The sequence below is a fragment of the Lysobacterales bacterium genome, assembly GCA_014946745.1.
Classification (GTDB): Bacteria; Pseudomonadota; Gammaproteobacteria; order Xanthomonadales; family Xanthomonadaceae; genus Aquimonas.
In genome coordinates this window covers 748950-806296 of the sequence record JADCRD010000002.1, presented here as the reverse complement: position 1 = coordinate 806296, position 57347 = coordinate 748950, and the positions used below count along the sequence as shown (strand labels likewise).

The window sequence follows — 57347 nt, the reverse complement described above, 5'->3', positions numbered from 1 at the left end:
TGCGAGGTCGGGGTATCCAGGCTTCATGGAGCTGGTCGAACGCACACGGCCACAGCAGGTGACACTGGTGCCGGATGACGATGGTCAGATCACCTCGGACCACGGCTTTGATCTCAAGCGGGATGCGAACACCTTGGCGCCGATCGTGGCGCGCCTGCACGCGTTGGGCGCCCGGGTGAGCGCCTTCGTCGATCCTGGCAGCACGGGCGCCGCCGCAGGCGCTGGGATCGGACTGGATCGGATCGAGATCTACACCGGCCCCTATGCCGAGGCGTTCGCCCAAGGCCGGGCTGAGAGCGCATTGATCGCCTGCGCGCAGACGGCCCAGGACGCCCTGAGGTACGGGCTGGGCGTGAACGCCGGCCACGACCTGAGCCAGGCCAACCTGGGGCTGTTCGTCTCGCGGGTGCCGGGTGTGGCCGAGGTATCGATTGGCCACGCTCTCATCGGCGAGGCGCTCTACGCGGGCTTGTCGGCAACGGTGCGGGCGTATCTGCGCATTCTCGCCACGCCGACAGCGGGTGAGATCGCGCTGTGATCGGGGTGGTTCGCAGCCAGGGCGCGCTGCGCGGCGGCGGTCGCCGCCAGCGCAGCGGCCCCGGGTGCCGCTAGTACGTCTGGAGTTCGAAGCGGTGCATGCCGTGGTGGCGCGCCGTCGCCATCACCTCGGTCATGCGCGCGTAAGCCGCTTCGGGATCGACCTCGATCTGCAGCACGGGCGGCTGTTCACGCAGAGCTTCCATCTGCAGCACCCGCCCCAGGGCTTCAAGGCTCAAGGGCGAGCCATCGATCTCGAGCCCACCCACGGCATCAATGCGCAGGGCGAGCTGGGCGGGTGGCGGCGCCGCTTCCGGTGGCGTGCCGACCAAGGGCAACTCGATCTGTCGAACCATCACGGGTGCGGCCACCAGAAAAATGATGAGCAGCACAAGCATCACGTCCACCAGCGGAGTGATGTTGATTTCGGCGTTGTCCACTCCTGCTGACGCATTTGCAGTGTTGAAGGCCATGGTCTCGCTCCCTTGGGGCCGTCCCTTGCCTGCTGCCCGGCCTCCGAGGCCGAAGGCGGCGCACGCCGCGGCCTTCACAGTGCGCCGCGGTCTCGGGCAAGTGCAAGCCCCTGCGGCCTTGTGTGCGTTCTTTCCGTAGCGGTGGGTGCTTTGGGGCATTGCAGAGGGGTACGGCGTTGCTGGGTCACGGCGGGCGCCCTCGTGGATCGAGACCGCGATGCTGGATCCGTCGAAAACGCGTGCAGACAGCCACCGGTCGTACGGCTACTGCTCCGGGTCCATCGTAGGCGTCATCGGTGTTGCCTCCGAGGGGCTCGGTTCGTTGGGCGCGGTGGCGTCCGAGGAGACTTCCACGGCTCTTCAATCGGTTGGCTCGTGGGCCTGCGGAGCCGAGGCATTCGGGGTGCGCTGTTCGGCGCAGCGCCTTGCCCGATAGGGAGCCGATGCCGCCCTGCAAGCTGGCGTGTCTTGGCAGGCCCAAAAAGCACAAGGCCGCCCGAGGGCGGCCTTGTGGCGGATCAGCTCAGATCAGATCAGAGCGTCTCGACGAAACCGATCTTCTTCATGTCCGCGTTTTTCGCTTCGGACAGGACCTCGGTCAGGACGTGATACTGGACCTCTTGATTCGCCTCGATCTCCAGCAGCGGCTGCGGATCCCGGCTGGCTTCGACGCGCAGCGAGGGCAGCAGAGCCGCCTTCGGCATGGGCGAGTTGTCCCAGAACAGGCTGCCATCCGCATCGATTCGCAGACGAATGGGCTGCGGCGGTTCCACGATCTCTTCCGGCGGCGGCTTGTTGGTCTGCTGCGGAAGATCGATTTCGATCTCCCGGGTCAACATGGGCGCCGTCACCAGAAAGATGATCAGCAGCACCAGCATCACGTCGACCAGCGGCGTGACGTTGATGTCCGCCATCGCGCCGCCACCACCCCCTGTTGTAAATGCCATGGTGGACTCCTCTTACCGTTCCGGGGTGATGACAAAACCGACCTTGGCCATGCCCACGTCCTTGGCGATCTTCACGACGTCCGACACCACGCGATAGCGCGTCGTGCGGTCGGCGCGAATCTCCACGCGCGGCTGCGGCTTTTTCTGCGCCTCGACCGCCAGCTGAGACTCCAGCAGGCTGCGCTGGATCGGCTGGTCGTTCCAGTACATCTCGCCCGAGTCTTTGATCGCGATGGTGATCGGCTGACCCGGCACCGGCGTGAGTTCAGGAACCTCAAGCCGGTTCTCAGGCAGCTTCACCTGGATCTTGTGGGACATCAGGGGCGCCGTGATCATGAAGATGATCAGGAGCACCAACATCACGTCGACCAGCGGCGTGACGTTGATTTCCGCCATCGGCCCGCCTTGCTGGTCGTTTCCGCTGCTGAAGGCCATGGTTCAGGACTCCCGATTCAACCGTGGGCTCAACGCTTGGACGCGCCTTCGCCGACGCGGGAGCCGGTGGCGAAGAAGTCGTGCAGGTCGTGGGCGAATGCATCGAAGGCCGCGTTGGTGGTGCGGTTGATGCGGTTGAAGAAGTTGTAGGCCATGACCGCCGGGATCGCGACCACCAGACCCAGCGCGGTCTTCAGCAGCGCCTCACCGACCGGACCCGCAACCGCGTCCAGCGATGCGGAGCCGGAAGCACCGATCTTGATCAGGGCCTTGTAGATACCCCAGGTGGTGCCGAGCAGACCGATGAAGGGCGCGGCCGAACCGGTCGTTGCCAGGATCGTCATGCCGTTCTCAAGCTTCGAGCTTTCGCGGGTCACTGCCTGACGGAGCGCGCGATCAATGAACTCGGAGCGCGACAGGGTTTCGGCCAGACGCGAACCCTCGTTCTTCTGGTGGTGAGCCGCGGCGATCGCGCAGTCGAGGGCGATCTTGGAGAACGGCTCATTGGCCGGCTGCTCTTCCATGAAGCGGATCGCTTCCTGGGCGTTGCTGGTCTCCCAGAAGGTGCGGATCACGTGGTTGGCGCGGGCCTTGATCACCTGGTTCTGGATGGTCTTGACGACCGTGTAGTACCAGCAGGCGATCGACATCAGCACCAGCGTGACCACGACCACCCAGGTGACCGCGAACTCGCCCGGGTGGGCGACCATGTTGTTCAGCAGGCTCGCGATACCCATTTCTTTGAGCGCTGCTGCGTTCGTGTCAGCGACGACGCCACCGATGACCTGATCCATCGGCGCCGGCGTGGCAGCTTGGGTAGCAGCCGCGGCTGCCGGCGTGTTAGAGGCTTCTTGGAGCATTTCCTTACCCTTTTTGCTAGTTAGGCGTCAGTCAACTGAGGGAGAACTTGATCGGGACCAGCACCCAGCTCTGCACCGGGGCACCATCCTTCATACCTGGGTTGAACACCCACTCACGCACCGCCTGGATGGCGGCCTGGTCCAGCAAGCGCGAGCGGCTGGACTTTTCCACCTCGATCTGGACCGGACGACCGTCGGTGCCGACCAGAACGCGCAGAAGCACTTCACCCTCTTCACGACGGCGCATCGCCTGAGGCGGATAGCGCGGCGGCTTCAAGCGGCGGTAGGAGCTGTCCTCAGTCGCGCCGTAGCTTGGAGCTGGCGCTGCGGGGGCGGGAGGCGCCGGCGGGGGCGCCGGGATCGACATTGGGGTCGCCTCTTCCAGGATCACCGGCGGCGGCGCCTCGGGGGGCGGCGGCGTCGGACGAGGACGCTCGACCACCTTCGGCGGCGGGCGCTTCGGCGGTTCCGGCGGTGGCGGTGGCGGTGGTGGCGGAGGCGGCGGCGGTTCGATGAAGGTGACTTCAACGATTTCGGGCGGACGCTCTTCCATCTGCGGCGGCGCAACCGGCACCAGCATCAACACCAGGGCCATGGCGTGCACGGCCATCGCGGCTGCCAGACCAGCAATCCGCAGCCAGCTGAGCTTACGGCCCCCGTTTTCCTGAATTTCTTGCTTGTCTGTCATGCGCAGTGTCGTGGTCGGAGGTCAATCCATCCGCGCTGCCAGTCCGCCTGCCTAGACAAGCTGAACGACACGGGAACGGCATAGCTTATACCAAGAGATGCACCTTGCCGAAGCTCGGCAAGGTGAACGAATTTCAACGGTTGACGTCGCGCAGATACGCTTCGGCCATGGCCTTGGTTTCGGGATACTTGGCGGCCTCGCGGTAAGCAGCGAGCGCAGCAGGCTGATTGTTCAACCCGAACTCCGCGGCCCCGAGAATGACATAGGCGTCGCCCGGGCGCTTGACGCCCTTGCTGATGGCGCGATTGGCAGCCGCCTTGGTCTCAGGCCAGCGCTCAAGCTCAGCCAGGGTGCGGGCATGGTTCAGAGCCATTTCGCCGTCGGTCGCCAACTCGTCCGCTTTGCCGAAGGCTTCGGCGGCCTGCTCGATGTTCTCGGAGAAGTAGTACGCCTCGCCGAGCCCCCGGTAGATCTCCAGCGTGGGTTGCACCTTGCCTTCCTGGACGGCACGGGAAATCAACTCGGCCGCCTTCACATCCTGCTCGGCGTAGCGGTACATCTTCGACAGCTCGACGTAGTCGCGCTCTTCGGTGAGGACGCCGCGGTTGATGCCGTCCTCCATGGTCTCGATGGCCTTGGTGATCTCATCGGCGTTCACGTAGATCGCGGAGAGATTGCGGATGAGGTTGACGTTCTCCGGGTCGCTGGCCAGCAGACCGGCCGCGACCTCCGCGGCTTCAGCGGCGCGGCCCAACTCGAAGAGGCTGCCCATCAGCAGCTGGGAAACAGTGGTCTCGGGCTTCTCCTGAAGTGAAACCGCCTTGCGCAGATCGGTGACAGCCTGCTCGTACTGCTCCATCCGGTAGTAGCAGTTGCCGCGCAGCGCGTAGATCTGGGCGGTCTCCGCGCGTGCCTCTTCCAGCAGCCGAGTGAAGGTGGCCGCGGCTTCGCTGTACAGCTCCTCCTGGAACTGCAGTTGACCGATGTTCTGCAGGATCTGGAAGTACTGATTGTTCTTCAGACCACCGGCGTCGAGCGCGGCTTGGAAGAAGGTGATGGCGCCAGGGTAGTTGTCGCGATCGAGTTCAATCTGGGCGAGGATCTGATTCGCGAGCGACTTTTCGTACGGACCCGCAGCGCGGGCGGCAAGCAAAGAGTTCGCCGCTTCCTCAGTCTCGGCGTCTTTGCCTTCTTCCTGCGACAGATCGAACAGCTGCTTGAGCTGACGCTGCAGGCGGGATACCGGCCTTACTTCGGGTTCCTCGCGCGTGGCGTTCGGATACAGCACTTCTTCTTCGGCTGGCTGACCGCGCCGCTGCGCGTCTGCCGTCGCGGTGAATCCAAGCCCGAGAGCAAGGAGCAAGCTGGTCTTCAGTACGAAGAGAGGGATACGCATCGCTGTGTTCCTGGGGAGGGGGCAAGGCGCGACAAGCCATGCCGGGCCGCCAAGCCTAACCGCAGTTGAACTGGCGACTCAAGGCGCGCTGCCGCAGTTGCGACCAGTGAAATCGGCGCGCTTGTTAAGCGCGCCCGCCATGCGTCGGCGAACGGAACAGTTTTCTGATGCTGTTGTCCGCTGTTGTTCAGTTCAAACCGTTGCGAAATGCTCGCGAGCGTAGGCGACTCGTTCCGCCGGCACGGTGCTGAGCGCACCCGATTCCATCAGCGCTTCCACGCTTCGCAAGCGATGCAACAGGCCGTTTCCGTTGGCGATCTGAATCGCGAGGCCCGGCCGTGCGTTGAGCTCCAGGATCATCGGGCCATGGTTTCGATCGAGAACAAAGTCGACGCCGATGTAGCCCAGCTGTGAGAGCTCGTAGCAACGCGAGGCCATTTCCATCAGCTCATCCCAACGGGGAATCTGCAATCCCACGATGCTGTGCTCGGTGTCGGGGTGCTCCTTGACGGGCTCCGTGCCCCATACGCCGCGCCGTGTGGTCCCTGTCGGGATGTCGATTCCCACACCGATGGCACCCTGATGCAGATTGGCTTTGCCATCCGAGAGTCGTGTGGGGAGACGGATCATCGCCATCACGGGATAGCCCATGAAGACGATGATGCGGATGTCGGGCACACCCTTGTAGCTGACCTGGTCGAAGATCGGATCGAACTGCACGCAGTACTCGACCAGCAGGTGGTCCGGATGACCGCCAAGCGAGAACAGGCCGGAAAGTCCGTTGGAGAGATGGTGCTCGAACTCCTCCCGGTTCATCAGCTGACCGTTGGAGCGGCGGTACTTGTCACCGCGGCGGCCCGTGATGACGAGGATGCCGTCGCCGCCCGAGCCGTGGGCCGGTTTCACGACGAACTGCTCCCGCTGAGCAATCTTCTGGTGCAGCTCGTGGATCTCGTGCTCTTCGCGAACCACGGCGTAGAGCTCGGGCACGGGGAGGCCAACTTCGATGGCCAGCTGCTTGGTGATCAGCTTGTCATCAACGCGCGGATAGAACCTGCGCCTGTTGTAGCGAAGGATGAACTCGGCGTTGCGTTGACCCAGGCCCATCAGGCCGATCGAGCGAAGACGACGCGCCACAGCGAACAGATTGAGCATGGGTCAACCCTTGGTCGACGTGCTGGTGGCGGCCTTTTCCTTGGCCTCCAGCTCACGCGCCAATGCGCGGAAGCGGAACAGTTCGCTCAAGCGATAGCCGGAGTAGCGTCCGATCACGAGGGTGGCAGCAAGCAGAATCAGAAGGGATTCCGGGAACACGAAGATGAAGTGCTCCAGCGGCTCCCAGCTCATCGCGACGTAGGCCATACAGGCGACCACCAGCGAACCGATGCCTTCCTTCAGCGCATAGCCTGGGCCGCGTTCTTCCCAGGCCACCGACATGCGTTCGATGGTCATCGCCATGATCACCATCGGGAAGAGGGCCACGGAAAGCCCGACTTCGATGCCCAAGCGGTTGGCAAGGATCGAGACGGCAGCCATCAGCAGTACCACGAGGATCAGCACCGAGGTGAGTCTGGGCACCAGCAGCAGGCGCAATCGCTCCATGTAGAAGCGCACCAGCAAGCCCGATCCCACCACCAGAACGAACAGGGTCACGCCCGCCAGCAGCTGGGTCTCGCGGAACGCGATCGCGATCAGTACCGGCATGAAGGTGCCGAAGGTCTTGATGCCGATGATGTTGCGCAGCAGGAGCATCAGAAAGGCGCCGATCGGCACCATCAACAGCACCTTGTAGACCTCCTGGGTCTGCAGCGGCAGGCTCAGGAGGGAGTAGCGCACCAGATCAGCGTTCTGAACCTCCAGTCGACGTTCGGCCACTGCGATCGCGTCCGCGAGATTGCGGCTGACCGAGAACGTGAGTTCGGGGCGTGCGGCGTCTTCAATCTGTAGCAGCGGTGCACGCGCGCCGGTCCAAAGGAAGAGATTGTCCGGCCAGCCGTCGACCGCCGTTTGCAGATCAATCGTCGTCCAGGCTCTGCCATCGTGAACCTGGAGCCATGGCCGGATCTCAGCGGTCGATTGGCTGTCCCCGAGCATCAGGCCGCGCACGATGCGCGCGGGAATCTGGCGCATTGCCAGCAGCTGGATGATGAAGTCCGCGCGGGCCTCGGCATCCGGCAGGTTCTCGGTCAGCAGAGCCACCTCTTCGCTGGCCGAGGCGACGTTCATTTGCCGCACCAGTTCCTTGGCGTAGGTCGGCACGTTCGAGGAGCCGAGGCGGACGTTGTCCAGCAGCGTCTGTGCGGCCGTCGCAAAGGGCTCCTCAAGGGTCGGCGGGGTGGCGAGTCGGGGGGCGACTTCCTCGGCCTCCGACTGTTTGCTGCGGACCACGGTTGCCCGGTAGTAAAGGGCTTGCCGGCCGGCTGCGCGCCGGATCGACCATTGGACCTCGCGGCCTTCCCGACGGGGCTCTTCCAGTTTGGAATAGTTCCGCGCGACGAAGCGTTCGTCGAGGATGGTGAAGCCAGGAGTGACGGAGGGCAGCTGGAGGACCACCGTGTTGGCGGGCCTGCGCGGCTGATACTCAACGCGTGCCTGCAGCGTCCAGACTTCGACCTCTGCCGCGGGCTGAAGCGGGAAGTCGAGGAATTTCCACTTGTAGTAGATCGCACCGCCGCCGATCAGGCACAGCGCCAGGGCAAGCAGGTAGAGATGGGCTTTCTTCATGGGGCTGGGCGTCGCATAGGCGGGGGCGGCCGCGGTGGCCGCGTTCAGCATCAGTATAGCCAGCGGTCTTGAGCAAGGTGACGGCCGCTTGGGCGCGGCTGGCGACTTGCGCGCGGGCCACCATCGCACCAGTGGTAACGAAGGCGGCTTTGGACTCGTCAGCGCGGGGCTGTCGCAGCCCTCGGGCGCACGGGCCATTGGGTGGCGTCGTGCGCTAGGGGTGCGGGACGGTGGTCAGGGGACGGTCGCGGGGCGGGTCGCGGCCGCTCGTCCGCTGCGGCCATCGGCAGGACGGGGCACTTCAGTTCAGGGCTGAATCCGCGGGGTCGCCCTCCATGGCGCGCGGCAGTGCGGACGATCCCGGCCTTGCCCTAGATGTCGAGGTTGGCGACCTTGAGCGCGTTGTCTTCGATGAAGTCACGACGCGGTTCGACCACATCGCCCATCAGCGTCGAGAAAATCTGGTCAGCGGCGACGGCGTCCTCGATGCGGACGCGCAGAAGGCGTCGTGTTTCAGGATTCACCGTGGTTTCCCACAGCTGGTCCGGGTTCATTTCGCCGAGACCCTTGAAGCGCTGGATCGTTCGACCGCGCTTGGCCTCTTCGAACAACCAGTGGTGCACATCGGCGAAACGCGCCACAGGCTGGCTTCGGCTGCCTCGGCTGATGCGCGCGCCGTTCTGCAGAAGGTCGTGGAGCTCTCGGGCGGCATCCACCACGGGCTTGAGCTCGCCTGATTCGAACAAGGACAGGGGCCAGATGTGCTCGACGGACAGGCCGTGGTGCTGCCGCTGCACGCGTAGCGCGGCGGCGTGCTCACCCGCAGCCGCGATCCAGGCAAGCCCGTAGCGGGGCTTACCGAGACCAGACCGCGCCAGTTTCTGTTGCGCCGCAGCAATCCATGCCTCGGCTCGACTGCTGTCGGCAAACAGCTCGGCAGTCAGCGGGTGCAGTTCGAGCAGTGCTTCGAGTATGGCGGGATCGTGGCGATGTCCCAGACGGCGAATGGCGTCCTGGGCCGTACCGAACAGGGTCAGAAGGTGTTCGAGCGCCGAGGCACTGATGGCCGGCTGGCCCTCGCCACAGATCAGCTCCGCACCTTCGACCGCGTGGCTGATCAGATATGCGTTGAGCGCAGCATCGTCCTTCAGGTAGAGCTCCTGCTTGCCCTGCTTCAGCTTGTACAGCGGCGGCAGCCCGATGTAGACATGCCCGCGGTCGATCAGCTCCGGCATCTGCCGATAGAAGAAGGTCAGCAACAGGGTGCGGATGTGGGAGCCGTCGACATCCGCGTCGGTCATGATGATGATGCGGTGGTAGCGCAGCTTGTCGGGGTTGAACTCCTCGCGACCGATGCCGCAGCCAAGCGCGGTGATCAAGGTACCGACTTCAGCCGAACCCAGCATCTTGTCGAACCGCGCCTTCTCCACGTTCAGGATCTTGCCGCGCAGGGGCAGAATCGCTTGAGTGCGGCGGTTGCGGCCCTGCTTGGCCGAGCCACCCGCAGAGTCACCCTCGACCAGGAACAGCTCGGACAGCGCCGGATCCTTCTCCTGGCAGTCGGCCAGCTTGCCCGGTAGACCTGCGATGTCCAGAGCACCCTTGCGACGGGTGAGATCACGGGCTTTGCGTGCAGCTTCGCGCGCACGCGCCGCGTCCACGACCTTGGCAGCGATGGCGCGAGCGTCCTGCGGGTGCTCCTGCAGAAACTCTTCGAAGCGCTTCGAGACAATGCTCTCCACCGCGGTCTTGACCTCGGACGAAACCAACTTCTCCTTGGTTTGCGAGGAGAAGCTTGGGTCCGGCACCTTGACCGAGAGAACGGCAACCATGCCTTCTCGCATGTCGTCGCCGCTCATGCTGACCTTGGCCTGCTTCAACAGCCCGGACTGCTCGATGTAGGCGCCAAGCGTGCGGGTCAATGCCGCACGAAATCCCGCCAAGTGCGTGCCACCGTCCTTTTGTGGGATGTTGTTGGTGAAGCAGAACATCGTTTCCTGGTAAGCGTCGGTCCATTGCACTGCGACGTCGACAACGATGCCGCTCTCTTCTCCCGACAGCGGGATCACGGCGGGGTGCAGAGGCGTCTTCAGTTGGGCCAAATGCTCGACGAAACTGCGGATGCCACCCTCGTAGCGGAACTGGTCGCGCTTGTCGCTGCGCTCATCGGTCAGGTCGATGCGCACGCCTGAGTTGAGGAAAGACAGCTCGCGTAGTCGCTTGGCGAGAATGTCGTAGTGGAACTCGACGTCGGAGAAGATCTCCTTACTCGGCAGGAACCGCACTTCGGTGCCGCGCTTGCTGGACGGCGCTACTTGCTTGAGCGGATACAGCGGCTCACCGAGCTTGTATTCCTGCTGGTGTTCGAAGCCATCGCGCCAGATGCGCAGCGTGAGATGGGCCGACAGCGCATTCACCACTGAAACACCGACGCCGTGGAGTCCGCCGGAGACCTTGTAGCTGTTGTCGTCGAATTTTCCGCCCGCATGCAGCACGGTCATGATGACTTCGGCCGCCGATCGCTGCTCCTCGTGATGGATATCGACCGGGATGCCGCGTCCGTTGTCCTGCACGCTGACGCTGCCGTCCGCGTGGATCGTGACCAACACGGTGTCGCAATGGCCGGCCAAAGCCTCGTCGATCGCGTTGTCGACGACCTCGAAGACCATGTGATGCAGACCGGTCCCGTCGTGGACGTCACCGATGTACATCCCGGGACGTTTGCGCACAGCCTCAAGGCCGCGCAGCACGGTGATTCGACTGGAATCGTAGTCGTTCGAGGTTTGGTCGCTCATGGGTTCCCTGCTTTGCGGGGCGGCCGCAGCGTGTAGAGCGGCGGCGTGAAGGCCGCGAATTATAGCAGGGGGGTGATTGAGCCCCGTTCCACGTGGAACACCGTGTCGTCTGCGTCGGCCGCCCATGACGGCCGGACGACCCCAGTGATCAGGGCTTGCACCCGCTCAGACCGCAGAAGTTCCAGAACGACAGACGCATGGCGATGATCCAGCTCGCTACACAAATCATCCAACAGCAGCAAAGGCCACGCGCCATACCGCCGAGCAAACAAGCGGCCCAGCCCCAGCACGAGCGCAAGCGCGATGACCTTGGACTGACCACGGCTGACGCGGTCACGGGCATCAGCACCCTGCCAGCGCAGCGACACATCGCAGCGATGGGGCCCACTACCGGTGAACCCGAGCTGCAGGTCCGTGGGACGCTGCGCCTGCAGCGCCTCAAGCAGACTCGCGTGTGTCTTGCCCCAGCCCCGGCGAAAGCCAAAGGCCAGATCCGACAGATCGGGAGACAACCCTGCGAGCGTGCGCGCGGCTTCAGCCAACCACTCGGAGCAAAAAGCCCCGCGCGCCGCGGCCAACTGTTCGCCGAGCGCTGCGATCACGCCGTCGTAAGCGTCCAGCGCGCGGAGATCGCGAAGCTTCAGTAGCGCATTGCGTTGCTTGAGAGCTCGCTGCCAATCCGACCACAGCGCGCTCGGCGCGCGTTCCACGTGAAACAAACCCCAATCGACCAACCGACGGCGACGCTCTGAAGGTCCGGCCACCACGGCATGAGCACCGGGCTCGAAACACAGCATTGGAGCGCGCAGTGCGACCTCTAATGCGCGCGCGACCGGAGCACCGTCGACACGATACCGCCAGCCGCCACCGCGCTCCTTCGCACATGCAATACGCGACACCCGCGCAGACGTGTCAGTCCACTCGGTGAAGACGAAGGCTTCGGCGTCACCCGTACGAAGCGCGCTATCGAAGAGCGGACACCGAAACGAGCGCGCGTGCCCCAACGCATACAGCCCCTCAAGCACGCTTGTCTTACCCGCTCCGTTCTCGCCGGTCAGCCAGGACACCCCGGCGCCTGGAAAAAACTCAGCCCCGGCGAACACGCGGAGCCCGCCGAGGCTGATGTGTTGAACACGCATTGAAGAATGCGACTACAGCCGCATCGGCATGACCACGTGGCGGTTGCGACCGTGACTGGGCTCGCGCACCAATGCGCTCGAACCCGAATCACGGAACAGCAGCAGCACGTCGTCCTCGGTCAAAGCGCCCAGGGCCTCAAGCAGATAACTCGCGTTGAACCCGATCGACAGACCGGAAATGACGGTATCCGACTCAACCTCTTCGACCGCCTCTTCCTGCTCAGGGTTGTGTGCGGACACACGCACTACCTGCGGGTCGATCTCGATCCGAACGCCACGGTACTTCTCGTTCGAAAGGATGACTGCGCGCTGCAAAGCCGCCCGCAAAGCATCACGGTTGACCTTGACTTCCTTGTCTGCCCCCAAGGGGATCACGGCCTCATAGTCAGGGAAGCGTCCATCGATGAGCTTCGAGCTGAACGAGACATCATCGCGACGCAGACGCACATGCGAACGACCGATCTCGAGCTCGATCTCTCGATCACTGCTTTCGAGCAAACGCAGCAGTTCAAGCACTCCTTTGCGCGGAACGATCATCTGCCGACGAACCTGGGGCCCGGAAGTCAGCGAGGTCTCGCTGAGCGCCAGACGGTGCCCGTCAGTAGCCACACAGCGCAACTCGGTACCGTTAGCATCGAGCAGCAAACCGTTCAAGTAAAAGCGCACGTCCTGCTGCGCCATGGCGAACGCTGTCGCGTCAAACGCACGCTTCAACGCACCCTCGGGTAATCGAAGACGCTCGACGATCTCGGTCTCGTCGCTATTCGGGTACTCGTCGGCACTCAACCCGGCGAGCGTGTAGCGACTCCGGCCAGCGCTGACCGCGATGCGATCGCCGGTCACCGACACGTTGACCATCACTCCATCAGGCAAGGCCCTGACGATCTCGAAAAGCTTCCGGGCGGGGATCGTGATTGAACCGTCCGCGCCATCGGCGCAAGCAACGCGTGCAACCAGTTCGACCTCAAGATCGGTCGCAGTCAGGGACAGGGTTCCCTGTTGAAGTGTCACCAGGAGATTCGACAAAACGGGCATGGTCTGTCGCTTCTCAACCACGCTGACCACCTGTTGCAAGGGCTTCAACAACACTTCGCGCGTCAGACTGAACCGCATACCTCAACCCTCAGGTTCTTTAAGCTTTTAAAAGACTGTTGGTGATGATGGACTTTCGCGAATCTCGGGATAAGCCCAACAACCCACTGAGCTGCAACACTTTTTTGGCACTCACCAGGCTGTGGGTGAGTGTCGATACGCCTGTGGGCTGCCTGTGGACAAAAATGCCGCCTCCACGTCGTCCCAAGAGCATCACCAGCTTATCCACAGCTTACCAACTTGGATCGCACCCACCGCCTAGGCGCCACACGCTACTCGGTAAGCCGGCGGACCAGCTTGTCCCAGTCTTCACGCGCCTTCGGATCGTCCCCTACCAGGCTGCGCACCACCTTGCAGGCGTGCATCACGGTGGTATGGTCGCGACCACCAAACGCATCTCCGATCTCAGGCAGGCTGTGTTCGGTGAGTTCCTTGGCAAGCGCCATCGCCATCTGCCGCGGCCGGGCCAAAGAGCGCGTGCGTCGCTTGGATAGCAAATCGGAAACGCGCAGCTGGAAGTAATCCGCCACGGTCTTCTGGATGTTCGCAAGCGAGATCACGGCTTGCTGGGCCCGCAGGAGATCGCGCAGAGCCTCCTGGGCGAACTCCTCGGTGATGGGCCGACCCATGAAGTTCGCACGCGCCGCCAACGTGTTGAGCGCACCTTCCAGATCGCGCACGTTCGAGCGCATCCGCCGCGCGATCAGGAACGCCACGTTCTCGGGCAAGGGCACGCCCTTCTGCGCGGCTTTCGCAAGCAGGATCGCCGCGCGCGTTTCAAAGTCCGGTGGCTCGATCGCAACGGACAAGCCCCAGCCCAGGCGCGACTTGAGGCGCGGTTCGAGGTTGTCCACCTCTTTCGGATAGCGGTCGCAGGTCAGGATGATCTGTTGCTTGAGCTCGAACAGCGCGTTGAAGGTGTGGAAAAACTCTTCCTGCGTGCGGTCCTTGCCGGCGAAAAACTGGATGTCGTCGATCAGCAGCGCGTGCACCGAGTGGAACTGCCGCTTGAACTGCTCCATGGCCTTGTCAGCCAGCGCCTTGACCATGGCCGCGAAGAACTGCTCGGACCGCAAGTACAGCACCCGCATCCCAGGGTTGCGGGCCAGCATGTAGTTGCCGGCAGCGTGCATCAGATGCGTCTTGCCGAGACCAGTGCCACCGTACAGCAGCAGGGGGTTGTAGGCCTTGCCGGGGTCCTTCGCTACCTGCAAAGCGGCCGCGCGACCGAGCTGGTTCGAGCTGCCCTCGATGAAGGTATCGAAGGTGTACGTGGGATCCAGATGGCTGGTGATGGGCTTGCCCTGCGGCCCGCTGCCTTGCAGCCTGACCGCACCGACGACGCTTGCGGGCGGGCCGGCGACCTCTCGCTCACGGCTTCGTGGTGTGCCAAGTTCCAAACCTACCTGCAGCGTTGCATCGTCAGCGTAGTGGCGCAGCAGCTCCGTGATCCGGGGCAGGTACTCGTCGCGGACGGTCTCGACCACGAACGCATTCGGCGCTAGCAAGGAGACCCCACCCTCACGCGCATCGGCGTGCAGAGGTTTGATCCAAGTGTAGAAATTCTCGGCCGGAAGCTCGGCTTCGAGGCGTTCAAGACAGCGCAACCAGGGCGACATGCAGCTTCCCGAGTGGAGCCGTGCAAGGCCCACCGCAACGCCAACACGGCGTCGCGCGGTCCCAGACGGCGGGGAGATGAGAGAAAGCTCGGCGCTCTCGGAGCGGACACCGCAAGAGGACCGGCCAGCGCAGCGACCGCAGCGCGGCCCCGAAAGCGCTAGCGACAGCCTCAGGGCATTCTGGCGCCCGTCACCGGGCGGAGCGCTACGCGCACTGCGAATCCTCGACAGGCACCCAGCCCCGGAAAACCGGGCGGCCTGCCAGTCTACGCCGCACCGCAGACAGTGCCAACCACTGCAGGCTTGACAGCCAAGATCAGCCACCCGTAAGCTCCGCGGTCTTTCTGCCCAGACATCAAGGCCGCTGTCATGAAGCGCACCTTCCAGCCCAGCAATCTCAAGCGCGCCCGCACCCACGGTTTCCGTGCACGTATGGCCACCGCCGACGGCCGCAAGGTTCTGTCCGCGCGTCGCGCCAAGGGTCGCAAGCGCCTCTGCCCGTAAGCGGGCACGCGTTCCCCGGCAGCGTTCAAAGACGCTGCAGCGCTTGCCGACGACGCACCCAAGCATCGATCGGTACTCGCAGGCCTGGCATCCGCCGGGCCTGTTGCGTTTCCGGGTTCGCCAACTCCTATGTGCGAAGACACCGCTGATCCCCTTGCCCGGCCGCGCCTGCGGCCGACGGCGCGCATGCGCCTGCCGCGTGAGTTCAGCCGTTGCCTCGACGGCGGTCAGCGCATGGGAGGCGCTTACTACCGCTGCACCGTGCTGCTCGACCCGCAAGCCACCGGCGCGCGGATCGGCTTCGCGATCTCGCGCAAAGTCGACAAGCGCGCTGTCGTTCGCAATCGCCTGAAGCGCCTTGCTCGGGAAGTCTTCCGCCAGCTGCGGGCGCAACTGCCCGCGGGTGACTACGTCATCATGGGCAAACGCGAAGCCGCCAGCGCCAGCCCGAGCCATCTGCGACGGGATCTGCAGCGTCTCCTCGAACGGGCGCGCGCGTTGAAGCCCCCTTCAGCGCAGGTCACAATGCCGCCCGCATCCACGCCCTGCCCCGGCCCTGCCGACCTTGCGCCGGGCGCCGCATCGTCCTCCCTTCCGCAAGCCGGGCCTGTCCCCCATCCCGGCGACGACCGAGTGTCCGAATGAACCAAGCGCGCACCTTCCTGTTGATTGCCTGGCTGATGGTGGCCTACCTCGCCTGGGACGCCTGGCAGCAGGACTACAGCCGGCCGCGCCCGCAGGCCGCCGAGCAGATCGAGCAGGCAAGCCCGCCGGCCGCGGGTGAACTGCCTGAGTTCCAGCCAAGCGCGAGTGCCGCCGCGAGCACGGCGCCTGCGGCTGAAGCGACATCGGCAGGGCAGCGCCTCAGCGTGCGTACCGACGTCCTCGACCTGGTGATCGATACCCAGGGCGCGAGCCTCGTGCAGGCTGATCTGTTGGCGTACGCACAGGAGCCCAAGCCTGATTCACCGCCGGTGCGCCTGCTCAGCACGCAGAGCCAGCGGTACTTCATCGGCCAGTCCGGCTACGTGGGCACGCGCGCCGACCTGCCGAACCACCTGAGCCTGTTCACTGCCGAAGGCGATCGCTTCGAACTGGGCGATGAGGTCCGTCTGGAGGTGCCTTTGCGCTGGACTTCGGCCGACGGCCTGAGCCTCGTCCGCACCTTCGTATTCGAGCGCGGCAGCTACGTCGTCGACGTCCGGGACCGCTTCGAGAACGCCAGCGGCGAGCCCGTGGAGCTGAGCGCGTACCGCCAGCTGGTGCGCGTGACGCCGCCGGCGCTGCCGGGTTCGAGCTTCACCAATCCGGCCGCGTACAGCTTCGTGGGCGCGGCTTGGTACAGCCCGCAGACCAAGTTCGAGAAGCGCCCCTTCGCGGACTTCAGCGAGGGCCCAACCGAGCTGGCGGCAGCCCAGGGATGGGTCGCGATGCTGGAGCACTACTTCTTTGCGGCTTGGATTCCCAACGCCGAGGAAAGCCAGACCTTCAGCACCGCCACCGAGGACGGTGGACGCCACCGTATTCGAGCGGTCGGCCCCCAGCTCAGCGTGGCGCCCGGCGCTACGGTCGAGAACAGCGCGCGGCTTTACGTTGGACCGAAGCTGCAGGATCGGCTGGAGGCCATCGCCCCAGGCCTCAAGCTGACCATGGACTACGGCATCTTCACTGTCCTCGCAGCGCCCATGGCCGCTGTGCTGGGCTGGCTGCACGACCTGACCAACAACTGGGGTTGGGCCATCATTCTTCTGGTGGTCATCCTGAAGCTCGCGCTGTTCAAGCTCTCCGAGGCTCAGTACAAGAGTTTCGCCAAGATGCGCGCGGTGCAGCCGCGCATCGAAGCGCTGAAGGAGCGCTACGGCGAGGATCGCCAGAAGTTCCAGACGGCGATGATGGAGCTCTACAAGAAAGAGAAGATCAACCCGATGGGCGGCTGCCTGCCCATCCTGATCCAGATCCCGATCTTCATTTCGCTGTACTGGGTGCTGATCGAAGCGGTCGAACTGCGCCACGCGCCGTGGATCCTGTGGATCCACAACCTCACCGCACCGGACCCCTACTTCATCCTGCCGGTGTTGAACCTGCTGACCATGTGGGCGACCCAGAAGCTGTCGCCGACGCCGGGCATGGACCCGATGCAGAAGCGCATCATGCAGATCATGCCGATCGCCTTCGGCGTGATGTTCGCCTTCTTCCCGGCCGGTCTGGTGCTGTACTGGACCACCAACGGCGCCTTGGGCCTGCTGCAGCAGTGGATCATCCTGCGTCGCCACGGTGACTCGGCGACCCCGAAGGCCGCCGCCTGAGTCAGAATCCAGCCATCGACATTCGCGATTGAACCAGCGGCCGCGGCGCGAAAGCACGCGGCCGCTGCCGCATCCGGAGCGAGGAAACACGCCATGCGCGACGCTTTCGCCGAGCCGCGATCGATGCCCGCCGCCGCCGGGTCGTCGAGTGCGCCTACCGAGACCATCGTCGCCCTCGCCACCGCCTCGGCCCCCGCAGGGCTGGGCGTGATCCGCCTCTCAGGCCCGCAGTCACTCCCCATCGCCCGCCGCCTGAGCGGTATCGAACCCAAGCCGCGCCACGCGCACTACGTGCGCTTTCGGGATGCGGCCGCCGAGATCATTGATGACGGCCTGCTGATCGCCTTCGTTGCGCCCGCCTCCTACACCGGCGAGGACGTGGTCGAGCTGCAGGCCCACGGCAGCCCTGCCCTGCTGCGCCTCCTGCTGGCGCGCTGCATCGAACTGGGTGCCCGCCAAGCACGGCCTGGCGAGTTCACCGAGCGCGCGTTTCTCAACGAGCGACTCGATCTCGCCCAAGCAGAGGCCGTGGCCGATCTCATCCATGCCGCCTCTGAAGCGGCCGCCCGTGCCGCCCGCCGTGCGCTGGACGGCGAGTTCAGCCGCCGCGTGGAGACCTTGGCCGAAGCGCTGACGGCGCTGCGGATCTACGTTGAAGCCGCCATCGATTTTCCCGAAGAGGAGATCGACTTCCTCGCCGGCCCCGAACTCAAGTCGCGCCTGCAGCGCGTGCGCGAACGGATGCAGGACCTGCTGCGCGAAGCCCGCCGCGGCCAGCGCCTGCGCGACGGGCTGCATGTGGTGATCGCCGGGCCGCCGAACGCCGGCAAAAGCTCGCTGTTGAATGCGCTGGCTGGCAGCGAACGTGCCATCGTCACCGACATCGCCGGCACCACCCGCGACCTGCTGCGCGAGACGGTGCTGATCGACGGCATCGAGCTCACCCTGGTCGATACGGCAGGCCTGCGCGACGGGGCCGATGTGGTCGAAGCCGAAGGCATGCGCCGGGCCCGCGTCGAGTTCACGCGCGCCGATCTTGCCCTCGCCGTCGTCGAATGTGGCGCAGAGCGCGAACAGCTCCCCGCCCTGCGCGACGAACTCACCGCGCTGCCGCAGGTGTTCTGGCTGCACAACAAATGCGAGCTCGCCGCGCAAGCGCCGCGCCGCGAGTCGCAGCCAGACGGTCAGCACTTCTGGCTCTCGGCGCGCGAAGGCCTTGGCCTCGACGCCCTGCGCGACGCGCTCAAGCAGGCCGCCGGCCTGGGCGAAGCCGCCGAGGGCGCAGTCAGCGCCCGTGCCCGCCATGTCGACGCCCTTCAGCGCGCGAACCTCCAGCTCGAAAGCGCCGCCCAGCGCCTCGCCGAAGGCAGCGGCGAACTTGCCGCCGAAGATCTGCGAGCGGCGCAGGAAGCCTTGGGAGAGATCACCGGCAAGTTCAGCGCCGACGATCTGCTGGGTCGCATCTTTGGCAGCTTCTGCATCGGAAAGTGATGCGCATCGCGGAATCAGGCGAGCTTCGCCATTTTTTGCAACGCTGATGAACCCTGACTTGCGTGCGGACGTGAGCGTATGGCACGAATCGCAGCCAGCGGGCCGTCGCACCGTGCGCCGGGGGTGGCGCCACGGGCCGGGCCAATCACAAGGGGAATCGCAATGGGTAAGTTCTGGCTGCGTGGCTGCGCGGCATCAATGCTGGCGGCAGCGCTGTTGGCCGCGTGTGGAGGCTCCGAAGCGCCGCCACCCGACGCTGCGGCCCCACCTGCTGACGCGGCCGCGACAGCTCCGCCTGCTGCGCCCGAGCCAGCGCCTGCGCCTGCGCCGGTGCTGGTCGAAGGGGCCGGCAGCATCGAAGTGGCCGAGGCGGCCCTGCGTGAGCAGCGTCTTTTCACGCCGGCCGGCGACAACGCGTTTGAGCTGTTCGTGCTCGCACTCGAGCGGGATCCCGCCTCGCAGCGCGTGAAAGACGCTTTGACTGACCTGTTCCCGTATGCCGTGCTGCACGTCGAGCAGCGCACTGCGGCGCGCGATGCCGAGGATGCACGGCGAGTCCTGGATCTGATGTCGCGCGCTCAGCCCGATGCGCCCGCTCTGGATCGACTCGATCGTGGTGTCGAAGCGCTGGAGCGCCGTCTTGCGACTGAGGCCGCCCAGCAGGAGGCGGCAGCGGCCCGGGCCAACGCCCCCGCGCCGACGCCCGCCCCGGCAGCTCCCGTCGCCCCGGCTCCCGTCGCCGAGCAGCCGGTCGCTCCGGCTCCGGTGGAGACACCGCCACCCGCGCCCGCGAGCCCCGCGCCCGAACCTGCACCCGCGCCTACCGCCGTCGCCGAAACGCCGGCCGCAGCGCCCGCGCCTGCCCCCGCAAGACTCCCGCGGGTGTTGCGCCAGCCGCCGCTGCGCTACCCCGACCAGGCCATGCGTCAAGGCATCGAGGGCACGGTCAGCCTCGACTTCCAGATCAACGCTGACGGCAGCGTTTCTGATGTTCGGGTGGTCCAGGCGAACCCGCAGGGCGTGTTTGAACGTGAGGCCATGGCGGTGGTGCGTCGGACCCGCTTCGAACCGCCGCCGGAGCCCACGCGCGCGCGCCGCACCATCGAGTTCACGCTGGACGACTGAACCCGGCGCCCCCAGGGCGCAGGCCGCTTCCAGGGCAAGGCTGAAAGAGTCAGCCTTGCCGCGCATCAGGGCGCGCTTGCGGATCGAGCACCCGATGCCGGATCCAGCGCAAGCGCGTTCGGACCTTCGCCGGACTCGCCACTACCGATCCAGTCGACGATGGACTGGATCGGCGTTGCCCCGGATCGGCCCGCGCCAGAGACTCGCGCCGCGCGGTTCGTGATCGAACCTGCAGCTTCGAGCCGCAGACACCGCAGCGCACGGAAAACTGCAATCCAAGCTCGGCACCCTGTGCGGCTCGCTACGCTCTTCTAGAGCGTGGCGCCAACAGGGGCTGTGCCATGCAGATCTATTTCGATTGCCTGCGGCGATCCCGCCGCGGGCTTGTGTTTCCGGTAGGGGTTGGAGGCGCCGGTCTGGCGCTTGCGCTGCTGCTCAGCGCCTGCGGCAACGCCGACACGCCGAGCCCCGAGGCCGGCGCGGCGGCAGCCGACGCAGCGGCCGACACGAGTGCATTGCCGGTGGAGCACGTGCAGTCACCCGCGCCGGGCGCCGGCGATGACGCCGCGCGCGGCGAACTCGCCTTGCGCGAGCAGCGGCTGTTCGTGCCGATCGGAGACAACGCTTTCGAGCTGTTCCTGGCGGCCCACGAAGCCCGGCCTGAGGATGAGCGCTCGCGACTCGCGCTGCAGGATCTGCTGCCGTATGCCGCCCTGCATGTTGAGCAGCGCCTGGCCGCCAACGATGTCGACGAAGCCGCGCGCGTGCTGGCCCTGTTGGCCCGGGCTTCGCGCGATGCGCCGGCAATCCCGCGTCTGCAGGCGGGCCTCGACGCGCTTCGCGAGCGCGAGGCGGAAGCGCGCGCTGAAGTCGAACGGGCGGAGGCCACGTCCATCGCTGCGCCTGCTGTCTCTGCGCCGCCTGCGGCTCCCAGCCCCGCGACAAGCGCGGACGCGTCGCTACCCACCGTCGCTGTCAGCGCCGCCCCCAGCGAACCTGCGCCCACCGCGACCCTGCCCCAACCCACGGTCGCGCCCGCTTCCACGGCAGCCGAAGCACAGCCCCAGGCCCCCGTCGTGACGGCGCCACCGCCGGTGCCCGAGGTCGTGTTCCAGCCCGCTTTGCGCTATCCGGCGATGGCCGAGCGCCGCAAGCTCGAAGGCTTCGTCACCATCGAGTTCACGATTGGCGCGGACGGCAGCGTCTCGCAGCTGGAAGTGCTGCGCAGTCAGCCAGAAGGCGTGTTCGACCGCGAAGCACGCGCGGCCCTGCAGCGCTGGCGTTTCGCGCCGCCGGCGTCGCCGATGCGCGCCCGGCGCACCCTGGAGTTCAAGCTGGCGCGCTGAGCAGGCGCGCCAGCGCGGCGACCAAAGCCACACCGGTCAAGTCGAGGGTGGACGTGATCGGTGTGGCTTCAGCGTCGTTCCGTGCGACTGCAGCGGTGGGCCGTCGCCACCGCCTCAGGGCTTGGCTGTCAGCCGCTGCTGCAGACGCTGCAGGCGACGCTCACTGCGCTCGACGCTGTCGCGCAGGCCATCGACGTCCTCGCAGAAGGCCTCCAGCTCGGCGCGACCGACCAGCACTCCGGCCTCGTCGCGCAGATAGTCGGCGCCGGCTTCAGCGAACTCGCGTGTGCCGCGGCGCGCGCCTTCGAGTGCGGCACGCAGGGCCTTGGCGACCTGCACGCCCAGCACATCGCCCAGCCGCGCCGACAGCGCGGCTTCGAGGTCGGGGCTGTAGCGCTGGGCGATGCGCTGCAGGGCCTGCGCGAGTTCAATGTCGCCGGCGATCTTCATGCGCCCGGGTGTGGCCTGTGCTGCTCCAGGCAACACGCGCGACAGCACGGCGCCGAGCGTGGCCTTGAGGCTCAGGTCGGGCTCGTTGGCAGGCTGCGCTGGGCCGACTTTCAGGCGGCCCTCGCGGACTTCGACACGCGCCGCAAGCCTTGGGGCTGCCAACTCCAGCTCGATGCACCGGCCTTCCAGCGTGCCGAGCTGCGCCGGCAGATCAGGGTCCAGCGTCACCGCGCGGTTCAGCGCGAACTCCAGCGCCTGGCCGCCCAAGGTGAGCAGGGGATTGGCGCGAACAGGGGTGTCGGACATGGTGATCTCGTGGCTAGGCAACGCGGAGGCTGAGAGGGTCGGGGTGCGCGAGCGTACCCGCAGCTTTGATCAGCGGGCGCGAGCGTACTCGCCAAGGGCCACCTCGGGCAGGTGGAAGAAGGCACGCGCGGTCGCGGTCGTGTCTGCCTCGACCTGGGCGTAGCTCACACCGCGGTCGCGCGCCAGCTCTTCGGCGATGTGCTGCAGGTACATCGGCTCATTGCGGCGGTGAGAGGGCATCGGCTTCAGGTTGCGCGGCAGCAGATACGGTGCATCGGTCTCGATCATCAGCCGCTGCGGTGGAATCTCGCGGACGAAATCGCGCAGGTGCTGGCCGCGTCGCTCGTCGCACAGCCAGCCGGTGATGCCGATGTGGCAGTCGAGGTCGAGATAGTCGTACAGGGCCTCGCGGCTGTCCGTGAAACAGTGCACCACCGCTGCCGGCACGCGGTCGCGCACCTGCTTCAGGATCGCGAGGAAATCGCCGTGCGCCTCGCGCTGGTGCAGGAACAGCGGCTTGCCGAGTGCCACCGCGATATCGAGCTGGCGCTCGAAGGCGCGGCGTTGCGCCGGCCGCGGCGAGAAGTCGCGGTGGTAGTCGAGGCCGGTCTCGCCGACCGCGCGCACTTCGGTATGCGCATGCAGGTCACGCAGCTCACGGTCGGCTTCCTCGGTGTACTCGATGGCGTGATGCGGATGCACGCCAGCCGTGGCGAACAGACGGCCCGGATACGCGCGAGCGAGCGCAAGCGCGTCCACACTGCCCTGCCGGCTGGCGCCGGTCACCACCATTTGCGCGACGCCATGCGCGGCTGCGCGCGCCAGCACGGCGTCGAGGTCCTGGGCGAAGGATTCGTGGGTCAGGTTGGCGCCGATGTCTACGAGCATGGGATTGGGGATTCGAGATTCGGGATTCGTTTGGAGCAGGGCGCAGCGAGTGCTGTAGCCAGCGCCTTGCATCAACGCGGTTCAAGAGCCGGAAGCCGTATCAGTTCACACGGGCTCGGGCTCGTCTGCAGGGACGCAGCGTTCACTCGCCCAGTGCCGCAGGCGCGCGACGTTCTCGGCCATCACCACCGAGATCGGGCGGGTGCCGCGCAGTGCGTGCAGCAGATGCGATTGATCGAGGCGCTGGCCTTCGGCGTGGCTGTCGTAAAGCGCGGCGACCACGGCCTGTTCGATCTCGGCGCCGGAGAAGCCCGCGCTGGCAGCGGACAGGGCGGCGAAATCGAAGCCCTCGACCGCCTGCTGACGGCGCGCCAGGTGAATGGCGAAGGCCTGCGCGCGCGCGGATCCCCCGGGCAGGTCGACGAAGAAGATCTCGTCGAAGCGACCCTTGCGCAGCAGCTCGGGCGGGAGCTGCTCGATGCTGTTGGCGGTGGCGACCAGAAACACCGGCTGCTTGCGTTCGGACATCCAGGTCAGCAGTGCGCCCAGCACGCGGCGGCTCACGCCGTCGTCGCTGTTGGAGGTGGCCAGCCCCTTCTCGATCTCGTCGCACCACAGCACGCAGGGGGCCATCGCTTCGGCGGCGCGCAGACTGTCGCGCAGATTGCGCTCGGTCTCGCCGTGGTACTTGTTGTAAAGCGCGCCAAAGTCCAGCCGCAGCAGAGGCACGCCGAAACCGCCGGCGCAGGCCTTGGCGGCCAGCGACTTGCCCGCACCCTGCACGCCCAGCAGCAGCAGGCCGCGCGGCGGGTCCAGTCCCGGCGGGCCGCTGCCTTCGATGAAGATGCGCCGTCGCTGTTCGATCCAGCGCTTGAGTCGCTTGAGCCCGGCCACGTCCTCGAAGCGGGCGACGTCCGGCTCGAAGTGCAGCACGCCGCCCGAGCCCAGCAGCTTGAACTTGGCCTGCTGCGCGCGGGCGACATCGTCGTCGCGAATCGCGCCGTCGTCGTGGATCAGCTGGCGCACGATCTTGCGCGCGTCCAGCAGCGACAGCCCGCGCAGATGGCGCAAAAGCTGGCGCTGCGCGGCCGCCTCGACCTGCACGCGCTTGCCGCCGTGTTCGCGCGAGTAGGCGAAGGCCTCCTCGCGCAGCATCTGCCCCAGTCGCGCCTCGTCGGGAAGGCGCACTTCGAACCGCGTCGCCAGCGATTCCAGCTCTTCAGGCAGCTCGACCTTGGCGCCGACCAGCACCACGCTGTGCTTGGCCGCTGCCTGGCCCAGGACCAGCTCGCGCAGGCGGCGGATGCTCATCGCGTAGCGCAGGTAGGGGCTGAAATCGAACAGCAGCCAGATCGAGCGGCGCGCATCGGCGTGCATCAGCTCCAGCAGCTGGCTGGAATCGTTGCAGGCCGGTAGGCCGTCCTCGTCCATGTCAAGGCGCTGCAGGCCCTGGGTGATGCTCCAGCTGAACAGCGGTCGCAGCAGCTCGGCCACCACGTGGCGGAAGGCGTCCAGCAGAAGACCTTCCTCGTGGGTCTCGACCACCACGAGCGGCGCGCCGGAGCGCAGCAGGACGGCAAGGTCACGGGGTTCAAACATGCGTGTGGACGGGCTGGCAGGCGTCTTGCGGGCGGCCAGTGTAGCGGCCTGCGCTGGCCTGAACCTGCGCCCCACACCGGCATCGGGGCCCGTGGGCGGGGGTGTATCCTCGCCGCTCGTCCGTCCTCCACCCTTGACCCTTCGGGCCACGAGACCCGGGAGCGATTCCATGAAGCGCACGACCTGCCTATCGTTTTCGACCTGCGTGCTTGCGCTCTGCGCGCTTTCGGCCGCTTCGCTGGCCCAAGCTGAACGGCTGGCCCTGCCGTCTCTCGACCTCCCCAAGCTCGCTGCCGAAGATCGCGCGCTGGACGGCAAGGCCGGCGTGCCGCTGCGCTACGGCCAGGTGCAGGACTTCGGCGACAAGGCCCTGGGCCTACCCGAGCGCGGCCTCCAGGCCGGCGGCACCTGGACCACGGCGAAGGACGGGCGCGTCCAGTGGTGGCTGCAGATCGACGCCGCACAGGCGCGCAATCTGACGCTACATTTCGAAGCCTTCCGCCTGCCTGCGGGCGCCGAGCTGCGCGTGTACGCGGCGGGCGAGAAGAGCCCCAGCCTGGTCTACACCGATGCCGACAATCGTCCGGACGGCGATCTGCGTCCACCGATGCTGGACGGCTCGACCCTGCGCATCGAGCTGCTGCTTCCGCAGAACCTGCGCGAGTTCACGCGCCTGCAGTTGGGCAGCGTGGTGCAGGGCTACCGCGATCCCTTCGTCGCGCTGACCCAGCTGAAGTCGGGCAGCTGCAACATCGACGTCGCCTGTCCGCAGGGCGATGCCTGGCGACCGCAGAGTCGCTCGGTGGCCCACTACACCTTCAACAGCGGCGGCGGCAGCTTCGTCTGCACCGGTCAGCTGGTCGCTACGGGCAACCCATCGCAGGACGTCTCGAGCCCGCGCTTCCTGACCGCGAACCACTGTGTCAGCGTGGCGGCGGAAGTGCAGTCGATGACGTTCTACTGGCGCTATGAGAGCCCGACCTGCCGCGCCCCGGGCAGCGCCGCCAGCGGCCAGCAGCTGCCGCGTTCGACCAACACCGCCGCCACCCAGAGCGGCGCCAGCCTGCTCGCCACCCACCAGCCCACGGACTTCACGGTGGTCGCCTTGAGCGGGCCAGTACCGGCCGCTGCCGAGGCCTGGTACACCGGCTGGGACCGCAGCACCAACGCCCCCACTGGCGCGATCGGCATCCACCACCCTGCGGGACATGAGAAGCGCATCAGCATTGACAACGATGCGCTGACGACCGGCCCGAGCTGCATCATCAGCGGCGCCACCGCCACCACCCATTGGTTCGTGGGCGCTTGGGACCAAGGCACCACCGAAGGCGGCTCCTCGGGCTCGGGCCTGTGGCGTCGCGACAGCGGACGACTCGTCGGCGTGCTCTCGGGCGGCCAGGCCTCCTGCACGGCGACCGACCAGTTCGATTGCTACGGCGCGCTGGACAAAGGCTGGACCGGCGGCGGTACGGCCGCCACACGCATGAGCGATTGGCTGAACCGCGCCGGCGGTAGCCCCCTGACCCAGGATGGTCACGGTGGCTGCACTGCACCCACCGCGAGCTTGAGCTCGGCAGCCTTCAGCGGCAGCGCGCGGGTTGGCGAGCCGACCACGTTCACCGCGAGCGCCAGCGGTGGCAGCGGCAGCGGCTATGTCTACGAATGGGATCTGGACGGCGACGGCAACTTCGAGCGCCGCGGCAGTGTGAGCAGCGTCAGCCTGCGCTACCCCCAAGCGCAAAGCGGCCAGGTGCGTCTGCGGGTCACCGACAGCGCAAGCTGCTCGACCGTGGTCAGCCGCGCGCTGGACGTCCAGTCCGCCCGCCTCACCGCCACCGGCGGGAGTCCTCAGCAGGTCTGCGGCAACGGCAACGCCGGGCTCGACCCCGGCGAGCGCTGGCGCGTGCCGGTGACCGTTACCAACAGCGGCAACGCGCCGCTGCCCGCGGGTGCGCACGCGCTGTTTGCCAATGCCATCGACGGCGGCGGGGTCGACCTGTTCGGCCCGGACAGCTTTGGCTATCGCGGCACCAACAGCGCGACGAATCCGGGTGCCTGCGGCTACGGTTTCGTCGACATCGGCGATGCGCCCGCCCTGGCCCTGACGGCCGCTGGCTCCGTGACGGCGGCCGACGACGGTCGCAGCAGCGTCATCACCCTCGGTGGATCCGGCTTCAGACTGTATGGGCAGAGTTACACCCAGGCCATCATGTCCACCAACGGCTACGTGTCGTTCTCGACGGCCGATTCCGGCGGTGACTACGACAACAGCTGCGCCGGCCAGATCGATCGCGGTGGCGCGGGTCCGCGCCTGCACGTGCTGCACGACGATCTTGTCGTCGGCGGCGGGGGCGGCCTGCGCTATCGCTACTTCACCAGCTGTCCGCGCGCCCCGATCGGCGGGGCCGACCAGTCCTGCCATGTGTTCCAGTGGGACGCCATGCAGGACTACTCGCAGACTGCGCCCAGCGGCAACGCCTCGTTCCAGGCGATCGCCTATCCGGGCAATGGCCAGGTGGTCTACCAGTACCGTCGAGCCAACACCAACGCGGGGGCCACCGCCACCATCGGTCTGATCAACGGCAGTGGCAGCACCCAGCTGCTGGCAGCCTGCGATGCTCCGAACGCAGCGCCCGCCGCAACCGCGATCTGCACCTTCGACCCACAGAACTTGCCGCAGACGCCCCAGCTGCTGATCGAGACGCCCACCGTCCCAGTGCCCGCGCTTGCCGTCGGCGCCAGCGCCACCGTTGAAGTCAGCCTGCAGGTGCCCGAAGGTTCGGCCTGCGGCGCCTCCGTCGGCCTCGACTACCTCGCCACCGCGTTGAACGGTCAGCACAGCATGCAGCCCTCGACCGTGCTCGCCCGCCAGTTGGCCTCCAACTGCGCGGCGGTCAACAGCTGCCCCGCGGCAGCGCAGCGGCCTCTGCCGAGACGTGGGTTCTTCAACGACCCTGCCCGCGGTGGCAATGGTCTCGCTTTGTTCACCTACGGCGACGCCGCCAACCCGGTGGTGGGCGCGATCTGGTACACCGGCGATCGCAGCTACCTCAGCGACTGGTACACGTTCGCGGGTCCGCTGCGCGGCGGCCTGATGGCCGCGCCGCTTTCCCGCACCCGCAACAGTCAACCCTCGGGCTTCGCGCCGGTCACCAGCACCGTGGGCCGCAGCTGGGTCGCCAGCGTGGATGAGCGCACCCAGCTGTTCGCCTGGGATTTCGGCAGCGGCCAGCGCGGCGCCGAGCTGCTGAACACGACGGCCGGCACCCTGCCCTATGCGTCGACCAATCGCACCAATGCCTGGATCCAGACCGGCCAGACCGGCTGGGGGCTGGGCATCGAGAGCCTGCAGCTGGCAGACGGGCCCTTCGAGTTCAATGGCGTCTACCTGTTCGATGCCAACGGCCAGGCGCGCTGGCTGACCGGCACCACGCGAGAGACCAGCAGTGGCAATGTGCAGCTGAGCAGCCAGCCCACCCACTGCCCCGGCTGTCCGTTCTATGCCGACAACGCCGCGCAGGCACAGCCCGCCGGCACCTTGACTCGCAGCTACAGCAGCCGCACCCGCGCCACCATGAGCAGCAGCATCACCCTGCCCGCGCCCTTGTCAGGCACGTGGAACCGCAGCAACGTCGAAATCCAGGCCTTTGGAGACAACAACCCATGAGTGAACGCCGCCTGCGCCGCCTGATCCTGCTGCGCCATGCCCACGCCCAGCCGCAGCAGCCGGGCCAGCTCGACCGCGAGCGTCCGCTCTCGGACACCGGCGAGGCCGAAGCCGATGCCGCCGGCCGCTGGCTGCTCCAGCACGGCCCGCTGCCGCAGCGCCTGGTGACGTCGCCGGCCGAGCGCACCCGCGCCACTGCCCAGCGCGTGCTCGCGCAGACCGGCTACATCGATCAGCGCAGCGACGAGCGCATCTACGAAGCCAGCCCCGGCGACCTGTTCGAGGTGGTGGTCAGCCACGCCGAGGTCGAGGTGCTGATGCTCGTCGGCCACAACCCCGGATTCGAATCGCTGGCGGCGCTGCTGTCGACCGGCCAGAGTGGCGATCATCGCGGCATGCCGCCGGCTGGCATTGCGGTGCTCGACTTCGGCCCCGACGCCGAGATCGAGCCGGGCGCGGCGCGACTGTCGGCGTTCTGGGCACCCTGAGCGTTCACCCGCAGCGCATGTCGAAGGCAATGGCCAGCGCCATGTGCCTGCGCACGCTGGCCGGCGGACTGCTTGCCCTGTGGATGGCCTTGACCCCCGTGCATGCAGACGAACCCGGCCTCCGTATCGATACCGCGAATTCGGTGGCGGGGTTCTCGGTGCGCGCGGCCTGGGTCAAGCGCATTGATGGCCGTTTCGCCCACATCGAAGGGGTGGTGCGGCCGGAGGCCGACGAGGCCTGGCTGCTGGAGGTGCGAATCGCCTCCGGCAGCGTCTTGATGGGCCGCGAGAGCCATGAGGACTGGGCGCGATCGGCCGACTTCTTCGACACCGCCCGCCACCCTTGGATCGAGTTCCGCGCCGCCGGTCTCTCCAAGTCGGTGCTGCATGAAGGCGGCGCGATCGAGGGCGTGTTGACCCTGCGCGGCATCAGCCGACCGGTGCGCTTCGAGCTGCTGCCCGCCGAGTGCGCGCGGCCGGGTATCGACTGCCCCGTGCAAGCGCGCGGCGAGGTCGACCGCAGCCGATTCGGCATGACCGCCCGGCGCGTCTTCGTCAGCGACAAGGTCAAGCTCAGCTTCGATATCCGCCTGCGCGAACCGGCGGCTCCGCCGCGCGAAAATTTCTAGAACCCAGCTATCGCGCCATGCTTCCGCATCGAATGCCGCTGCTGCTCTGCGCCCTGCTCTGCCTGCTGCTGGCGGCCTGCACGCCCTCGCGTGAGCGCGTGCGCGTTGATGTGGTGCGCGCGGCCGCGCACCAGGACCGCAGCCTCGACTGCGCCCGCGCCGATGGCTGCGCCGAATGGTCGCCGCTGCGCGTGGCCGCTGCCGAAGCGGTGCGCGACTCGACGCCGGAATCACCGCGCCACGTCGTGCTGAACCTGGAGAGCGGCCACGACGCCCTTCTGGCGCGACTGCACCTGATCCGCGCAGCGCGGCGCAGCATCGAAGTGCAGAGCTTCATCTTCGCCCAGGACGATGCCGGCTTCCTGGTGCTCGATGAACTGCTGCGCGCCGCGCGCCGCGGCGTGCGCGTTCGGGTCTTGCTGGATCAGTTGTTCTCGATCGAAAACGTCGAGCTGCTGGCCGCACTGGCGCAGGCCCACGCCAACTTCGAGCTGCGCCTGTACAACCCCACCTTCGGCAAGGGCGCGACCAGCAAGTTCGAGTTCGTCGGCGGCATCCTCTGCTGCTTCACCCAGTTCAACCAGCGCATGCACAACAAGCTGCTGCTGGTCGATGGCCTGATCGGCATCACCGGCGGCCGCAATTACCAGGAGCGCTATTTCGATCTCGATCCGGGCTTCAATTACCGCGACCGCGATGTGGTGGTCGGCGGTCCTGCGGCGGCGGCCATGCAGCGCAGCTTCGACCAGTTCTGGAGCGCCGAGCGCAGCCTGCCGGCCGCCGGCCTGCGCGACGTGCGCCGCCGCCTGGATGCCGCACCGCGCGGCCGCGCCGTATTGGCCGAGCTGCCGCTGCGGCAGCGCGCGCGCATCGACGCCCTGCGCCGCGAGCTCGTCGACGCCGAGCGCCTGCGTGCGGTGCTGATCACGCCCCTGCATCGCGTTGGCCGCGTCGACTTCTACTCCGATGGCCCCGAAAAGCAGCTCGGCCGGATCGAGCCCGGCCGCCGCGACAGCAGCGCCAGCCTGCGCCGAGCCGTCGAGCGCGCCGATCACGAGATCGTGCTGCAGACGCCCTATCTGGTGCTCTCGCGCGAGGCCCAGGCCACGTTCCGCCGCCTGCAGCAGCGCGAGTCGCCGCCGCGCGTGCGCATCAGCACCAACAGCCTTGCCTCGACGGATGCGTTCCCGGTCTACGCGCTGAGCCACAAGTACAAGCGCACCTACCTGCGCGAGTTCCGCTTCGAGATCCACGAGTACAAGCCGCGTCCGGCCAACGCACCGATCGCGCTGCATCTCGATCCCGAGACCGATGTGATCAGCCTGCCGCCGCGCTTTCTGCGCAGCGAATCGAGCCGCGCCTTTGGTTCGGCCGCCGGCGCCAGCGCCGACACCCCGCGCCGCCGCGCGCTGCGCGGCCCGCTGCCCCTGCAGACGCTGGGCATGCGCATCGGCCTGCACTCGAAGTCGATGGTGATCGACGGCGAGCTGGCGGTGATCGGCAGCCACAACTTCGACCCGCGCTCCGACCGCCTCAACACGGAATCGCTCGTAGTCATCCACGATCGCGAGTTCGCCCAGGAGCTGCGCGACACCCTGCTCGAAGACATGAGCCCCGGCAATGCCTGGGTGATCGCCCCGCGCCCGCGCCCGCCGCGCCTCGTTCGCGGCTTGAACTACAGCCTCGGCAAGGCTTTCGAGTTTCTGCCGATTCTGGATTTCTGGCCCTGGCGCTACGCCACCAGCTGGGAGTACACCGGCGGCCCCGGCTGCACGCCGATGTCCCCCTTCGACCCGAACTTCGCCAACTGCCACACGCCGGTGGGTGATTTCCCCGAGGTCGAGATTCCCTTCAAGGCGATGAACACGCGCATCCTCACCGCGTTCGGCGCGGGGCTGGCGCCGATCCTCTGAGTTCTCCGTGACCCCTCACGCCGGCCCCATCCGCACACTCTCGATGCCCCCGCGCCACTCGCGCTCAGCTGTGACGAGGTCACGCGATTCCAGAAAGCGCAGGATCGCCCGCACGGTGACGACCGGGTAGCGGCCCGACAGTCGGGTCGCGACCGGGTGGTCGGTGAACACGAGGTTGTCCGCCAGCAGGCCGCCGGCGACACGCTTGCTGTAGGCGATGCGCACTTCATCGGGTGTGAAGCCGCTGGCCAGCGCGTGCGCCTGCGCGTCACGGCGCTCCAGTGCGGCGCCGTAGTCCGCGGCGGCCAGCAGCTCCAGCACCCAGGCGGTGGAGTTCTGCGTGCGGCGGCTGTCGGGCCGGGCGATCAGGTTGTAGCGCGGCTCGTGCAGGGCGTGGATGTGGTCCGAGCGCAGCAGTCGCGCCAGACGCTCGGCGAAGTCCGGCTGCAGCCAGACGATGCGGGCGTCCTGGCGGTGCAGGTCGTCGGCGAAGAAGTTGACGAGGCCCTCGGCGAACAGGCCGGACGCATCGCTGGCACAGTGGTTCAGTAGGTGCACGACCGTCCAGCGCCCCAGCGGGTGCTCGCGCAGGACGAAGCCGACGTGGCTGTAGTGCAGGCCGTGCTTCGACAGATCGGTGCCGGCGCGTGCCAGCAGGGCCACTTCAGCGTTGGCGGCATCCAGCGCTGCGGCCACGGTCAGCGCGCTCTCTGCGGCGGCCGCCCACTGCTGTGGCGACAGTTCAGCCGCTTCGCAGTGCCGACCGGCCTGGGCCGGCAGCGTGAAGCACAGGCACAGCCACAGGCTGATCGAACGCAGGGCCCTCATCGCCGCAGCTCCGTGCGGTGGACGTGCGGCGCGAGGCTTTCGTCAGCAACGAAGGCGACGGCTTCGGAGCCCGCCCAGAGCAAATGGCCGCCGACCACGGCGCTGGCGTAGAGGCTCATGCCTACCGCCACGCCGCTGGCTTCAAGCGCTTCGCGACCGACGGTGAAGCTGAGCCGGGCGCCATCGGCGGCGCCGAGCAGCACGACTTCGACGCTGCCGCCGACTGGGCGCAGTACCGCGACACTGAACTCGCCGCCGGCGCTGAGCAGATCGACGCTCGCGCGCGGCAGGACCAGGACGCTCCCGGAGAGGCGCGTGGACGCGCGACTGGCCTCGCTTTGCGCGGACGCCGCGAACGGCAGGAGCGCGGCGAGCAGTGCGGTGCTGACGAGGCGCAAAGCAGAGCGGGGTGAGATGCGATCGGGCGACATGGTGGACTCCTGCAGCGGGAGGCGGCAGGCTCCGCCCGGGCCCGCATGAGTGCAACAAAAATCGACTACGGCGCGAAAGCCTCGTCTTGAAGTATCGTCGAGTGATACTCGAAGGCGGAATCCCATGGCCCTGCGCTGCGAACTTGTGGATGCCCTGAAGCGCCTGCTGAAGGTCCAGGGCTTGACCTATGCCGCCCTGGCTGTGCGGCTCGGCATCAGCGAGCCCACTGTGAAGCGGATGCTGTCCAAACGTTCGCTCACGCTGGAGCGTCTGGAGCAGATCTGTGGTGTGCTGCAGATCGGCCTGCCCGAGCTGGCCGAGGAAGCCCAGCGCGGCGCGCCGCCGCTGGCGGAGTTGAGCGCCGCGCAGGAGCAGGCCCTGGTCGACGATCCTGCGCTGCTGCTTGCCTTGTATCTCGTGCTGAACCGGTGGCGCAGCGACGAGGTGATGGCGCGCTACCGTTTCAGCGAGCCGGAGTGGATTCTGCTGCTGACGCGCCTGGATCGGCTCGGCATCATCGAGCTGCAGCCCGGCAATCGCGCACGCACGCGCACCGCCCGCAACTTCCGCTGGCGACGCGAAGGCCCCATGCAACGCTTCTTCCAGCAGCGCCTGCTGCCCGACTACTTCGGCCGCGGCTTCGAAAGCGAGCACGAGCGCCTGCTGTTGCTGAGCGGCATGGTCTCTCCAGCCTCCGCCCTGCTGCTGCAGCGTCGTCTGGAAGAGTTCGCTGCCGAATTCGATCGGCTGATGGCGCAGGACGCGTCCTTGCCCGCGGCTCAGCGCGTCGGCCTGAGCCTGGTGCTGGCGCAGCGGCCTTGGAGCCTCACCCTGTTCGCACCGCTGCGGCGCGCCGATGACTCTCAGTCGAGGGACCGCCAGTCCACCTGGGCACAAGCGACCTGATGCGTTGCGGCAGGCCGCGAAGCCGCTGCTATGCTCGCCCTCCACTTGGATTTCACGGGGCGGATCGTCGTGTCGGTAGACCAGCAGCAGACCTGTGTGGCGCACAAGTTCGGAGGTTCCAGCCTCAAGACCGCGGAGCGCATCGCCCATGTGGCGAGCCTGCTGCGAGGTCGAACCGAAACCACACAGATCACGGTGGTCTCGGCTATGGGCGGCGTCACCGATGCGCTGATCGGGCTGGTGCATGCGGCCAGCCGCGATCCGGCGCAGGCTCAGGCCGAGCTGGATGCGCTGGCGGCACGCCACCGCGAGGCCGCGCGCGGCCTGCTCGGCGACGCGGCCGATGCGGCGCTGTCGCCGCTGGAGCGCGACTGGCAAGACCTGCGCGCCCTGCTGCGTGCAGTCGCCCTGCTCGGTCACCCGGCGGCGGATCTCCTGGAATACGTCCAGGGTCTGGGCGAGGTCTGGTCGGCGCAGCTGCTGGCCGCGCGCCTGCGCGCCGAAGGCGAGACCGTCGACTGGCTGGATGCGCGATCGGTGCTGGTAATCAGCCCCTCGGCCTTGGGTGCGGTCGTCGACTGGGCCGAATCCGGCAAGCGGCTGGCGGCCTGGCGCGGCAGCCACAGCGCGCCGCGCGTGGTCGTCACCGGCTTTGTGGCGCGCGATACGGAAGGCCGCATCACCACGCTCGGCCGCAACGGCAGCGACTACTCCGGCGCCATTTTCGCGCGCCTGTTCGCGGCCTCCGAGCTGCACATCTGGACCGATGTCGACGGCGTGCTCAGCGCCGATCCGCGGCTGGTGCCCGAGGCCATCCTGCTGCCGCGCATGAGCTATGACGAAGCCTTCGAGCTGGCCTACTTCGGCGCCAAGGTCGTGCACCCGCGCACCATGGGTCCGGTACTCGAAGCGGGTATCCCGGTCTTCGTGCGCAACACCTTCAATCCCGCCTGCGCGGGCACGCGCATCGGCCCCGAGCACGAGGACGGCGCCGGCCCGGTCAAGGGCCTGACCATCGCCCGCGAGATGGCGCTCGTCGAAGTGGAAGGCACCGGCATGATCGGCGTGCCGGGCACCGCCGAGCGCGTGTTCGGCGCGCTGCGCGACGCCGGCGTGTCGGTGGTGATGATCGCCCAGGCCAGCTCCGAGCATTCGATCTGCTGCGTTGTGCGCGAGGCCGATGCGGCGCGCGCGGCTGAAGTGCTGCGGCGCGCGTTCGCGCGCGAGCTGGACGCCGGCCTGCTGCAGGCGGTCGACGTCGAGCGCGGCATCGCCGTGCTGGCGGCGGTGGGCGACGGCATGAGCGGCCACACCGGCATCGCCGCGCGCCTGTTCTCCGAGCTGGCGCGGGCGGAAGTGAACGTGCGCGCCATCGCCCAGGGCGGCACCGAGCGCAACATCTCGGTGGCGGTGCGCGACGCCGACGCGGCCCGCGCCCTGCGCGCCGTGCATGCCGGCTTCTATCTGTCGCCGCAGACGGTCAGCATCGGCGTGATCGGCCCCGGCAACGTCGGCGCCACCCTGCTCGAACAGCTCGCCGCGGTCGCGCCCAAGCTGCGCGAGCAGAACAATCTCGATCTGCGCGTGCGCGCCATCGCCGGCAGCCAGCGCTGGCTGCACTCCGACGGCGGCCTCGATCTGGCCGACTGGCGTGGCCAGTACGCAGCCAGCACCGAGCACTTCGACTTTGAACGCTTCACCCAGCACGTGCGCGCACCGCACCTTCCGCATGCGCTGATCATCGACTGCAGCGCCAGCGCCACCGTCGCCGCGCACTATCCGCGCTGGCTGGCGGCGGGCATCCACATCATCACGCCCAACAAGCAGGCCGGCGCCGCACCGCTGGAGCTCTATCGCCGTGTGAGGGAAGCCGCACGCCACGGCCACTGGCGCTACGAGGCCACGGTCGGCGCCGGCCTGCCGGTGATCTCGACCCTGCGCGACCTGATCGACACCGGCGACGAGGTGCGCGCGATCGACGGCATCCTCTCGGGCACCCTGTCCTACCTGTTCAACGCCTACGACGGCACGCGGCCCTTCTCCGAACTGCTGCTGGAAGCACGCCAGCTCGGCTACACCGAGCCCGATCCGCGCGACGACCTCTCTGGCCTCGATGTCGCCCGCAAGCTGGTGATCCTCTCGCGCGAATGGGGCCGCGAGATCGAGCTGGCCGATGTCGACCTCGTCGGCCTGGTGCCGCCGGCGCTGATGGAAATCAGCCGCGAGGACTTCCTTGCGCGCGCGGCCGAGCTGGATGCGCCGATGCTGGCGCGCTTCCAGGCGGCTCGGGCGCGCGGCTGCGTGCTGCGCTTCGTCGCCCATGTGGATGCCGACTCCGCCACCGTGGGCCTGGTCGAGCTGCCCCAGGACCACGCCTTCGCGCATCTCAAGCCCACCGACAACGTGATCCAGTTCAGCACCGCGCGCTACAGCGGCAACCCGCTGATCGTGCAGGGCCCAGGCGCGGGCCCGGAGGTCACCGCTGCGGGCGTGTTCGCCGACCTGCTGCGCGTGGCGCAGGGCCTGGGGACCCGCCTGTGAGTCGATACAGGGCGCGGGCCTTTGCGCCCGCCAGCATCGGCAATGTGGGCGTTGGCTTCGACCTGCTGGGCCTGGTCATCGAAGGCGCCGGCGACACCGTCACGGTGACCCGCAGCGCCGAGCCCGGCGTGCGCATCCGCGCGATCCGCGGTTCAGAAGTGGAACTGCCCACGGAACCCGAGAACAACACCGCCGGCCGTGCCCTGCTCTCGCTGATCGAGCGCGCCCAGCCCGGCTTCGGGATGGACGTCGTGATCGACAAAGGCATCGCCTACGGCTCGGGCATGGGCGGCTCGGCGGCCTCGGCCGTGGCGGCGGTGGTCGCGGCCAATGCGCTGCTGGAAGCACCGCTCGATGTCGACGCGCTCTACGCCTGCGCGCTCGATGGCGAGGCCGTGGCCAGCGGCGGCCGGCACGGCGACAACGTGGCACCCATGCTGCTCGGCGGCCTCGTGCTCACGGTCGGCGACGCGCCGCCGCTGAAGCTGCCGACGCCGACCGGCGTGTATTCCGTGCTGGTGCATCCGGACTGCGTGCTGGAAACGCGTCGCGCGCGCGCCGCACTCGCCACGCCCTACGCGCTGCACGAGTTCGTGACCCAGAACGGCCACCTCGCGCGCTTCCTGGCCGGCCTCTACCGCAACGATCTCGCACTCATTCGCGCCGGCCTGCGCGACGAACTGGTCGAACCGCGTCGCGCCGCGCTGATCCCCGGCTTCGAAGACGTCAAGCAGGCCGCACTTGCGGCCGATGCGCTGGGCGCCAGCATCTCCGGCGCCGGCCCCAGCGTGTTCGCCTGGTGCCTGGGCCACGCGGCCGCCGAGCGCGCGGGGGACGCCATGCGGGCGGCCTTCGCCGCCCATGACCTCGACAGCCAGATCTACATCTCACCGCTGGACGCGCCGGGTGCGCGCCTGCTGGAGGATTGACCATGCGCTTCATCTCCACCCGCGGCGGCGGCGCGCCGCAGACGCTTTCGAACGCACTCGCGCTGGGTCTGGCGGAAGACGGCGGACTGTTCGTTCCCGAAGCATTCCCCTCGCTGCCGACACTGCCGCAGGCCGGGCTCAGCCTTGCCGAGACCGCCAGCGCGCTCATCGCGCCCTTCTTCGCGGGGGACGCACTCGCAGCCGAGCTGCCGGCGATCTGCGCCGAGGCGCTGGACTTCCCGGTGCCGGTGCTGCCGACCCACGATCCGCGCACCGAAGTGCTGGAGCTGTTCCATGGCCCCACCGCGGCCTTCAAGGACGTGGGCGCCCGCTTTCTGGCCGCCTGCTTCGCCCGCCTGCCGCGTGAGTCCAGCGCGCAGCCGCTGACCATCCTGGTCGCGACCTCGGGCGACACCGGTGGTGCGGTGGCCGCGGCCTTCCATCGGCGGCCGGGTTTCCGCGTGGTGGTGCTGTATCCGGACGGCCGCGTCAGCCCGCGCCAGGCGCATCAGCTGAGCTGCTTCGGCGACAACATCCACACCTACCGCGTGCAGGGCAGCTTCGACGACTGCCAGCGCATGGTGAAGGCGGCCTTCTCCGATCCTGAACTGCGCTCGGCGATTCCGCTGTCCTCCGCCAACAGCATCAGCCTGGGCCGCCTGCTGCCGCAGATGAGCTACTACGCGCATTCGGCGCTGGCGCACGCGGCCAGATACGGCGAGCCCGCGCGCTACGTGATTCCCACCGGCAACCTCGGCAATGCTTTGGCCTGCCTGTGGGCGCGGCGGCTGGGCCTGCCGATCGGCGAGGTGCTGCTCGCGACCAACGCGAACCGCGTGCTGCCCGACTTCATCGACAGCGGCGAGTACCGGCCCGGGCCCAGCGTCTCGACCCTGGCGAACGCGATGGACGTGGGCGCGCCCAGCAATCTGGAGCGACTGCGCCACTGGCTGCCGGAGATCGATGGCCTGCGCGCCGCCGTCAGCGCCCGATCGATTGACGACGCGCGGCTGTCGAAGCTCATCCGCGAGGCCGAAGCGCACTACGGCCACACCCTCTGCCCGCACACCGCTGCGGCGTTCGCGGTGATCGAGGACCGGCGCGCGGCCGGAGACGAAGGCCGCTTCATCGCGGTGGCGACTGCGCACCCGGCCAAGTTCGAGAGCGTGGTCGAGCCCCTGGTCGGGCATGTCGTGCCAGTGCCGTCTGCGCTCGCGGCGCTGCTGGCGCGGCCGGCGCAGGCGCAGCCGCTGGCGGCGGAGGATGCTGCACTCAAGGCGGCGCTCCGGGGCATCGCGCACGCGTGATGTGGGGTGGGTCTTGACCCACCCTGAGCTTCGCTCTTGCCTCGGTGTTCCGATCTCATGGGGTGGGTCTTGCCCACCATGAGCTCCGCTTCGGCCTCGGTGTTCCGATCTCATAGGGTGGGTCTTGACCCACCATGAGCTCCACACTCGCCCCGGTCCCCCAAGCCCATAGGGTGGGTCTTGACCCACCATAAGCTCGATACTCGCCCCGGTCTTGTTTCGTCGCTTCGTCGCTTCGTCGCTGGAAGCGGAGAGCAAGAGCTTTCGGTCCGTCCTTCCGCGCTCCCAAAGCATGGCCATCCATGGCCATTCCCGCGTGCGGCCGGCCCGAGTCCCTTTTCTTTGCATGGCCAAAGAAAAGGAACCAAAAGAAAGGCCTGCTCGTCCGCGCCCTTAAGCGCATCCTTGCGCAGAGGGTTCGCGTGAGCCGGTCGGGGTTTTCGGACAGGCCCTCCCTGGCCTGTCGAAAACCTTGGCCGCATCCCTGCGGCCAACCCTGCGGGCGGATCGACCGCCTCCCGCCGCTCCCCAGGGGCCCCAATGATGAGCGCGGGCTCCTGCCCGCAAGAGCAATGGCAAGAGCGCCGAAGCCGAAGCCGAAGCAAACCCGACGCAACCGATGGCCGATGCGCCCGGGACGAGCGGTGCTCTTGCGATGCCGCTCAGGTCCTCAGTTCTCTGCCCCCAGACACCGCGCAAAGAACGCTTCAGTCACCCGGAACCGGTGCAGGGCATCCTTCTTCTGCAGACCATGGCGGGCGCCCGGATAAGTCATCAGCTCGAAGGCTTGGCCGCGCGCCTGCAGTTCCGACATCAGCCGCGTGCTGTTCACGAACAGGACGTTGTCGTCGGCCATGCCGTGCAGAAGCAGCAGCGGTTTGGTGAGCCCATCCAGATGGGTGAACACCGAGGCCTGCCTGTAACCCTCCGGATTGCGCTGCGGCAGGTCCATGTAGCGTTCGGTGTAGTGGGTGTCATACAGGGCCCAGTCGGTGACCGGCGCGCCGGCCGCGCCGCAGGCGTAGTCCTCGCCGGCGCGGGCCAGCAGCATGAGCGTCATGTAGCCGCCGTTGGACCAGCCGTAGACGCCGATGCGTTCGCCGTCGACATAGGGCAGCCCGCGCAGGAAGGCAACGCCACGGCGCTGGTCATCCACTTCCACCGTGCCTTGCTTGCCGTACAGCGCGCCGCCGAAAGCCGCACCGCGCCGGGGCGTGCCGCGGTTGTCCAGCGAGAACACCACATAGCCCTGCTGGGCCAGGTACTGGTTGTAGTCGACCTGCCAGGTGCGCTTGACCGTCTGTGCCGCCGGGCCGCCGTAGACCAGCACCACCGCCGGGTAGCGCTTGCCGGGATCGAATCCGGCCGGCTTGATCACGCTGTAGTGCAGCGCGGTTTCGCCGTCGGCGGCGATCAGCTTGCCGAACTCCATCGGCAGGTGCGCGGCCAGATACGGCGCATAGGGATGGTCGGCGTCGAGCGCGTTGTCGATCAGCGCGGCGATGCGCTCGCCCGAGGCGCGGTAGAGCTCCATCTGCGGCGGCGTGCTCGGGCTGTTCCAGCTGTCGACGTAGACGCTGGCGTTGTCGGCGAACTTCACCTCGTGCCAGGCGCCAGCGGCGGTCAGGCGCTTCGGCTCGCCGCCGCCGAGCGGCAGCGCGTAGGCATGCTTCTCCAGCGCGGAGTCGAGCGTGCCGCTGAAGTAGACGAGGCCGGCGTCTTCATCCAGGGCCAGCACGTCCTCGACGGTCCACTCGCCGCGGGTCAGCGGCGTCAGCGCGCCGCTCGCCAGGTCGCCCAGATACAGGTGCTCGAAGCCCGAGCGCTCGCTGCTCCACAGAAAGCGCTGGCCGTCTTTGAGGAAGCGCAGGTTGTGATGCAGCGGCACCCAGGTGTCGGCGGTCTCGGTCAGCAGCACGCGCTGGCGGCCGCTGTCGAGGTCGTGCAGCACGAGGTCGAGCCGGCGCTGGTCACGCGACTGTCGCTGGAAGCTGAGCAGGCGCGGCGTCGCCCAGTTGACGCGGGTGAGGTAGATGTCGCGTTCGGGGCCGAGGTCGATGGCCGCGTGCGCGGGTGCCTGCATGCGGTCCTGCAGCATGACCGTGCGCGGCCCCTCGGTGGTCTCGATGCGGCCGGGCACGGCCTTGGGTGCGCTGAGCGCAGACGTCAGATCGACCACGTGCAGGCTGATGGCGACATTGGCTTCGCCAGCGGCCGGATAGCGCTGCTGGACGATGGTGCTGGTGTCGGCGTGGATCTCGAAGCGTTCGCGGATCGGCACCGGGGTTTCGTCGATGCGCGCATACGCAATGGCGGAGTCGTCCGGTGCCCACCAGTAGCCGGTGTGGCGGTCCATTTCCTCGTCGGCGACGAACTCGGCGACGCCGTTGCCGATCACCTCGCTGCCGTCCGAGGTCAGGCGATGGCTGCGGCCGTCGGCGAGGTCGATCACCCACAGGTCGCGGCCGCGGATGAAGCTGACGTAGCCGCCCTTCGGCGACACCTTGGGATCGGTGGCGAAGCCTTCCCCGTTCGTCAGCTTGCGCACCTGCTGGCCGGGCTCGGCGGCGAGGTCGTAGAGGTAGAGCTCGCCGCCGAGCGGGAACAGCAGGCGGCGGCCGTCCGGTGCCCAGTGGTAGTCGACGATGCCGGTCAGGCCGACGATGCGCTGGCGCTCGCGGCGGGCCTTCTCCTCGTCCGACAGCACTTCATTGGGTACCAACGCCTGCGAATCGACCAGGCGGCGGGTCTCGCCGGATTCGATGTGGTACTCCCACAGATCGAGACGGAAGCGGTCCTCGTCGCGACTCTTCAGAAAGGTCACGCGGGCGCCGTCGGGCGCGATCTTGGGCTGCATCAGTGAGGGCCCGGACAGCGGCTGCTCGCCGGTCAGGGCTTCGAGGCTCAGGGGCTGTGCGGCGAAGCTGGCGATGGGGGCGAGGCTCATGGTCAATACGATCAGGGCGAAGAAGCTCAGCAATCCGCCCAGCGGCCCGCGGGCCCCGGGCAGGCGGGGCAGCGCTTGGTCATCGTGGAGGGTCGCCTGCGAGCGCGGGCGGGGCAACGGAGCAGTTGGCGTTGGCGACATGCGGGACACCCGGAGCTGAGACGCGGGATCAGGATGGGACCCGAGCGCGGCGCGAACCGCAAGGGTCGGGCGTCCTGCGCAGGTCCGGTCGCGCCGGCGCGGGTGGCGCGAAGCCTTGGGCAACGCCGAAGCCCCAGAGTTGCCGCGCGCCAGCGACGGCGCGCTCGCGGATCGAGCACGTCGTGCTGGATCGGTGTTGCCTCCGGCATGGGGGGTGACCGCCCGGCGTGGCGATTGCACCCTTGCGCAACATCGCGTTCGGTCACAATCTGCCGCACTCGTGCCAAGCCTGACACCGATGGCATGCTCACAGGCCGCCTCCGCTCCCGCTGGAACAGTGTGTGAGCCAAGGCACATTTCTTGCCTGCGTATCGGCAGTTTTCAGGCACTCGAACCCTGCCGCCGGCCTTGCGTCCACCCGCAAGCCTGCGGCTCAGGCCAAGGATCCCACCCGCGCATGTACCGATCGATCGGCTGTCCCGGCCCAGGCCGCACCTGGCAACCGCCCCGCCCGTCCGTGAGCGACACCGGATCCGGTGCCCTGCGCGGAGGCTGGCCATGCTGAGTTCCGGCTTCTCGGGCGTCGACGCCAGCCACAGCGTCCGTCTTTCCCAGCGGGCCTTGTCGCGGCGCGTGCGCCAGCTGCTGGAGGGCGTGCTGAAGTTCGGCTCCGATGAGCTCGAGCGCGGGCTCAAGGCCACGCTCGACGAGACCGAGCAGCAGCTGTTCAAGCTCGCCGACCAGGCCCGCAGCGGCGATATCCAGGCCTCCTGCTTCGAGGCCCTGCGCGAGATCAAGCGCGGTCGCGCCGATGTGGTGCCGCGATTTCTGATTGCGCTCGAAGGCGCGCTGGCGACGCTCAAGGACCCGCCCGAGAACAGCCCGCTTGCGGGCAACGACGCCCGCCTGGCTTTCGGCGAACTGAGCCTGGTGGCCGATATCGAGCTTGAGCAGAACATGCTGCTGGGCGAGATCGCGAGCCGCGCCGAAGTGCGCCACAGTCTGCCTCTGTTTCTGCTGGGCCAGCGCTTCGGTGTCGTCGCCGGCCGCCCCGCTTTCGAAGCCGAGCGCCTGCCCGTCGGCCCGCGTGCGCTCTGCGCCTTTCTGCGCACCGCGGTTGCGACGCTCGATCTGAACAACGAGTACCGGCTGCTGATCTATCGCCAGTTCGAGCGCCAGGTGATGGGCCTGATCGGCTCCCTGTACGAGGCGCTGAACAGCTACCTCGCGCGCGAGCGCGTGTTGCCCAACTTGAGCTTTGCGCCAAACCGCAAGCCTGTCGCGCGCGCCTCGGCAGAGCCAGCGGCCAAGTCCAGCGAGCCCAAAGCTTCGCCCGAGGCAAAGCCTGCCGAAGCGCGCGCCGCAGCGGTTGCCCGGCCGGTCGCGCCCGTGGGATCGCCACCGGCACCGCAGGGCGTAGCGGGGCGGGAGGCTTCTTCCGCGCCGCCGTCGGCGCGCGCCTCGGTGCCGAGCGAGGGTTTCCATCCGGAAACCGTGCCCTTTCGCGATCCCGACGAGCCCGGCCTGGGGGCGGGCTTCTCACCCGCGCCCAGCGGCCCGCGTCCGTACACCGCGTGGCCGGGCACAGCCAGCCCCGAGCCCATGGACGCTGGCGCGGCCGGCGCCGAGGCCGGTGCGGCGGACGGCCGCATGTTCGACATGCTGCGCGAGCTGCTGGCGGGTCGTCGCGCCCTGCTCGGCAAGCTCGGCGGTGCCCAGGCCAAACCCCCGCCGAACGCCCATGTCGCGACCCGCGACGACGTCCAGGCGGTGCTGGCTCTTCTGCAGACCCGCGAACCCGCACCGGTGCTGGTGGACGGCAAGCCGGCGGCGCGCTCGCTGACCCACCTGAAGCAGGATCTGCTGGCGCAGCTGCGCCAGGTCACGCCCCCCGGCATGAGCCCCAGCCTGGGCCCCGAGGAGTCGGACACCATCGAGCTGATGAGCCTGCTCTACGAGCACATCCTGCGCGACATCAAGCAGACCAGCCCAGCGGCGAGCCTCTTGACCAAGCTGCAGGTGCCGATGCTGCGGGTGGCGCTGGCCGACAAGGGCTTCTTCACCCGTCGTCAGCACCCCGCGCGGCAGATGCTGAACGTGGTCGCCGAGACCGGCACCAGCTGGCTGCTCGATGAAGACGAAGCCGATCGCGCCCTGCTCGACAAAATCAACGTGGTGGTTGAGCGCGCCACACACGACTACATGGGCGACTCGGCGGTGTTCGACAGCCTGGTCGGTGATCTGCAGCAGCAGATGCAGACGCTGGCCCGCAAGGCCGAGGTCGCCGAGCGCCGTCACGTCGAAGCCGCGCGCGGCAAGGAGAAGCTCGAGCTGGCGCGGATCCGCGCCGAGCAGGCGATTGGCGATCGACTCGCCGGCAAGCGCGTGCCGCGCTTTCTCGCCACCCTGCTGCAGCAGGCCTGGACTGACGTGCTGGCGCTGTCGCTGCTGCGCGGTGGCGAGGAGTCCCCGCTCTACCGCGATCAGCTCGACATCGCCGAACAGCTCATCCAGATCGGCGGCGGCCAGGCGGTGCCGCCGGCCGTGCTGGGGCAGCTGCGCGAGGACATCGAGCGCGCCTTGATCAAGGTCGGCTATCACGACGGTGACGCCGCGGCGATCACGGCGCGTCTCTTGGCCAGCGATGACGAGCCCGAACCGCAGGGTGAAGGCAACACCCGCACCGAACTGGCGATGAAGCTGAAGTCGCGGGTGCGGCTCGGCCAGAGCGCCGACAGCAGCGAGTCTGCGACCCCCAGCGCGCCCGCCCAGGCGCCGCTGTCGGAAGGCGAGCGCGCGCAGTTCGACCGCATCCGTCACCTGCCCTTCGGCACCTGGTTCGAGTTCCCCAATCCCGAGGGTGGCACCCTGCGGCGACGCATGTCGTGGTTCAGCACGGTCACCGGCAATGCGCTGTTCGTGAATCATCGCGGCCAGCGCGCCGCTGAACACAGCCTGGAATGGCTCGCCCGCGAGATGGACGCCGGGCGGGTCAAGGTGGTGATGGCTGAAGAAGGCACGGTCATTGATCGCGCCTGGCAGTCGATCATGGGGGCCCTGCGCAACTTCGCCCAGCGTGCCCCGGCAGGAGCCGCGTCATGAACGAGTCCCGTCGCGCCAAGCGCAAGCAGGCCCACGAGGCCATCGAAGTGTTCGACACCATGACCGAACTCAGCGTCGGCCGGATCGGCAACCTCTCGGAGACCGGGATGATGCTGATGGCCTCCGCGCCGCTGGTGGAGGACGCGCTGTACCAGCTGCGCTTCACCTTGGGCGGAACCTCGCTGAAGTCGCGCACGCTGGAGATCGGCGTGCACCAGCTGTGGTCCGAGCCCAGCCACGTGCCGGGCCAGTACTGGTCGGGCTTCCGCTTCATCGATATCGGACCCGAGGACGCCAGCCACCTGCACGCCTGGGTGGAAGCGCCGGGCTCGCAGTACGACTGATCCGAACCCCGTTGCCGCGCGTGCCGGCGGCGCGGCTGCGCGCGGAGCCCGGGCTCAGGCGGCTTGCCGGGCCGCGTTGCGTGACGCGGTGGGGTTCAGCCCGCCGGCGTCTCGCGGCGCCCCGCCTCTTCCAGCGGCTGCGGTCGATGCAGGGCATAGCCCTGGGCGTAGTCGACCCCGAGCCCGCGGAGGATCTCGGCGATGCGCATGTTCTCGACGAACTCGGCCACCACATTGACCTGGGCCTGATGGCAGATGCCGGTCAGCGCCTGCACGATCGACAGGCTCATCGGGTCGCTCTCGATATCGCGGATGAAACTGCCGTCGATCTTCACCAGATCCACCGGCAGCTGCTTGAGATACCCGAACGAAGACATGCCTGAGCCGAAATCGTCGAGCGCAAAGCGGCAGCCCAGCGTGCGCATGCGCTGGATGAAGGCCATCGCCCGCTCCATATGGGTCAGCGCTGCGGTCTCGGTGACTTCGAAGCACAGCCGCGCCGCCGGGACGCCGCTCTTGCCGAGTTCGCTGCAGACGAAGTCAGCGAAGCTGTCGTCCTCCAGGGTGTGCGCAGACAGGTTGATGGCCCACAGAGAGGCCTCTGGCGCGCGCCCGCGGCGCATCGCCGCCAGCGCGTTCTGCAGCACCCAGCGGTCGATGGAGGGCATCAGCGCGTAGCGTTCGGCGGCGGGAATGAACTCGGCCGGCGGCACCAGACGACCCTGCTCGTCGCGCAGGCGCAGCAGCAATTCCAGATGGCCCTGACCGCCTTCGCCCAGCGGCTCGATGCGCTGGTAGTGCAGCTCGAAGCGGTTTTCGGCAAGCGCCTGCTTGAGACGGTTGATCCAGGCCATCTCGTCGCGGCGCCGACGCGCCACGATGTCGTCCGAGGCGGTCAGGTGGACGCGATTGCGACCCTGCTCCTTGGCCATGTAGCAGGCGGTGTCCGCGAGCGCCAGCAGCTCCCGGGTATCGCGCGAACTGGCCTGGTCGAGCAGGACCACGCCGATGCTGACGGTGAGCGAATGCTGCTTGCCCTCGAACACGAAGCGGTGGCCGCGCACGGTCTGACGGATGCTCTCGGCCACCGCCAGCGCATGGTGCCGGTTGGCGCCACGCAGCAGCAGGCCGAACTCGTCGCCGCCGAGTCGCGCCAGTACGTCGGTCGACTCGACGCAGGCCAGCAGCAGGCTGGCCAGCTCGCTGACCATGCGGTCGCCGGCATCGTGGCCAGCGGTGTCGTTGATCAGCTTGAACTGGTCCAGGTCGAGATACAGCAGAGCGGCCTGCCGCGTGCGCACGGTGCCGGCCTGGGCGGTTTCGCGCAGCGCCTGCTCGAAGCTGGCCCGGTTGAGCAGGCCGGTCAAGGCATCGTGCGCCGCCTGATGGCGCAGGCGCTCGGTCAGCGCATGCGACTCGGTGCTGTCCTGGATCACCACCAGATGGTGTGGCTCCGCCTCCAGCACGATGTCGGTCATCGACACCGATGCCCAGAATCCGCCGAGGTCCGGCCGCAGGACGCGCGCGCTCAGGCCCTCGACGCTGGCGCTCTGTCCCGTGCGCAAACGTTCGGCCAGCGCGCGATCCTCGAACAGCTTCGACAGCGCCAATTCGGCAGTGCCGCCGTCCACCCCCAGCAGCTGGCGTCCGGCGAAGTTGAGGTAGACCACGCGGTCATCGGAGCGCGCCAGCAGCACGGCGGCGGGCAGCAGTTCGGTCAGCGCGCGGAAGCGCTCCTCGCTTTCGCGGAAGCGCTGGCTCATCTGCTCGGCCAGGCCGAGCGCTGTTTCGCGGGTGCGGGCGACGTTGAAGAACAGCGCCCCGAGCAGCAGGCTGGCGATCAGGCCGAAGCCGGCGCTGACCAGCGGGATCACCTTCAGCGACTGCGAAAACGCCGGCAAGGGCGCGATCTCCAAACGCCAGCGGCGGCCGGCGAACTCGATGATCCGCGCTTCGATGCGCGCCCCCGGCTCCGCCTCACCGCTGCGGTAGAGCAGCACGCCGGGTTCGAGACTGATGTCGCGCACGCTGAGCGCGATCGCTTCATCGGCGTCCGGCAGCACCTGCTCCAGCAGCTCGTTGATCGAGAACGAGGCCGCCGGCGAGCCGATGAATCGCGCGCGGCGTTCGGCCACATCCAGCGGACGCGGGCCCGGCGAGTAGATCGGCAGACGCAGGATGAAGCCCTTCAGCGGCTTGCCGTCGGTGCCCAGCTGAACGAGATCGAACACCTCGGACATCGCGGCATCGTCGGTGTCGCGCGCGATCTCCAGCGCGCGCAGGTTGGCGGGCTGGGTCGCGATGTCCAGGCCGGCGATGCGCTCATTGCCCAGCAGCGGCGCGTAGAACACGGTGGGATAGCTCGCGGGCGGGCCCGGCTCATAGCCGGCATAGGCGAGGGAACGCAGCGCGGGAAACAGCCGACGCGGCTGCAGGTCCTCGTACATCTGCTGGAACTCGTGGGCCTCGACCTTGCCGCTGGAGTTGAACAGGGCCTGCAGCGAACGCACCAGCAGCGCGCAGTTTTCCAGCTGCGCGCGGAGACCGATCGCGCTGCGCTCGGCCAGCCAGCCGAGACTGGCCTCCTGCTGGGCGCTGAGCAGTCGCGCATGCTCGCGCGTCAGCAGGGCGGTGAGCGCGAGTCCGACCAGCAGGGCGATCAAGCCTGCAATCAGCGGCCGCCGCACGCTCGCGTGGCTCAGGGCTGACTTCACTCCGTGCCCCCCAAGCTGCGCCGCGCCTGCCGGTATGCTTGAGCACCCCGCCCTTGACGGTCTTCGCCACCATGAGCGCTGAGCTCGCATCCCTTCATCGTGCCCATGTCGACACCCTGATGCAGCGCACCGCCGCAGCCCTGGCGCGCGTCGGTCGTGAGCATCTGCTGATCGCTGCCGGCAGCACCCGCTACGAGTTCCTCGATGATCGCCCTTACCCGTTCCGGGTGAACCCGCACTTCAAGGCCTGGCTGCCTCTCGACGAGCACCCGGACTGCTGGCTGTTGATCACTCCCGGGCGCAAGCCGCATCTGTTCTATTTCCAACCGGACGATTTCTGGCACAAGCCGCCGGCGGACCCGGCAGGTTATTGGACTGAGCAGTGCACTATATCGATCCTGCGTGACACCGGCGAACTTCCGGCGCTGCTGCCGCCGCCAGCGCGCTGCGCCATCGTCGGTGAGCCCGAGGCCGCGGTGGGTGACTACCTGCCCGACAACCCGCCGGCCCTGATCGACTACCTGCATTTCCATCGCGCCTACAAGACTCCCTACGAACTTGAACTGATGCGCATCGCCAGCCGGCGCGCGGTGCGCGGCCACCGCGCGGCCGAGGCGGCGTTCCGCGCCGGCGCCTCCGAGCACGGCGTGCACCAGGCCTACTTGGCGGCCACGGCGCACAGCGACCTCGACCTGCCCTACGGCAACATCGTCTGCCTCAACGAGAACGCCGCGATCCTGCACTACCAGCACCGCGAGACCGCCGCGCCGGCCGAGCACCGCTCCCTGCTGATCGACGCCGGCGCCAGCTGCAGCGGCTACGCCGCCGACATCACCCGCACCTATAGCGCAAAAGAGGGCGACTTCGCGGCACTGCTGGCGGGCGTGGATCGCGTCCAACGCGTGCTGGTGGACGGTGTGCGTCCGGGCCGCGACTACCGCGACCTGCATCGGGACTGCCATCGTCAGCTCGGCGCCCTGCTGATCGAGGCCGGCGTGATCCGCTGCAGCCTCGACGAGGCGCTGGCGCTGGGGCTGACCTCGACCTTTTTCCCGCACGGCCTGGGCCATCTGATCGGACTGCAGGTGCACGACGTCGCCGGCTTCGCCGCCAGCGAAGACGGCGGTCGCATCGAGCGCCCCGAAGGCCACCCCTTCCTGCGCCTGACCCGCGTGCTGGGCCCGGGCATGGCGGTCACCATCGAGCCTGGCCTGTACTTCATCGAGAGCCTGCTGGCCAGGCTGCGCGCGGCTGACACAGCGCGTCACATTGATTGGACGCGGGTGGACGCGCTGGCGCCCTACGGCGGCATCCGCATCGAAGACGATGTGGTCTGCACGGCCGCCGCGCCCGAGAACCTGAGCCGCGACGCGTTCGCCGCCTGAGCCGCAGAGCGGCCGGCTCGGCGGCTTCGATAGCGCGCGATCTGGGCTGGAGCGTCGGGCCTTGGGCATGCGCCTGTGCAAGCAAGTCACAGGCCAGCCACAAGTGTGATGAGATCGCCACGGTATGGAGCCCGCCCCAGACCGTGTTGCGGCGCCGCGCCGGCAGTCTTCCCACGGCCCAGGTTTTGCACCACGATGGAGCAAACCGCGCTTCGGACCGCCTATGCCCGCTCGCTTCGCCCCCTTCCAGCGGTTGGCTACCCCTCTGCTGCTGATCGATGCAGCGCAGCAGATTCGCGAACTCAACCCCGCCTGCTCGGCCTGGCTGGGTCTCTCGCGCCGGCGCCTGCTCGACCAGCCCCTGGCCCTCATCGACGGCGGCGAAGGCGAACTGGTGGCCGCAGCCGCCGAGGTGCTGCACCAGCAGACCTCGCTGCGCGGTCGTCACCTGCGTCTGAAGCGTGAAGGCGATGAGCGCTTCGCCGAGGTCTACCTGACCCCCTTCGAGCCCTCGCCCGAGCTGTCTGCGGGCGGCCTGCTGATCGAGTTCCACCCGGCCGACGCCTTCCCGGGTGCCGACCCCAGCGTGCTGCCGGCCGCCCTGCACGCGGCCCTGAAGGGCCTGGCGCACGAGGTGCGCAATCCGCTGGCGGGCTTGAAGGGCGCAGCCCAGCTGCTGGGGCGGCGAATCGAGGACGCCGACAGCCGCCGCTACGTGGAGGTCATCCTGACCGAGACGGCACGTCTCACCGACCTGGTCGAACGCCTGCTGACGCCGACCGCGCCGCGTGAGCTGGTCGCCACCAACGTCCACTCGGTGTTGGAGCGCGTGCGCCTGCTCGCCGAGGCCGAGGCGGGCTGGTCGGTGCAGCTGCTGCGCGATTACGACCCCAGCCTGCCCGAGCTGCCGGCCGACGCCGACCGGCTGGCGCAGGCGCTGTGGAACCTCGTCCGCAACGCCCTGCAGAGCGGCGCCTCGATCGTGCGCCTGCGCTCGCGCGCCGAGCACGGCGTGCTGATCGGCGAGTCGCGCTACCGGCTCGCGCTGAAGCTCGAAGTCGAGGACAACGGTCGCGGTGTGCCGGAGTCTTTGGCCGAACGCATCTTCCTGCCCCTGGTGTCGGGCCGGCCGGAAGGCTCGGGGCTCGGCCTCGCGCTGGCCCAGCAGGTCGCGCGCGAGCACGGCGGCGCGCTCAGCTTCCGCTCGCGTCCGGGGCACACGGTCTTCTCCCTGCTGCTGCCGGTGCGCGATGAGCACCGCGAGGATCTGCACCATGGCAACTAGGCCTTCGACTCTCTGGGTCATCGACGATGACCGCTCGGTGCGCTTCGTGCTCGCCGAAGGCCTGCGCGACGCCGGCTTCGAGGTGCGCGAATTCGACGGCCCGGGCCCCGCCCTGGCTGCGCTCTCGAAGTCGACGCCGGCGGCCGTGTTCACCGACGTGCGCATGCCCGAGATGGACGGGCTCAAGCTGCTCAACGTGCTGAAAGCCGACCACCCGGACCTGCCGATCGTGGTGATGAGCGCCTACACCGATGTGGCGTCGACGGCCGGCGCCTTCCGCGGCGGCGCCCACGATTTTCTGTCCAAGCCCTTCGATCTCGATACCGCCGTGGCCATGGCCCGACGCGCCCTGCAGCAGGACGAGGCCGAACCCGCGCCGCCGCCGCCCGCGGCGCGCGACACGCCCGATCTGGTCGGCGAGGCGCCGGCCATGCGCGAGCTGTTCCGCGCGATCGGCAAGCTGGCGCAGGCGCCGCTGTCGGTGCTGATCATCGGCGAGACCGGCACCGGCAAGGAGCTGGTCGCGCGTGCCTTGCATCGGCACTCGCCGCGCGCGCAGGCGCCCTTCGTTGCCCTGAACACCGCGGCAATTCCGTCCGAGCTGCTGGAAAGCGAGCTGTTCGGCCACGAGCCCGGCGCATTCACGGGTGCTGCGCGTCGCCACCACGGGCGCTTTGAGCAGGCCGACGGTGGCACCCTGTTTCTCGATGAAATCGGCGACATGCCGGCGGCGCTGCAGACCCGGCTTCTGCGCGTGCTGGCAGAAGGCGAGTTCTTCCGCATCGGCGGCCGCGAATTGATCCGCGTCGACGTGCGGGTGATCGCGGCCACCCATCAACCGCTGGATGCGCTGGTCGAGCAAGGGCGCTTCCGCGCCGATCTGCTGCACCGGCTGGATGTGGTGCGGCTGAACATTCCGGCCCTGCGCCAGCGCCGCGAGGATGTGCCCGCGCTGGCCCAGCGCTTTCTGGCCGATGCCGTCGCCAAGCTCGGCACCGGCAGCAAGCGCTTCGACCGCGCCACGCTCGATGCCCTGATCGCCCACGACTGGCCAGGCAATGTGCGCGAGCTGGAGAACCTGTGCTGGCGGTTGGCCGCACTCGCCCCCGGCGACGTGGTGCGGGTCGCTGATCTGCCCGACGGCCTGCGCGGACGCAGCAAGGCGCCGGCCAGCGGCAGTTGGGAGGAAGGCCTGCGGCAATGGGCCGAAGGCGCACTGCGCTCGGGCCAGGCCGAGCTCTACCCGCAGGCGCTGGAGCGCTTCGAGCAGGTCATGTTGAATGCCGCGTTGGCGGTGACCGGCGGCCACCGCCAGCAGGCGGCCGAACGTCTGGGCCTGGGTCGCAATACGCTGACCCGCAAGCTGGGTTCGAGTCGGCGGCGCGGGGCCTGAGCGCGCCGACTGCAGCGGCCGTACGTCTTCAGCGCGCGGGCTTCGCCACCGACGCCTTGAGCGCAGCGGCCAGCGAAAACACCCACGGTCGCATGGCCACGGCCACGCCCATGCTGCGCTTGCGCGACTCCGGCAGCCCGGCATCCAGCTCGGCGAGTTCGGCGACCTCCAGCGCGAGGCGCTCCAGCTTGCGGCGGAGGACCTGGATCGAGGCCTCGCTGAGTTCGCGTGCCTCGAAGCGCAGCAGCGAACGTTCGCCGCCGAAGCGGTCGAGCATGAACTCCTGCAGCACCTGGGCGCCGTAGCGGCGGCGCACGGGGCCGTGGCTGCGCCAGCGGAAGTCGCGCGGCACGCGCAGGCGCACGCGGTCGCGCGGCTGCAGCTCGATCAGGCCGAGGCGGTCGAGCCGCGCCAGCAGCAGGGTCCGTTCACTGCCGTCGATGCCGAACTCGCGTCCCAGGGCCGTCGCCGTCCAGCCTGCGCACAGCAGATGGAACAGCAGCAGCAGGCGCGGCTCTTCGGCCAGCGCGCGCTCCTGCGCCAGGCTCAGCTCACGCGCCTCTTCGGCGCGCATCTGGCTGCCGCGCGCCAACTCGGACAGCTCGACGCCGAGCACGTCGCAGATCTGCAGCACCTGCTGCAGTGAGAAGCGTCCCTGCGAGAACAGTCGCTTGATGCTGGCCTCGGTCAGACCGAGCCGCGGGGCGAGCCGGGCGTAGGTGATGCCCTCACGGCGCAGGGCGCGCTTGAGCGCGTCGATCAGCGGGCGCGGATTGCAGGGCGCAGTTTCGGCACGCGTGGAAGTCATGTCAGCAAACACCTTGGGTCGCGTCAGACGCTACTTTGCCAACAGGACTTGCCTGGAGCTACCGCTGCGCAGGAGCGTCGCCAACGGACCCTTCGCCGAGCCGATCCCATGCAACCCGCCCTGCACGCCGCCGCCCGCCTGCAACGCAACGACGTCCACAGTCGGCTGAACCCCACGCGCCACCGCTTCCTGATCGAACCGCGCACGGCCGACGAGGTGGCCGAAGCCGTGCAGCGCGCCGTGCGTCGCGGCCAGACGCTGGCGGTCTGCGGCGCCCAGCACGCCATGGGCGGCCAGCAGTTCGCCGAAAACAGCGGACTGCTGGATACGCGCGCCCTGCAGGGCGTGCTCGACTTCGATGGGGCCGGCGGTCGCGTGCGAGTCGCCGCCGGCACCCGCTGGCCCGCGCTGCAGCGCTTTCTGGCCGCGCAGCGCGATCGCAACGGATGCGGCTGGGCGATCCGCCAGAAGCAGACCGGCGCCGATGACTTCAGCCTCGGCGGTTCGCTGGCCGCCAACATCCACGGGCGTGGCCTGCGGATGGCGCCGCTGATCGCTGACATCGAGGCCGTGCAGCTGGTCTTGCCCACGGGCGAGCTCGTGCAGGTGGATCGACAGCGTCGACCCGAGCTGTTCGCGCATGCGGTGGGCGGCTATGGCCTGTTCGGGGTGGCGACCGAGATCGAGCTGCGGCTGTCGCCGCGGCAGCGTCTGCAGCGCCGCGTGTGCCTGCGGCGGCGCGAAGCCCTGCCGAGCGCCTTCCTCGATGCCATTGCAGCGGGCGCAGAGTACGGCGACTTCCAGTTCGCCATTGATCCGCACAGCCCCGATTTTCTCGATCTCGGCGTGTTCGCCTGCTACTACCCAAGCGCGCAGCCGCTGGATGCGCCGATGGCGCAGCGCAGCCTGTCGCCTGAGCACTGGCGCGAGCTGCTGTGGCTTGCGCACGTCGACAAGAGCGAGGCCTTCCGCCGCTACAGCGCCTTCTATCTGGCGACCGATGGACAGCACTACGCCAGCGACGACCACCAGTTCGGTGTCTATGTCGACGGCTATCACGAGGCCATCGACGCGCGCCTTGGCCACGTCGGCAGCGAGGTCATCACCGAGCTGTATGTGCCCCTGTCGCGACTGCCGGCGTTCCTCGCGAGCGCAGCCGAAGCAGCGCGCAGCGCGGCGATGGACCTGATCTACGGCACGGTGCGGTTGATCCGGCGTGACGCCGAAACCGCGCTGGCCTGGGCGCGCGAGGACTTCGCCTGCGTCGTCTTCAACCTGCATGTCCGCCACAGCGCGGAGGCGCGACTGCGTCTGCAGCAGCATCTGCGCACCCTGATCGATCTGGCGCTGGCAGAGCAGGGCAGCTTCTACCTCACCTACGCGCTGGCGGCGCGCGCGGACCAGCTGCGCGCGGCCTATCCGCAGATCGATCGCTGGCGCGAGGCCAAACGTGCGCTCGATCCGGCGGGCGTGCTGCAGAGCGACTTCTATCGGCGGCTGTCGGCGCGGCTGGACCCCACATGATTGCCGGACGAGCCAGCGCGACCGCGCTGCTGGTGGCGCTCTCGGTGTGGCGGATGGGCGCCGAGCACGGGCTGCCGGAGACATCGATCCGACTCGCTGGCGAAGCCCTGCACGCGGCCGGTGGCGGCTGGCGCGCGCTGCGTTGGCTGGCGCGGTTCGCCGCCGGACGCTGGCTGCTGGATCGCGTTGAGGCCCTGCTGCTGCCGGGGCTGGCCCGGCACCACGTGCGCCGCAAGCGCTGGCTGTGGCGCCGGCTCAGGTGCGCACCGCCGGCTGCGCGCCTGCTCTGGCTCGGCGTGGGATTCGATGGTCTGGCGCGCGCGCATCGCGCCCGTTCGCCGGGCACGCCGGTCATCGAGTTCGATCATCCGGACAGCCTGGCCTTGCGCCAGCGACTGCCCTTGATCGCGGGTGCGACAGCGAACACGCCCCCGGCGCTGCCGCTGGCCCTGCCCGAGGACTCGGCGACGCTGATTGAACTGTGCCAGCAGGCGCCTTCGACCCTGATCGCCGAAGGCCTGCTCATGTACCTGTCGCCGCGCAGCCTGCTGCGACTGCTGCGCGCGCTGTCGCGGCTGCCGCTGCCGCCGGCGCTGTGGTTCAGCGCGCTGGAGCCGACCGTCGGCGGCGGCCATGGCTTCGCGCGCGTGCATGCGCCCACGCGACGCTGGCTGCGCAGGCAGGGCGAACCCTTCCGCTGGCGGCTCGGCCGCGAGCGCCTGCAGGCCCTGCTTCGAAGGCATGGGTACCGGGTCGAGGCGGTCTGGGACGGCGCAGGCTTCGGCGAATACGTGCTGTGCGCGGGGGCCGGCGCTGCGGCGAACGCTACAGCAGCGGCGACAGCAGCCGCGCGCCGGCTTCCGCGAGCTTCTGCAGACGGGTGATCCGGCGCGGTCGGCGCACTTCGACGGCCTGCGCGAAGTCCTCCTGCAGCACCGATTCGAGCGCGCGCCCCGGGGCGGCGCCGTACAGGTTCAGGCACAGCTCGAAATTGAGGCGGAAGCTGCGCGCGTCGAAGTTGGCGCTGCCCAGCGTGCTCAGGGCCTCGTCGACCAGCAGGGCCTTGGTGTGCAGCATGCGCGGGGGGTACTCGAACACGCGCACGCCGGCGCGCAGCAGTTCGTCGAAATAGCTGCGGCTGGCGTAGGTGACGGTGCGGGTGTCGGCCCGCTTGGGTACCAGCACGCGGACGTCGACGCCGCGCTGGGCGGCGCGGGTCAGCGCGTACAGGGCGGGCTCGGGCGGCACGAAGTAGGGCGTTACCAGCCAGATCCGCCGCTCGGCGTCGCCCATGGCCTGCAGCATCGCGCGATGGATCGGCTCCTGCGGGGTGTCGGGTCCCGAGGGCAGCCACTGCAGAGGAATCTCGCCGGGCGGCAGCAGCGGGAACAGGCCGTGCTGCTGCAGCGGGCGCCGGCTGGCGTACAGCCAGTCTTCGACGAACACCTGCTGCAGGCCGTTGACCGCGGCGCCCTCGATGCGCAGGTGCAGGTCGCGGTAGGCGTCGGCGCGCACGCGCTCGTCCTGGGTGTCGCTCAGATTGATGCCGCCGGTGAAGCCGATGCGGCCGTCGATGATCGCGATCTTGCGATGGGTGCGCAGGTTGAGCAGCGGCTTCAGCGTGGCCAGCCGGAACGGATGGAAGAACACCACCTCGGCGCCGGCCTCGCGCAGCGGGCGCAGAAAGCCGCGCGACAGGTTCGCGCTGCCGACCGCATCGACCAGGAAGCGCACCGCCACGCCGCGCCCACGCGCCGCGACCAGCGCATCGCGGATGGCCTGCCCGGTGCGGTCGGGCTCGACGATGTAGTACTCGAGGTGGATGTGCTCGCGCGCCGCCTGCAGCGCAGCGAGCAGGGCCTCGAAGGTGGCGGCGCCATCGCTCAGCAGCTCGATCCGCTGCGCGGTGGTCGGTGCCAGCCGGGTCAGGCGCTCGACGAGCCGTGCCTGGCGCTGCTCCAGCGGGCTGGCCAGTGCGGCCAGCACATCGCATTCGGACAGCGGCTCGCGCTCCAGCCGGCGGCGACTGCGGCGGCGCTTGAGCTGCTGGCGGCGGATCCGCACCGGCCCCAGCCAGTGGTAGATGACGAAGCCCAGCACCGGCAGCGCGGCGAGGGTCAGGATCCAGGCGAGCGTACTGACCGGCGGCCGCTTCTGCAGCACGATCCACACGGACAGCGCGCTGAGGTACAGCGCCCAGCCGATGCCCAGCCAATAGCTCGCCTGCAGGTCCATGCGGGGCCTGCGCGCGAGCGCTCAGCGCAGCCGGGGGTTCAGGGTGTAGCTGCCGTAGTGCACGGCCTCGGCCAGCACATGGCCCTGCATGGCGCGATGCAGGTCGGCCATCGTGAATTTCGCCGGCAGCGGGAGGTGTTCGACGTCCAGCGCGAACAGCCGGAAGAAATAGCGGTGCAGCAGGGCGTCGTTGAAGGGCGGGCAGGGGCCGTCGTAGCCGAGGTAGTCACCGCCCATGTCGGCATCACCGGCGAACCAGCCGGTGTAGTCGTTCTTGCCCTGCACGCTGCCGCTGGGGCCGGACGGAGTCTGCTTGCCGCGCGCGCTGACGCCCTCGCTGCAGCTGCCGGCGGCGATCTCGCGCGCCTCGGCCGGGATGTTCGCCAGCAGCCAGTGAACGAAGTCGACGCGCGGCAGGTCGGCCGGCACCTCGCGCCCGGCCTGGTTGACGTCGTCGGGCCTGGACGGCACGTCGGGGTCGACGCAGATCAGGGCGAAGCTGCGCGTGCCTTGGGGCACCTCGCTCCAGGCGAGGTGCGGGTTGCGGTTCGACGAGAGGATGCAGGGGCTGTCCGGGCCGGGCTGGCCGAAAGCGAATTCGGCGGGAATCGGCTGGCCCGGTTCGAAGCTGTCGCTGCGCAGTTTCATGCGGGGTCGTCCTCTCGTGATGGGGCGTTGGCATCAAGCCGGTGGATTGAGGTACTTGTCCTTCAGCCGCACGTAGTGGCCGGCGGAATACATCAGGTTCTCGATTTCGCGGTCGGACAGCCGGCGCACCAGGCGGCCGGGGTTGCCCAGCCACAGCTCACCCTCGCCGACCACCTTGCCCGGCGCGATCAGCGCACCGGCGCCGACGAAGCCGTGGGTTTTCACCACCGCGCCGTCCATCACGCTGGCGTGCATGCCGATCAGGCTGCGATCCTCGATGGTGCAGCCGTGCAGCACCACCGCATGGCCGACGGTGACGTCGCTGCCGATCAGCGTCGGCCAGCCGTTCTCGCGGGTGTAGGGGCCATCGTGGGTGACGTGCACCACGGTGCCGTCCTGGATCGAGGTGCGCGCGCCGATACGGATGTAGTTGACGTCGGCGCGGATCACCACGCCCGGCC

45 protein-coding genes (2 of these 45 cut by a window edge) are annotated in these 57347 nt (G+C 68.3%); 22 read left to right on the top strand and 23 right to left on the bottom strand.

Annotated features, from left to right (window positions below; translation table 11 throughout):
* Window positions 1–538, top strand: the 3' portion of a protein-coding gene (locus H4O13_15540) for a pyridoxine 5'-phosphate synthase (GenBank protein ID MBE5316804.1). It extends 236 nt beyond the left edge of the window; 538 of the gene's 774 nt are visible here — the last part of the coding sequence; its start codon lies beyond the left edge, outside the window; the stop codon is at window positions 536–538.
* A 70-nt stretch (window positions 539–608) separates the two neighbouring features.
* On the opposite strand, the gene H4O13_15535 is transcribed toward H4O13_15540, so the two are convergent.
* The 12 genes from H4O13_15535 to dnaA all read right to left on the bottom strand — a co-directional run bounded on the left by H4O13_15535 (window position 609) and on the right by dnaA (window position 14705).
* Window positions 609–1010, bottom strand: a complete 402-nt coding sequence (locus H4O13_15535; GenBank protein MBE5316803.1) for a biopolymer transporter ExbD — start codon at window positions 1008–1010, stop codon at window positions 609–611.
* Window positions 1011–1543: 533 nt separating this feature from the next.
* Window positions 1544–1957 carry a biopolymer transporter ExbD gene (locus tag H4O13_15530; protein MBE5316802.1) on the bottom strand — a complete coding sequence of 138 codons (414 nt, stop codon included), beginning with the start codon at window positions 1955–1957 and terminating at the stop codon, window positions 1544–1546.
* A 12-nt stretch (window positions 1958–1969) separates the two neighbouring features.
* Entirely contained in the window at window positions 1970–2392 is a 423-nt protein-coding gene (locus H4O13_15525; GenBank protein ID MBE5316801.1) for a biopolymer transporter ExbD, read from the bottom strand.
* Between the two features lie 29 nt (window positions 2393–2421).
* Window positions 2422–3252: a MotA/TolQ/ExbB proton channel family protein gene (locus H4O13_15520; protein MBE5316800.1), complete on the bottom strand. Its 831-nt coding sequence runs from the start codon at window positions 3250–3252 to the stop codon at window positions 2422–2424.
* Between the two features lie 31 nt (window positions 3253–3283).
* On the bottom strand, window positions 3284–3940 hold the full coding sequence (locus H4O13_15515) for an energy transducer TonB (protein MBE5316799.1): 657 nt from the start codon (window positions 3938–3940) through the stop codon (window positions 3284–3286).
* A gap of 133 nt (window positions 3941–4073) precedes the next feature.
* Complete coding sequence (locus H4O13_15510) at window positions 4074–5336, bottom strand: tetratricopeptide repeat protein (protein ID MBE5316798.1); 1263 nt, start codon at window positions 5334–5336, stop codon at window positions 4074–4076.
* Between the two features lie 192 nt (window positions 5337–5528).
* Window positions 5529–6491, bottom strand: coding sequence for an alpha-L-glutamate ligase-like protein (locus H4O13_15505; GenBank protein ID MBE5316797.1), 963 nt, complete (start codon window positions 6489–6491; stop codon window positions 5529–5531).
* A 3-nt stretch (window positions 6492–6494) separates the two neighbouring features.
* Window positions 6495–8060: an inactive transglutaminase family protein gene (locus H4O13_15500; GenBank protein ID MBE5316796.1), complete on the bottom strand. Its 1566-nt coding sequence runs from the start codon at window positions 8058–8060 to the stop codon at window positions 6495–6497.
* A 371-nt stretch (window positions 8061–8431) separates the two neighbouring features.
* Window positions 8432–10855, bottom strand: coding sequence for a DNA topoisomerase (ATP-hydrolyzing) subunit B (gene gyrB / locus H4O13_15495; protein MBE5316795.1), 2424 nt, complete (start codon window positions 10853–10855; stop codon window positions 8432–8434).
* 59 nt (window positions 10856–10914) lie between these two features.
* On the bottom strand, window positions 10915–11994 hold the full coding sequence (gene recF / locus H4O13_15490; GenBank protein ID MBE5316794.1) for a DNA replication and repair protein RecF: 1080 nt from the start codon (window positions 11992–11994) through the stop codon (window positions 10915–10917).
* Window positions 11995–12006: 12 nt separating this feature from the next.
* Complete coding sequence (dnaN, locus tag H4O13_15485; GenBank protein MBE5316793.1) at window positions 12007–13107, bottom strand: DNA polymerase III subunit beta; 1101 nt, start codon at window positions 13105–13107, stop codon at window positions 12007–12009.
* A 251-nt stretch (window positions 13108–13358) separates the two neighbouring features.
* Window positions 13359–14705, bottom strand: coding sequence for a chromosomal replication initiator protein DnaA (dnaA, locus tag H4O13_15480; GenBank protein ID MBE5316792.1), 1347 nt, complete (start codon window positions 14703–14705; stop codon window positions 13359–13361).
* A 369-nt stretch (window positions 14706–15074) separates the two neighbouring features.
* Between dnaA and rpmH the strand changes: the two genes are divergently transcribed.
* From rpmH to H4O13_15450, 6 genes are all read left to right on the top strand, one after another.
* The gene (gene rpmH / locus H4O13_15475) at window positions 15075–15209 is read left to right on the top strand and encodes a 50S ribosomal protein L34 (GenBank protein MBE5316791.1); all 135 of its coding nucleotides are present in this window, start codon (window positions 15075–15077) and stop codon (window positions 15207–15209) included.
* Window positions 15210–15395: 186 nt separating this feature from the next.
* Complete coding sequence (rnpA, locus tag H4O13_15470) at window positions 15396–15854, top strand: ribonuclease P protein component (protein ID MBE5316790.1); 459 nt, start codon at window positions 15396–15398, stop codon at window positions 15852–15854.
* Window positions 15851–17515: a membrane protein insertase YidC gene (gene yidC, locus H4O13_15465; GenBank protein ID MBE5316789.1), complete on the top strand. Its 1665-nt coding sequence runs from the start codon at window positions 15851–15853 to the stop codon at window positions 17513–17515. Before rnpA ends, yidC begins: the two co-directional genes overlap by 4 nt.
* A gap of 123 nt (window positions 17516–17638) precedes the next feature.
* Entirely contained in the window at window positions 17639–19006 is a 1368-nt protein-coding gene (mnmE, locus tag H4O13_15460; protein ID MBE5316788.1) for a tRNA uridine-5-carboxymethylaminomethyl(34) synthesis GTPase MnmE, read from the top strand.
* Between the two features lie 162 nt (window positions 19007–19168).
* Window positions 19169–20131 carry an energy transducer TonB gene (locus H4O13_15455; GenBank protein ID MBE5316787.1) on the top strand — a complete coding sequence of 321 codons (963 nt, stop codon included), beginning with the start codon at window positions 19169–19171 and terminating at the stop codon, window positions 20129–20131.
* 341 nt (window positions 20132–20472) lie between these two features.
* Entirely contained in the window at window positions 20473–21477 is a 1005-nt protein-coding gene (locus H4O13_15450) for an energy transducer TonB (GenBank protein ID MBE5316786.1), read from the top strand.
* A gap of 114 nt (window positions 21478–21591) precedes the next feature.
* Here H4O13_15450 and H4O13_15445 read toward each other — a convergent pair whose 3' ends face one another.
* The 3 genes from H4O13_15445 to H4O13_15435 all read right to left on the bottom strand — a co-directional run bounded on the left by H4O13_15445 (window position 21592) and on the right by H4O13_15435 (window position 24720).
* Window positions 21592–22233 (bottom strand): SCP2 sterol-binding domain-containing protein, encoded by a 642-nt coding sequence (locus H4O13_15445; GenBank protein ID MBE5316785.1) that lies wholly within the window; start codon window positions 22231–22233, stop codon window positions 21592–21594.
* Between the two features lie 69 nt (window positions 22234–22302).
* Entirely contained in the window at window positions 22303–23121 is an 819-nt protein-coding gene (locus tag H4O13_15440) for a TatD family hydrolase (protein ID MBE5316784.1), read from the bottom strand.
* Window positions 23122–23226: 105 nt separating this feature from the next.
* Entirely contained in the window at window positions 23227–24720 is a 1494-nt protein-coding gene (locus H4O13_15435; protein MBE5316783.1) for an AAA family ATPase, read from the bottom strand.
* A 169-nt stretch (window positions 24721–24889) separates the two neighbouring features.
* Between H4O13_15435 and H4O13_15430 the strand changes: the two genes are divergently transcribed.
* From H4O13_15430 to H4O13_15415, 4 genes are read left to right on the top strand one after another with little or no spacing between them, the layout of a single operon-like run.
* Entirely contained in the window at window positions 24890–28387 is a 3498-nt protein-coding gene (locus H4O13_15430; protein MBE5316782.1) for a hypothetical protein, read from the top strand.
* 11 nt (window positions 28388–28398) lie between these two features.
* Window positions 28399–28875, top strand: a complete 477-nt coding sequence (locus tag H4O13_15425; protein MBE5316781.1) for a histidine phosphatase family protein — start codon at window positions 28399–28401, stop codon at window positions 28873–28875.
* A 17-nt stretch (window positions 28876–28892) separates the two neighbouring features.
* Window positions 28893–29504, top strand: coding sequence for a YceI family protein (locus tag H4O13_15420; GenBank protein MBE5316780.1), 612 nt, complete (start codon window positions 28893–28895; stop codon window positions 29502–29504).
* 32 nt (window positions 29505–29536) lie between these two features.
* Entirely contained in the window at window positions 29537–31417 is a 1881-nt protein-coding gene (locus H4O13_15415; GenBank protein MBE5316779.1) for a phosphatidylserine/phosphatidylglycerophosphate/cardiolipin synthase family protein, read from the top strand.
* A 15-nt stretch (window positions 31418–31432) separates the two neighbouring features.
* On the opposite strand, the gene H4O13_15410 is transcribed toward H4O13_15415, so the two are convergent.
* Together H4O13_15410 and H4O13_15405 are read right to left on the bottom strand one after the other, a co-directional pair.
* Window positions 31433–32245 carry a DUF2145 domain-containing protein gene (locus H4O13_15410; protein MBE5316778.1) on the bottom strand — a complete coding sequence of 271 codons (813 nt, stop codon included), beginning with the start codon at window positions 32243–32245 and terminating at the stop codon, window positions 31433–31435.
* Window positions 32242–32676: a hypothetical protein gene (locus H4O13_15405; protein MBE5316777.1), complete on the bottom strand. Its 435-nt coding sequence runs from the start codon at window positions 32674–32676 to the stop codon at window positions 32242–32244. The genes H4O13_15410 and H4O13_15405 overlap by 4 nt, the downstream gene beginning before the upstream one ends.
* 124 nt (window positions 32677–32800) lie before the next feature.
* Here H4O13_15405 and H4O13_15400 point away from each other — a divergent pair, with 124 nt between their 5' ends.
* From H4O13_15400 to thrC, 4 genes are read left to right on the top strand one after another with little or no spacing between them, the layout of a single operon-like run.
* A complete protein-coding gene (locus H4O13_15400) occupies window positions 32801–33583 on the top strand; it encodes a helix-turn-helix transcriptional regulator (GenBank protein MBE5316776.1) in 783 nt (260 codons plus the stop codon).
* Window positions 33584–33613: 30 nt separating this feature from the next.
* Window positions 33614–36124: a bifunctional aspartate kinase/homoserine dehydrogenase I gene (thrA, locus tag H4O13_15395; GenBank protein ID MBE5316775.1), complete on the top strand. Its 2511-nt coding sequence runs from the start codon at window positions 33614–33616 to the stop codon at window positions 36122–36124.
* The gene (locus tag H4O13_15390; protein MBE5316774.1) at window positions 36121–37053 is read left to right on the top strand and encodes a homoserine kinase; all 933 of its coding nucleotides are present in this window, start codon (window positions 36121–36123) and stop codon (window positions 37051–37053) included. The genes thrA and H4O13_15390 overlap by 4 nt, the downstream gene beginning before the upstream one ends.
* 2 nt (window positions 37054–37055) lie before the next feature.
* Window positions 37056–38360, top strand: a complete 1305-nt coding sequence (gene thrC / locus H4O13_15385) for a threonine synthase (protein MBE5316773.1) — start codon at window positions 37056–37058, stop codon at window positions 38358–38360.
* Between the two features lie 670 nt (window positions 38361–39030).
* Here the strand turns inward: thrC and H4O13_15380 are convergent.
* The gene (locus tag H4O13_15380) at window positions 39031–41307 is read right to left on the bottom strand and encodes a S9 family peptidase (protein MBE5316772.1); all 2277 of its coding nucleotides are present in this window, start codon (window positions 41305–41307) and stop codon (window positions 39031–39033) included.
* Between the two features lie 699 nt (window positions 41308–42006).
* Between H4O13_15380 and H4O13_15375 the strand changes: the two genes are divergently transcribed.
* Both H4O13_15375 and H4O13_15370 read left to right on the top strand, forming a co-directional pair.
* Window positions 42007–44550 carry a DUF1631 domain-containing protein gene (locus H4O13_15375; protein MBE5316771.1) on the top strand — a complete coding sequence of 848 codons (2544 nt, stop codon included), beginning with the start codon at window positions 42007–42009 and terminating at the stop codon, window positions 44548–44550.
* A complete protein-coding gene (locus H4O13_15370) occupies window positions 44547–44894 on the top strand; it encodes a PilZ domain-containing protein (GenBank protein ID MBE5316770.1) in 348 nt (115 codons plus the stop codon). The genes H4O13_15375 and H4O13_15370 overlap by 4 nt, the downstream gene beginning before the upstream one ends.
* A 95-nt stretch (window positions 44895–44989) precedes the next feature.
* Here H4O13_15370 and H4O13_15365 read toward each other — a convergent pair whose 3' ends face one another.
* Window positions 44990–47608 (bottom strand): EAL domain-containing protein, encoded by a 2619-nt coding sequence (locus H4O13_15365; GenBank protein MBE5316769.1) that lies wholly within the window; start codon window positions 47606–47608, stop codon window positions 44990–44992.
* A gap of 71 nt (window positions 47609–47679) precedes the next feature.
* On the opposite strand from H4O13_15365, the gene pepQ reads away from it, so the two are divergent.
* The 3 genes from pepQ (at window position 47680) to ntrC (ending at window position 51671) form a co-directional block, all read left to right on the top strand.
* A complete protein-coding gene (pepQ, locus tag H4O13_15360; GenBank protein ID MBE5316768.1) occupies window positions 47680–48993 on the top strand; it encodes a Xaa-Pro dipeptidase in 1314 nt (437 codons plus the stop codon).
* Window positions 48994–49216: 223 nt separating this feature from the next.
* Window positions 49217–50278, top strand: a complete 1062-nt coding sequence (locus H4O13_15355) for a PAS domain-containing sensor histidine kinase (protein MBE5316767.1) — start codon at window positions 49217–49219, stop codon at window positions 50276–50278.
* Window positions 50268–51671, top strand: coding sequence for a nitrogen regulation protein NR(I) (gene ntrC, locus H4O13_15350; GenBank protein ID MBE5316766.1), 1404 nt, complete (start codon window positions 50268–50270; stop codon window positions 51669–51671). Before H4O13_15355 ends, ntrC begins: the two co-directional genes overlap by 11 nt.
* Window positions 51672–51699: 28 nt before the next feature.
* On the opposite strand, the gene H4O13_15345 is transcribed toward ntrC, so the two are convergent.
* Entirely contained in the window at window positions 51700–52479 is a 780-nt protein-coding gene (locus H4O13_15345; GenBank protein ID MBE5316765.1) for a helix-turn-helix transcriptional regulator, read from the bottom strand.
* Window positions 52480–52587: 108 nt separating this feature from the next.
* Between H4O13_15345 and H4O13_15340 the strand changes: the two genes are divergently transcribed.
* Together H4O13_15340 and H4O13_15335 are read left to right on the top strand one after the other, a co-directional pair.
* Window positions 52588–54003, top strand: coding sequence for an FAD-binding oxidoreductase (locus H4O13_15340; GenBank protein ID MBE5316764.1), 1416 nt, complete (start codon window positions 52588–52590; stop codon window positions 54001–54003).
* Window positions 54000–54887 (top strand): class I SAM-dependent methyltransferase, encoded by an 888-nt coding sequence (locus H4O13_15335; GenBank protein ID MBE5316763.1) that lies wholly within the window; start codon window positions 54000–54002, stop codon window positions 54885–54887. The genes H4O13_15340 and H4O13_15335 overlap by 4 nt, the downstream gene beginning before the upstream one ends.
* Here H4O13_15335 and cls read toward each other — a convergent pair.
* The 3 genes in view from cls to H4O13_15320 are tightly spaced (at most 33 nt apart) and all read right to left on the bottom strand, a layout consistent with a single transcriptional unit that may run on beyond the window.
* Window positions 54829–56238: a cardiolipin synthase gene (gene cls, locus H4O13_15330; protein MBE5316762.1), complete on the bottom strand. Its 1410-nt coding sequence runs from the start codon at window positions 56236–56238 to the stop codon at window positions 54829–54831. The two genes, H4O13_15335 and cls, sit on opposite strands and share 59 nt — an antisense overlap.
* A 21-nt stretch (window positions 56239–56259) precedes the next feature.
* Entirely contained in the window at window positions 56260–56886 is a 627-nt protein-coding gene (locus H4O13_15325; GenBank protein MBE5316761.1) for a YbhB/YbcL family Raf kinase inhibitor-like protein, read from the bottom strand.
* 33 nt (window positions 56887–56919) lie between these two features.
* Window positions 56920–57347, bottom strand: partial view of a gamma carbonic anhydrase family protein gene (locus tag H4O13_15320; GenBank protein MBE5316760.1) — the 3' portion only. Its footprint extends 130 nt past the window's final position; only the last 428 of its 558 coding nucleotides appear in the window; its start codon lies off the right edge, out of view; its stop codon occupies window positions 56920–56922.

What these genes read in the sequence shown, in the direction of transcription:
- H4O13_15535 (MBE5316803.1), bottom strand. Translation starts at nt 1,010, where the DNA reads ATGGCCTTCAACACTGCAAATGCGTCAGCAGGAGTGGACAACGCCGAA.
- H4O13_15530 (MBE5316802.1), bottom strand. Translation starts at nt 1,957, where the DNA reads ATGGCATTTACAACAGGGGGTGGTGGCGGCGCGATGGCGGACATCAAC.
- H4O13_15525 (MBE5316801.1), bottom strand. Translation starts at nt 2,392, where the DNA reads ATGGCCTTCAGCAGCGGAAACGACCAGCAAGGCGGGCCGATGGCGGAA.
- H4O13_15520 (MBE5316800.1), bottom strand. Translation starts at nt 3,252, where the DNA reads ATGCTCCAAGAAGCCTCTAACACGCCGGCAGCCGCGGCTGCTACCCAA.
- H4O13_15515 (MBE5316799.1), bottom strand. Translation starts at nt 3,940, where the DNA reads ATGACAGACAAGCAAGAAATTCAGGAAAACGGGGGCCGTAAGCTCAGC.
- H4O13_15510 (MBE5316798.1), bottom strand. Translation starts at nt 5,336, where the DNA reads ATGCGTATCCCTCTCTTCGTACTGAAGACCAGCTTGCTCCTTGCTCTC.
- H4O13_15505 (MBE5316797.1), bottom strand. Translation starts at nt 6,491, where the DNA reads ATGCTCAATCTGTTCGCTGTGGCGCGTCGTCTTCGCTCGATCGGCCTG.
- H4O13_15500 (MBE5316796.1), bottom strand. Translation starts at nt 8,060, where the DNA reads ATGAAGAAAGCCCATCTCTACCTGCTTGCCCTGGCGCTGTGCCTGATC.
- gyrB (MBE5316795.1), bottom strand. Translation starts at nt 10,855, where the DNA reads ATGAGCGACCAAACCTCGAACGACTACGATTCCAGTCGAATCACCGTG.
- recF (MBE5316794.1), bottom strand. Translation starts at nt 11,994, where the DNA reads ATGCGTGTTCAACACATCAGCCTCGGCGGGCTCCGCGTGTTCGCCGGG.
- dnaN (MBE5316793.1), bottom strand. Translation starts at nt 13,107, where the DNA reads ATGCGGTTCAGTCTGACGCGCGAAGTGTTGTTGAAGCCCTTGCAACAG.
- dnaA (MBE5316792.1), bottom strand. Translation starts at nt 14,705, where the DNA reads ATGTCGCCCTGGTTGCGCTGTCTTGAACGCCTCGAAGCCGAGCTTCCG.
- rpmH (MBE5316791.1), top strand. Translation starts at nt 15,075, where the DNA reads ATGAAGCGCACCTTCCAGCCCAGCAATCTCAAGCGCGCCCGCACCCAC.
- rnpA (MBE5316790.1), top strand. Translation starts at nt 15,396, where the DNA reads ATGCGCCTGCCGCGTGAGTTCAGCCGTTGCCTCGACGGCGGTCAGCGC.
- yidC (MBE5316789.1), top strand. Translation starts at nt 15,851, where the DNA reads ATGAACCAAGCGCGCACCTTCCTGTTGATTGCCTGGCTGATGGTGGCC.
- mnmE (MBE5316788.1), top strand. Translation starts at nt 17,639, where the DNA reads ATGCCCGCCGCCGCCGGGTCGTCGAGTGCGCCTACCGAGACCATCGTC.
- H4O13_15455 (MBE5316787.1), top strand. Translation starts at nt 19,169, where the DNA reads ATGGGTAAGTTCTGGCTGCGTGGCTGCGCGGCATCAATGCTGGCGGCA.
- H4O13_15450 (MBE5316786.1), top strand. Translation starts at nt 20,473, where the DNA reads ATGCAGATCTATTTCGATTGCCTGCGGCGATCCCGCCGCGGGCTTGTG.
- H4O13_15445 (MBE5316785.1), bottom strand. Translation starts at nt 22,233, where the DNA reads ATGTCCGACACCCCTGTTCGCGCCAATCCCCTGCTCACCTTGGGCGGC.
- H4O13_15440 (MBE5316784.1), bottom strand. Translation starts at nt 23,121, where the DNA reads ATGCTCGTAGACATCGGCGCCAACCTGACCCACGAATCCTTCGCCCAG.
- H4O13_15435 (MBE5316783.1), bottom strand. Translation starts at nt 24,720, where the DNA reads ATGTTTGAACCCCGTGACCTTGCCGTCCTGCTGCGCTCCGGCGCGCCG.
- H4O13_15430 (MBE5316782.1), top strand. Translation starts at nt 24,890, where the DNA reads ATGAAGCGCACGACCTGCCTATCGTTTTCGACCTGCGTGCTTGCGCTC.
- H4O13_15420 (MBE5316780.1), top strand. Translation starts at nt 28,893, where the DNA reads ATGTCGAAGGCAATGGCCAGCGCCATGTGCCTGCGCACGCTGGCCGGC.
- H4O13_15415 (MBE5316779.1), top strand. Translation starts at nt 29,537, where the DNA reads ATGCCGCTGCTGCTCTGCGCCCTGCTCTGCCTGCTGCTGGCGGCCTGC.
- H4O13_15410 (MBE5316778.1), bottom strand. Translation starts at nt 32,245, where the DNA reads ATGAGGGCCCTGCGTTCGATCAGCCTGTGGCTGTGCCTGTGCTTCACG.
- H4O13_15405 (MBE5316777.1), bottom strand. Translation starts at nt 32,676, where the DNA reads ATGTCGCCCGATCGCATCTCACCCCGCTCTGCTTTGCGCCTCGTCAGC.
- H4O13_15400 (MBE5316776.1), top strand. Translation starts at nt 32,801, where the DNA reads ATGGCCCTGCGCTGCGAACTTGTGGATGCCCTGAAGCGCCTGCTGAAG.
- thrA (MBE5316775.1), top strand. Translation starts at nt 33,614, where the DNA reads ATGCTCGCCCTCCACTTGGATTTCACGGGGCGGATCGTCGTGTCGGTA.
- thrC (MBE5316773.1), top strand. Translation starts at nt 37,056, where the DNA reads ATGCGCTTCATCTCCACCCGCGGCGGCGGCGCGCCGCAGACGCTTTCG.
- H4O13_15380 (MBE5316772.1), bottom strand. Translation starts at nt 41,307, where the DNA reads ATGAGCCTCGCCCCCATCGCCAGCTTCGCCGCACAGCCCCTGAGCCTC.
- H4O13_15375 (MBE5316771.1), top strand. Translation starts at nt 42,007, where the DNA reads ATGCTGAGTTCCGGCTTCTCGGGCGTCGACGCCAGCCACAGCGTCCGT.
- H4O13_15370 (MBE5316770.1), top strand. Translation starts at nt 44,547, where the DNA reads ATGAACGAGTCCCGTCGCGCCAAGCGCAAGCAGGCCCACGAGGCCATC.
- pepQ (MBE5316768.1), top strand. Translation starts at nt 47,680, where the DNA reads ATGAGCGCTGAGCTCGCATCCCTTCATCGTGCCCATGTCGACACCCTG.
- H4O13_15355 (MBE5316767.1), top strand. Translation starts at nt 49,217, where the DNA reads ATGCCCGCTCGCTTCGCCCCCTTCCAGCGGTTGGCTACCCCTCTGCTG.
- ntrC (MBE5316766.1), top strand. Translation starts at nt 50,268, where the DNA reads ATGGCAACTAGGCCTTCGACTCTCTGGGTCATCGACGATGACCGCTCG.
- H4O13_15345 (MBE5316765.1), bottom strand. Translation starts at nt 52,479, where the DNA reads ATGACTTCCACGCGTGCCGAAACTGCGCCCTGCAATCCGCGCCCGCTG.
- H4O13_15340 (MBE5316764.1), top strand. Translation starts at nt 52,588, where the DNA reads ATGCAACCCGCCCTGCACGCCGCCGCCCGCCTGCAACGCAACGACGTC.
- H4O13_15335 (MBE5316763.1), top strand. Translation starts at nt 54,000, where the DNA reads ATGATTGCCGGACGAGCCAGCGCGACCGCGCTGCTGGTGGCGCTCTCG.
- cls (MBE5316762.1), bottom strand. Translation starts at nt 56,238, where the DNA reads ATGGACCTGCAGGCGAGCTATTGGCTGGGCATCGGCTGGGCGCTGTAC.
- H4O13_15325 (MBE5316761.1), bottom strand. Translation starts at nt 56,886, where the DNA reads ATGAAACTGCGCAGCGACAGCTTCGAACCGGGCCAGCCGATTCCCGCC.